Origin of the sequence: Streptomyces glomeratus (genome assembly GCF_021462825.1) — a bacterium.
In the GTDB taxonomy this organism is placed as follows: Bacteria; Actinomycetota; Actinomycetes; order Streptomycetales; family Streptomycetaceae; genus Streptomyces; species Streptomyces glomeratus.
On sequence record NZ_JAKEEB010000039.1, the window covers coordinates 56,226 to 113,312 of the forward strand.

Consider the following 57,087-nt stretch of genomic DNA (forward strand, 5'->3'; position numbering starts at 1 on the left):
GACGGGTCCGCCCCTGGTCTGCGGGCTGTCCGCTCCTGGTCCGGGCCCGTCCCGTACCGGCTCCCGGCCCGCCCGCCCCTGCCCTCGGGCCCGTCCCGTACCGGCTCCCGGCCCGTCCGCCCCTGCCCTCGGGCCCGTCGCATATCGGCGCCTCGCCCGTCCGCCCCGGTCCCCGAGCCGTCCCCCACCGGCCCCCTGCCCGCCCGCCCCGGTCCTCGGCCCGTCCCCCCACCGACCTCTGGACCCGCCCGCCACCGCCTTCAGCCCATCCCCCCACCGCCCTCTGGCCCCCCCGCCACCGCCCTTCGACCCATCCCCCACCGCCCCCCGACCCGCCCGCCACCCGCCCCCGCGCCGGACTCGCTCCTCGCATACGGGAGAATCGAGCCAATTGGACAGAACCACGGGGAGGAACCGTGTCCGGATTCGTCGAAAAGCCCGAGCCCGTCCAGGTGCCGGGTCTGGTACATCTGCACACCGGCAAGGTGCGCGAGCTGTACCAGAACGAGGCGGGCGACCTCGTGATGGTCGCCAGCGACCGTACGTCCGCATTCGACTGGGTGCTGCCGACCGAGATCCCGGACAAGGGCCGGATCCTCACCCAGCTGTCGCTCTGGTGGTTCGACCAGCTCCGCGATCTGGTCCCGAACCACGTCCTGAGCACCGAGCTGCCGCCCGGGGCCCCGGCCGACTGGGCCGGCCGGACGCTGGTCTGCAAGTCCCTGCGGATGGTCCCGGTGGAGTGCGTGGCCCGGGGCTATCTGACCGGCTCGGGCCTCGTCGAGTACCGGGACTCCCGCACGGTGTGCGGCCTCGCCCTCCCCGAGGGGCTGGTGGACGGCTCGGAGCTGCCCGCGCCGATCTTCACGCCCGCCACCAAGGCCGCGGTCGGCGAGCACGACGAGAACGTCTCCTACGAGGAGGTCGCCCGTCAGGTCGGCGCCGAGACCGCCACCCAGCTGCGGCAGGCGACCCTCGCGGTGTACGGCCGTGCCCGTGACATCGCCCGCGAGCGCGGGATCATCCTGGCGGACACCAAGTTCGAGTTCGGACACGACGGCGACACGCTCGTCCTCGCCGACGAGGTGCTCACCCCGGACTCCTCCCGCTTCTGGCCCGCCGACCGGTGGGAGCCGGGCCGCTCCCAGCCGTCGTTCGACAAGCAGTTCGTCCGGGACTGGCTGACGTCCCCCGCCTCCGGCTGGGACCGCACGGGCGAGCAGCCCCCGCCGCCGCTGCCGCAGGAGATCGTCGAGGCGACCCGGGCGAAGTACGTGGAGGCCTACGAGCGTCTGACGGGCGTCAGCTGGGCGTGACGGCCGCACACCCCAACACGAAGAAGCCCCCGGCCTCGGGCCGGGGGCTTCTCTCTGGAGCGGACGACGAGGCTCGAACTCGCGACCTCAACCTTGGCAAGGTTGCGCTCTACCAACTGAGCTACGTCCGCACTGCGCGCTTGCGCGAAAGCAACTATACCCAACCCGGAGCGCATGCGGGACGCGCCACCGGATGCCGATTCCCCGGCCCGGGCGGCGGGCCGGCCGACGGCGGGTGGATGGGCACGGTCTGTGGCGGGAGGGCGGCCGCTCCACGATCTTGGCCACGGGCGTTCCCGGTGGGGGCGTGGCCCGGTCCCTGCGGTGACCGTGTGGGGGAGAGCGGCCAGACGCCCAACTGCGGTGGACCACGTGGCCTTTCTCCCGGGTGCCGTACGCAAGGCCGTCGCGCGCCGTTGCCGTCCGGAGCCCTCGCGGCGCCCTCGCGGAGCCCTCGCACAGGTCCCCGCCGGGCCCGCGCCGCGGAGATCCCGGTCGCCGTGACCGCTCCGGACCGGTATCGGCTTACGGTGAGTTCGTGCCCGATGGATGTGTGGCGACCCTCACATCGTCCGACGGAGAATCCCGTCGACGCGCACGAGAAAGGCCCCGGTCGATCGACCGGGGCCTTTGCTCCGTGGAGCGGACGACGAGGCTCGAACTCGCGACCTCAACCTTGGCAAGGTTGCGCTCTACCAACTGAGCTACGTCCGCACTGCCCCCGACCGGCTTCCACCGATCGGTGCGAGCACCAGCCTACCTGATCCTTTCCCCGGCTCTCGACAAGCTCGAGCAGGGGGACCTCATGGACGGCCGGGCCGATGCCGTGGAGCGGGTGACAGGGATTGCACACTGCGCCTCCCCCTTGGAAAGGGGGTGTTCTGCTACTGAACTACACCCGCGTGACTCCTCGGGTCTCGGCCTTTCGGCCTCGTCCCTCGGCGTGATCCAGACTGTAGCTGATCACCGGGGGTGCAACGCAAGTCGGTTGCGGGCGGGGGCGGCGGGGCCGCCCCGCGACCACGCAACCGTGTCACTGCGCCTCTGCGAACGCCTCGTAGACCTTCTTGGGGATCCGGCCCCGCGGCGGGACGTCCATCTTGTTGGAGCGGGCCCAGGCGCGGACGGCGGCCGGGTCCGGCGTCAACGCCGTGTGCGTGTAGGCCTTGCCGGACTTCGCCTTCTTGCGGCCTGCCTCCACGTAGGGCTCCAGCGCCTTACGCAGTTTCTTGGCATTGGTTTGATTGAGGTCGATCTCGTACGACTTGCCGTCGAGTCCGAAGGCGATCGTTTCCGCCGCTTCTGAGCCGTCGATGTCGTCAAAGAGAGTGACCACGACACGCTGCGCCACGAATATCGGTCCCTTCGTGCGGCACCTCCGCGATCATCCGCCATGACGTGCGCGGACGTCCGGGGATGCCGGGGAGATGTCGACTGTCCGGCAGTAATTGGGCAAAGTATCGGCTAATGCCAATTCCTTTGTACAGTGCCCGGCATTGCATTGTGAAGACCGACTGAATACCTCCGCGTGTCCCATGGCAATGCTCCGCCGCCGCTCTTCTGCGGTTTTTCCGAGGATTTTCCGTACGGAGACGGCCCGACCGATACCGGATCGTGATGGGGCTCACGTAGGAAGCTACGAATCTACGCGAGTAGAAATTTTGTGCCGGTAGTCTGAAGGAACCTGCTCAGCACCACACATCGGGAGTGCCAGTGGCACGCGTCGTAGTCGACGTCATGCTCAAGCCGGAGATCCTCGACCCCCAGGGCCAGGCGGTCCAGCGCGCCCTGCCGCGGCTCGGTTTCGAAGGCATCTCCGACGTACGTCAGGGAAAGCGATTCGAACTCGAGGTGGACGGGCCGGTCGACGAGGCCGCGCTCGCCCGCATCCGTGATCTTGCGGAATCCTTCCTCGCCAACACCGTGATCGAGGACTTCACCGTCAAGGTGGAGGAAGTCGCGGAGGCCGCCAAGTGACCGCTCGTATTGGCGTCGTCACTTTCCCGGGCAGCCTCGACGACCGGGACACGCAGCGCGCGATCCGTCTCGCGGGCGCGGAGCCCGTCGCCCTCTGGCACAAGGACAAGGACCTCAAGCAGGTCGACGCCGTGGTGCTGCCGGGTGGTTTCTCGTACGGCGACTATCTGCGCGCCGGTGCCATCTCCCGCTTCTCGCCGGTGATGGGGTCCGTTATCGAACAGGCGAAGGCCGGTCTGCCGGTCCTCGGCATCTGCAACGGCTTCCAGATCCTCACCGAAGCCCATCTCCTCCCGGGCGCGATGCTCGGCAACGACCACCTCCACTTCATCTGCCGCGACCAGAAGCTGCGGGTGGAGAACGCGGGGACCGCCTGGACCGGCGACTACACCGCCGGTCAGGACATCCACATCCCGCTGAAGAACATGGACGGCCGGTACGTCGCCGACGACTACACGCTCGACAAGCTGGAGGCGGAGGGCCGGGTCGTCTTCCGTTACGTCGACTTCAACCCGAACGGCTCGCTCCGGGACATCGCCGGCATCACCAACGAGGCCGGGAACGTCGTCGGCCTCATGCCGCACCCCGAGCACGCCGTCGAGCCGCTGATCGGTACCGGCCGTACCGACGGGCTTCTGTTCTTCACGTCGATCCTCAAGAAGCTGGTGGGCGCATGAGCCGGACGCCTCTGGACACGGTCGAGCACGCGACCGCGACCCCCGACGTCGAGCTGCCCTGGGCCGAACTCGGCCTGAAGAAGGACGAGTACGAGCGGATCCTCGAGATCCTCGGCCGCCGCCCGACCGGCGCCGAGCTCGCCATGTACTCGGTCATGTGGTCCGAGCACTGCTCGTACAAGTCCTCCAAGGTCCACCTCCGCCAGTTCGGTGAGAAAGCCCCCGAGTCCGACGCCCTGCTCGTCGGCATCGGCGAGAACGCCGGTGTCGTCGACGTCGGCCAGGGCTACGCGGTCACCTTCAAGGTGGAGTCGCACAACCACCCGTCCTATGTGGAGCCCTACCAGGGCGCCGCGACCGGTGTCGGCGGCATCGTGCGCGACATCATCGCGATGGGCGCGCGGCCGGTGGCCGTCGTCGACCCGCTGCGGTTCGGCGCGGCCGACCACCCCGACACCAAGCGCGTCCTGCCCGGCGTCGTCGCCGGCATCGGCGGATACGGCAACTGCCTGGGCCTGCCGAACATCGGCGGCGAGGTCGTCTTCGACTCCTGCTACCAGGGCAACCCGCTGGTCAACGCGGGCGCCATCGGTGTCATGCGGCACGAGGACATCCACCTCGCGAAGGCTTCCGGCGCGGGCAACAAGGTCGTCCTGTACGGCGCCCGGACCGGTGGCGACGGCATCGGCGGCGCCTCGATCCTGGCCTCCGAGACCTTCGACGACGCCAAGCCGAGCAAGCGCCCGGCGGTCCAGGTCGGCGACCCCTTCCAGGAGAAGCTGCTCATCGAGTGCACCCTGGAGGCCTTCCAGGAGAAGCTGGTCGTCGGCATCCAGGACCTGGGCGCGGCGGGCCTGTCCTGCGCCACCTCCGAGCTGGCCTCCAACGGCTCCGGCGGTATGCGCGTCACCCTGGACGACGTACCGCTGCGCGACTCCACGCTCTCGCCGGAGGAGATCCTCATGAGCGAGTCGCAGGAACGCATGTGCGCCGTCGTGGAGCCGGAGAAGGTCGACCGCTTCCTGGAGATCTGCGAGAAGTGGGACGTCATCGCCACCGTCATCGGTGAGGTGACGGACGGGGACCGGCTGGAGATCTACTGGCACGGCGAGAAGATCGTCGACGTGGACCCGCGGACGGTCGCGCACGAGGGCCCGGTCTACGAGCGTCCGTACGCCCGCCCCGAGTGGCAGGACGCGCTCCAGGCCGACGACGCGAACAAGCTTCCGCGGCCCGAGACCTCCGAGGAGCTGAGGGACCAGGTCCTGAGGCTGGTGGCGTCCCCCAACCAGGCGTCCAAGAAGTGGATCACCTCCCAGTACGACCACTTCGTCCAGGGCAACACGGTCCTCGCCCAGCCCGAGGACTCCGGGATGATCCGCATCGACGAGGAGTCCGGGCTCGGTGTCGCCATCGCGACCGACGGCAACGGGCGGTACGCGAAGCTCGACCCGTACGCGGGCGCGCAGCTCGCCCTCGCCGAGGCGTACCGGAACGTGGCGACCACAGGTGCCAAGCCGCTGGCCGTCTCCGACTGCCTGAACTTCGGCTCGCCCGAGGACCCGGCCGTCATGTGGCAGTTCGCGGAGGCCGTCCGCGGTCTCGCCGACGCCTGCCGCCAGCTCGGCACCCCGGTGACCGGCGGCAATGTCTCGCTCTACAACCAGACGGGCGAGGTGGCCATCCACCCGACCCCGGTGGTGGCGGTACTGGGTGTCATCGACGACGTCGCCCGCCGTACGCCGGTCGCCTTCCGGGAGGAGGGCCAGCTGCTCTACCTGCTCGGCGACACCCGTGAGGAGTTCGGCGGTTCGGCCTGGTCGCAGGTCGTCCACGACCACCTCGGCGGTCTGCCGCCGCAGGTCGACCTGGAGCGCGAGCGGCTTCTGGCCGAGATCCTCATCTCGGCCTCGCGCGACGGCATGATCGACTCCGCGCACGACCTGTCCGACGGCGGTCTGATCCAGGCCGTGGTCGAGTCGGCGCTGCTCGGCGGCAAGGGCGCGCGGCTGATCGTGCCGGACGGGCTCGACGCGTTCACCTTCCTCTTCTCCGAGTCGGCGGGCCGCGCGATCGTCGCGGTGCCGCGCTCCGAGGAGGTCCGCTTCAACGACATGTGCGGCGCGCGCGGCCTGCCCGCCACCCGCATCGGTGTCGTGGACGGCGGCGCGGTGGAGCTCCAGGGCGAGTTCGAGCTGTCGCTGGAGGAACTGCGCGAGGCACACGAGGGAACCATTCCCGCGCTCCTCAAGTAAGTTCCGCCGGCCGTAAGCAAGCCCCTACGGCCGTAGGCAAGTCCGTCGGCCGTAGGACCACGGTCCTGTCGGTCGTACGACGGTGAAGGCCCCGCCCGGATCGGGCGGGGCCTTCGTCACGCGTCGTCACGCCGAGACCGGTTGGCTCTGCCGGGCCGGGGCCGAAGCACCGTTCTGGCCAGCGGACTTGGGCAGCCGCAGGGCCAGCAGTGCGGCGAGGCCCATCAGTCCGGCCCCGCTCCAGAAGACGACCTGTGTCGCCTCGACGAAGGCGTGCACACCGGCCGCGTGGTGCGCTCCCCCCGGCCGGGCCGCCAGCGCGCCGACGTCGCCTCCGGGACCGTGGGCGGCGTAGACGCGGGCCAGCACGGTGCCGAAGGCGGCCGTGCCCAAGGCGTTGCCGAGCGTCTGGAAGAAACGGACGGAGGTGGTGGCGACGCCCAGCTGGTGGCGCGGTGCGGAGTTCTGGACGAGCAGGATCAGCTGGCCGACGAGCTGCCCGAAACCGGCACCGGTCAGGAGGAGTTCGCCGCGTATCCACCACAGCGAGGTGTGCGGGCCGGTGGTGGCGGCGAGGAGGGCGAGGGCGGTGGTGGCCGTGCCGCTGACCGTGAACGTCCGCGCCGACCAGCCGCGCGCGGTCAGCCGGCCGGAGAGCAGGCCGACGCCCGTCAGGCCGACCGCCATCGGGACGAGGTAGAGGCCGGCCGAGGAGCTGGCGATGCCGCGCGCGACCTGAAGGTAGATCAGCACGTAGTAGATGGTGCACATCATCGCGCTGCCCAGGATGGCCTGGACGGCGAAGCCCAGGCGCAGCTCGCGGACTGCGAACAGAGAGAGCGGAAGCACCGGTTCGGGCGCCCGTAGCTGCCGCCACAGGAACAGGGCGAGCGTCAGGGCGGCCGCCAGGACCAGTCCCAGGACGACCGGGGACGACCAGGGGTACCGCTTTCCGCCCCAGTCCGTCACCAGCAGCAGCGTGCTGGAGAACGCGGCCGCGAGCGCGGCACCGGTGTAGTCGATCGGGCGGCGCACCGGGCTCCCCGGAAGTTTCAGGGCCAGGGCGGACGCGGCCAGCACCGCGATTCCGATGGGCAGGTTGACGTAGAAGATCCAGCGCCAGTTCGCGTGGTCGGCCAGCAGGCCGCCGATCCAGGGGCCGATCGCCATCGCTCCGCCGGCGACGAGTCCGCCGATGTTGCCGCGCTTGTCGGAGCCCTTCTCCTGCGGACTCTTCAGATGGGCGATCACCACCATGGTCACGCTCATCAGTCCGCCGCCGCCCAGGCCCTGCAGGGCCCGGGCGGCGATGAGCTGTCCCATGGACTGGGCGGCGCCGCACAGTGCCGAACCGAGCAGGAACGTGGCGATCGCGCCGGTGAAGACGCGCTTGGGGCCGAGGACGTCGCAGAGCTTGCCGTACAGCGGCAGCATCGCCGCGGAGGCCAGCGCGTAGGCGCTGACCAGCCAGGGGATTGCCTCGATGCCGTGATCGGGATCCAGGTCGCGGACGATCGGGACGGTGGCGGCCGACACGATCTGCAGGTCCAGCAGGGCCAGGACGATCGTGACGAGGCAGACGAGGAAGCCGATTCTGCGTTGGGTCTCGGTCATGGCCATCACCATGCCGGGGAAGTGTGTACTGAGTCAATCTTTCATCCGAGAATAAGTTTGGCCTTGGTACAGTGCCTTCATGGGCGGACCGATGGGACTGCGAGAGCGCAAGAAGCTGGAGACGCGCAGGCGGATCTACCGGACCGCGGTCGCCCTGTTCGTCGAGCGCGGCTTCGACAACGTCTCCGTACAGGAGATCGCGGACGCGGCCGAGGTCTCCAAGATGACCGTCTTCAACTACTTCGGCAGCAAGGAGGACCTGATCCTCGGGCCCATGCTGGAGCACGTGGGCGATGCGTGCCGGGCCGTGCGCGAGCGCGAGCCGGGGGAGTCCGCGGTCGACGCCGTACGCCGGCAGTTCCTGGGGATGGTCGAGACGCGCGAAGCGTCGGTCGGCCTGCACGGCGAACCCTTCGCCCGCCAGGTGCGCAAACTCATCCTCGGCACCCCGGTCCTGATGGAACGCGCGTTCGTCGCCGTTCAGAAAAGCACCCGGGACATGGCCGCGGCCCTCGCCGAGGAGACCGGCGACGCGACGCTCGCCCTGATCGCCGCCTCCATGCTGAGCGCGGCCCGCAACGCCCTGATCGAGGAGCACCACAGCCGTATCGACGCGGGGGAGAGCCCGGACGCGGTCGCCGCCGACGCCGCCGAGCGGGCCGGGCGCGCCTTCGGGCTGGTGGAAAAGGGCCTGAGCGGCTACGCCGTGAAGACATAGGCTCACCCCCATGCCCCCGGCCAAGAAGCGCACCCGGACCTACGACCCGGCCAGGATCCGCGCCGCCGTGCCGGCCCAGTTCGGGAACATACGGGACGCAGTACGCACCCTCACCCCCGAGCACATGGCCTTGTCCACGCGGCTCGGCGACTGGACCGTACGCGACCTCGTCGCGCACATCGGGATGGCCGTCGGGGCCGTCACCCGGTTTCTCGACCTGCCGGAACCCGACCGGCAGGAGGTCACCCTCCTTGACTGGCCGTTCGCCACCGCGGCCACCGCGGCCGGCGTCCACGACCTGAGCCGTCACCTCGCAGAGCAGAACCCCGACCTCGACGCCTACCTCGCGGGTGTCGCGCAGCGCCTCACCGAGAGCCTGGACCGGCACCCCGGCACCCGGCTGCTCGCCGCCCGCACCGGCTCTCTGCCGCTGGCCGACTACCTCGTCACCCGCACCGTCGAACTCGTCGTCCACACCGACGACCTGAACGCCGCCGTCCCGGGACTGGACATCCCGTACGACCGTCAGGCCCTCGCCGCCTGCACCCGGCTGCTCGCAGACGCCCTCGCCGTCCGGGCACCCGGCGCCTCGACCGAGGTGCGGGTGCCGCCGTACGCCGTCGTGCAGTGCATCGAGGGCCCCCGCCACACCCGCGGCACCCCGCCGAACGTCGTCGAGACCGACCCGCTGACCTGGATCCGGCTGGCGACGGGCCGGATCACGTGGTCCTCCGCCCTCGCCGACGCCAAGGTCAGCGCGAGCGGCGAACGGGCCGACCTGGGAGACCTGCTGCCCTTGATGACCTGACCTGACCTGACCTGATCTGACCCGATCCGATCTGACCTGACCTGACCGGGCCGGGGCACGGCCGGGGAACCGTGCCCGAGCCCCGCCCGTCCCACCGCCATGGACAAGCACCGACTGGCCCTGACCGTGCTGACCCTGCTGCCGCTCGCGGTGGCCTGCGGCACCGAAGCCGGTTCGGGCGGCGGCAGCGGTTCCGTCGCCCCGGCTACGGGGTCGCCCGTCACCGGCGTCCACTGGCGCGTCGAGGGCCTCACCACCGACGGCACCACCCGTAAGGCCCCACGCGGCGCGTACCTCCGGATCGACGACCACGGCCGGGCCCACGGCAACTACGGCTGCAACAGCTTCGGCGCGCCCGCCGCCCTCCGGGGCGACCGCATCGACTTCGGTCCCGCCGAGTCCACCGAGATGGCCTGCGACAAGGCCCCCATGGCGTTCGAGAGGGCCTTTTCACGGACGCTCGCCGGCCGATCGCTCACCGCCGCCGTCGACCACGACGAACTGACGCTCACCACCGAGGACGGCGACCGCGTGCGCCTGACCAGGGAGAGCGACGCCCCTCTGTACGGCACCAGGTGGCGGATCGCCGCGCTGGTCGACGGCGGCGTCGCCTCCTCGCTGCCCGCCGAGGCGGCCGGGAAGGCGTGGTTCACGCTCGACAGGAAGGCGGGTACGGCATCCGGAGGCCTCGGCTGCAACCGGTTCACCGCGAAGGCGACCGTACGGGACGGTCACCTCACGCTGGGCAGCCTGAGGACCACGCGGAAGATGTGCGACGGCTCACTCATGGACACCGAGAAGAGCCTCAGCACCCGTCTCGGTCCCCCGCTCGCCTATCGGCTCGGGCACCGCGGGATTACGCTGACCAGCGCAAACGGCAAGGGAATCGACGCGGTCGCCGAGCGATGAGCACGGGCGGCCGAGGAGGCCGGGCACCGTACGGGGCAGATGGCCGGATTCGGACCAGTGCACGATCTCGCCTACACTCGGAGCCGTGCCACGTGGTGACGGTCGACTCAATCACGATCTGCTTCCCGGCGAGAAGGGCCCCCAGGACGCGTGTGGCGTCTTCGGTGTCTGGGCTCCGGGTGAAGAGGTCGCAAAGCTCACGTACTTCGGGCTCTACGCCCTCCAGCACCGGGGTCAGGAATCCGCGGGAATCGCGGTCAGCAACGGCTCCCAGATCCTCGTCTTCAAGGACATGGGCCTGGTCTCCCAGGTCTTCGACGAGACCTCGCTCAGCTCCCTCCAGGGTCACATCGCGGTCGGACACGCCCGCTACTCGACCACCGGCGCCTCCGTCTGGGAGAACGCCCAGCCGACGTTCCGGGCCACGGCGCACGGCTCGATAGCGCTCGGCCACAACGGCAACCTGGTCAACACGGCGCAGCTCGCCGAGATGGTCGCCGACCTCCCCAAGGAGAACGGCCGCGCCACCCAGGTGGCCGCCACGAACGACACCGACCTCGTCACCGCCCTCCTCGCAGGCCAGGTCGACGACGACGGAAAGCCGCTGACCGTCGAGGAGGCGGCCGCCAAGGTCCTGCCCCAGGTCAGGGGCGCCTTCTCGCTCGTCTTCATGGACGAGGACACCCTGTACGCGGCGCGCGACCCGCAGGGCATCCGCCCGCTGGTCCTCGGCAGGCTCGAGCGCGGCTGGGTCGTCGCCTCCGAGACCGCCGCGCTCGACATCACGGGCGCCAGCTTCATCCGCGAGATCGAACCCGGCGAGTTCGTCGCCATAGACGAGAACGGCCTGCGCACCTCACGATTCGCGGAAGCGAAGCCCAAGGGCTGTGTCTTCGAGTACGTGTACCTGGCCCGCCCGGACACCGAGATCGCCGGCCGCAACGTCTACCTCTCGCGCGTCGAGATGGGCCGCCGCCTGGCCAAGGAGGCGCCCGTCGACGCCGATCTGGTGATAGCGACACCCGAGTCCGGAACCCCCGCCGCCATCGGCTACGCGGAGGCGTCCGGGATCCCGTTCGGCGCCGGCCTGGTGAAGAACGCGTACGTCGGCCGCACCTTCATCCAGCCCTCGCAGACCATCCGCCAGCTCGGCATCCGGCTGAAGCTGAACCCCTTGAAGGAAGTCATCAGGGGCAAGCGCCTGGTCGTCGTGGACGACTCGATCGTGCGCGGCAACACCCAGCGGGCGCTGGTGCGGATGCTGCGCGAGGCGGGCGCCGCCGAGGTCCACATCCGGATCTCCTCCCCGCCGGTGAAGTGGCCCTGTTTCTTCGGCATCGACTTCGCCACGCGCGCCGAGCTGATCGCCAACGGCATGACGATCGAGGAGATCGGCACCTCGCTGGGCGCCGACTCCCTGGCGTACATCTCCCTCGACGGCATGATCGAGGCGACCACCATCGCCAAGCCGAACCTGTGCCGCGCCTGCTTCGACGGGGAGTACCCGATGGAGCTGCCCGACCCGGAGCTGCTGGGCAAGCAGCTGCTGGAGACCGAGCTGGCGGCCGGTCCGGCCGCCACGGCCGCGACCGACGCGATCCGTCGCCCGTGACATCTGCCGTACGACACGAAAGTTCTCATCGTCATGTCTGAGACCGTCAGTGCCGAGGGCGGCGCCAGCTACGCAGCAGCGGGCGTCGACATCGAAGCGGGCGACCGCGCCGTGGAGCTCATGAAGGAGTGGGTGAAGAAGACGCAGCGGCCCGAGGTCCTCGGTGGCCTCGGCGGCTTCGCCGGCCTCTTCGACGCCTCCGCCCTCAAGCGCTACGAGCGTCCGCTGCTCGCCTCCGCCACCGACGGCGTCGGTACGAAGGTCGACATCGCGCGCCGGATGGGCGTCTACGACACCATCGGCCACGACCTGGTCGCCATGGTCATGGACGACATCGTGGTCTGCGGTGCCGAGCCGCTGTTCATGACCGACTACATCTGTGTCGGCAAGGTCCACCCCGAGCGCGTCGCCGCGATCGTGAAGGGCATCGCCGAGGGCTGTGTGCTCGCGGGATGCGCCCTGGTGGGCGGTGAGACGGCCGAACACCCCGGACTCCTCGGTGAGGACGACTTCGATGTCGCGGGGGCCGGTACGGGCGTTGTGGAGGCCGACCGGCTGCTCGGCGCGGATCGCATCCGCGAGGGTGACGTGGTGATCGCCATGGCCGCGTCGGGACTTCACTCGAACGGGTACTCGCTGGTGCGGCATGTCCTCCTCGACCGGGCGAAGCTCGGCCTCGACCAGCACATCGAGGAACTGGGCCGTAGTCTCGGCGAGGAGCTGCTCGAGCCCACGAAGATCTACTCGCTGGACTGCCTGGCGCTGACCCGCACCGCCGAGGTGCACGCGTTCAGCCACATCACCGGTGGCGGGCTCGCGGCCAACCTGGCCCGGGTGATCCCGGACGGCCTGCACGCGGTCGTCGACCGGTCCACCTGGGCCCCTGCGCCGGTGTTCGACCTCGTCGGGAAGACCGGCGGCGTCGAGCTCCTGGAGCTGGAGAAGACCCTGAACATGGGCGTCGGCATGATCGCGGTCGTCCCCGGGCAGTCGGTGGACGTCGCGCTCGCCGCCCTGGCGGACCGTGGCGTCGAGGCATGGGTCGCCGGCGAGATCACCGGCCGGCGTGACCACGCCACGGGCGCCGCCCTCGTGGGCACATACGCACGGTAAGAGCCTCGCGGGCCGACTCCCGGCGGACAGCACACAACCCGGTCCGTGGCCAGGCCACGGACCGGGTGGGAGTTCAGTGCAGGGTCAAGCGCCGCGGCGACGCTGCTGCGGGGACTGGTCGTCCTCGTCCTCGTCGTCGTCCTCGTAAAGGTCGGCGTACCGTGCGTACAGGTCGTCGTCGTGCTCATCGTCCTCGAACCGGTCGCCGTTCGGCGACGCGTTCGACGTCGATGCGCCCAGCTCCTCGGCCAGGCGTGAGAGATCCGTCCCACCGCTGTTGTACTTCAGCTGGCGGGCGACCTTCGTCTGCTTGGCCTTGGCCCGGCCGCGCCCCATGGCTCGACCCCCTCAACGACGGGGCTCGACGGCCCCAGAGTCTTGACACGCGTTCATGATCCGGAACGGGCTCTCCTTGGAGAGACCGGTCCGTAGGGCTTCCACGGTACCTGAGCCCACGCCCATACGGTACGTCGCCCGCAAGGCGGGCGTGTGCACAGGACCGTCGAGGCGCCCCGTCCTCGCTGGTCACGGCCGATTTTAACCACTTATTGGCCGACGACCCGCCGATAAGAGTGAGAGTTCTCTCCAACCTCTCATCGGCGGGTACCGGTCAGAGCTGTGCTGCACCCCCGGGAAGGGCCCCCGTGACGGAGCCCGTCCGTGCCTCCGCCATCCGCTGCTCGGCGATCCGGTCGGCCGCCGCGGCCGGCGGAATACCGTCAGCCTTCGCACGTGCGAATATGGCCAGTGTGGTGTCGAAGATCTTCGCCGCCTTCGCCTTGCAGCGGTCGAAGTCGAAGCCCTGCAGCTCGTCGGCCACCTGGATGACGCCGCCGGCGTTGACGACGTAGTCGGGGGCGTACAGGATCCCGCGGTCGTCGAGGTCCTTCTCCACTCCCGGGTGCGCGAGCTGGTTGTTGGCCGCGCCGCACACCACCTTCGCCGTCAGCACCGGCACGGAGTCGTCGTCGAGCGCGCCGCCCAGCGCACAGGGCGCGTAGATGTCGAGCGCCCCGAGGGGATGGGCACCGCGGATGAGGGCGTCGGTGTCGTCGGCCACGGCCACCTCGGGGTGCGCGTCGGTGATCCGGCGCACGGCGTCCGGGCGCACATCCGTGATCACTACCTGGGCGCCGTCCTCCAGCAGGTGTTCCACCAGGTAGTGCCCGACCTTGCCGACGCCCGCGACGCCCACCGTGCGCCCGCGCAGAGTGGGGTCGCCCCACAGGTGCTGGGCCGAGGCCCGCATGCCCTGGAAGACGCCGTAGGCGGTCAGCACGGAGGAGTCGCCGGCACCGCCGTTCTCCGGGGAGCGGCCGGTGGTCCAGGGGTTCGCCCGTGCCACGACGTCCATGTCGGCGACGTAGGTGCCGACGTCGCACGCGGTGACGTACCGGCCACCGAGCGAGGCCACGAAACGGCCGTACGCGAGCAGCAGCTCCTCGGTCTTGATCCGCTCGGGGTCGCCGATGATCACGGCCTTGCCGCCGCCGTGGCCGAGCCCGGCCATGGCGTTCTTGTACGACATTCCGCGCGCGAGGTTCAGCGCGTCGGCGACGGCCTCCTCCTCGTTGGCGTACGGGTAGAAGCGCGTGCCGCCGAGCGCGGGGCCCAGGGCGGTGGAGTGGATCGCGATGACGGCCTTGAGGCCACTGGCCCGGTCCTGGCAGAGCACGACTTGCTCATGGCCTCCCTGCTCCGAGCGGAACAGGGTGTGCAGGACGCCGTCGGATACGTCGGTCACGGTGGTGACTCCCGGTTGAGTAGCGGCGGTTGGGTGCGGGTCCCGTGCGGGTGGCGGGCCCCGTGGGCATGAGCGTAGAGCGTGCGGGTGCCCGCCAGCCGCGCAGTGCCCAGGATCACCCTCCCTCGGAGTACACCGGGATCGGTTCGTGGGACGATTTGCAATGGTTTTCCACCTCGTTCGGCCGCGCCCGGACGGGTTTCGCGTCAGGTCCGATGGGGAGGGAGCAGGCGTGCCCAAGGTGTCCTCGGTGATCGTCCCGTACGCGTCCTACTTGCGGGTGTACGAACCGCTGGCCGCCTTCCCCGAGCCGGAGCGCAGCCACTGGGCGCGCTACGCCCGGCGCCCCGACCGCCCCTCGTACCAGGACGAATTGCGCCGCTCCCTTGCCGATTTGCTGCCCACGCCGCCGGTCGCGGTGCCGGTGCACGAGAGCAGCGACGCCTTCGTGACCGAGGTCGAGGGAGCGCTGTGCGTGTGCCCCTGGCGCACCCGGCTCCGCGGCTGGCAGGCCCTCGGGGAGCTGGCGCAGGAGCTGCCGGCGCCGGTCCTGGACACGGTGCTGCCGCCGGTCGTGCGCCGCCAGGCCGCCCAGGACTACGAGCGCTGGCTGGAGCGCAATCCGGACGCCCGGCCGTGGATCCGGACCGCGACCTGGCAGGTGCCGCTGAACTGGTTCGTGCTGGTCTCCGACGAGGAGCGCCGGTACGAGAAGGGGTCCGCCGAGGTGCCCCCGATGCTGCGGTACCGCACGCCCATGGTTCAGGCCCGGCGGCGCACCGCACGGGCGCTGCGGACCCTGAGGGACGCCATCGACGAGGGGCCGCTGATCGACGGCCTGGTCGACGTGGGGCGGTGGCTGGAGGAGTTCCACCCGCGGTCGCTGGTCGAGCTGGACTACGGCGGCCTCGTCCATGTGCTGCCGCCCGCGGAACTGGACGGCGACCATTCGGCCGCGGATGTCGCCGAGGGCATCGAGGCCCTGCGCTACGGGGACGGCGCCACGGCGGGGGAGGCGTACGGGCGGCTGGTGGAGCGCTGGCGGGCCGTACGGGACCGTCGCTCGGCGAACTGAGGGCGGCATCCGCCGTCGGGCCTTCTGAACCAGTGCACGAATTGTGACCTACGAGACATGGTGAAGTGACAACCGTTGGCCCATGGTTGACGTACCGCAGGCCCGCCCGGTGGGACGTAGGTATCGATCCGGGCTTATGCCGTCAAGCGTGACGGACGGCACTTACAAGGACCTTGCGCCTTACGGCCCTCCTCATGCCAAAATAGGACAAGGAGCCCGGGGGAGGTTCCTTCTGCCCACTTGGCACCACTTATGGGCGGAATCTCAGCATTGCACTCTCCTTGGGGGGTCTAGTGCCTCCTGATCGTCCTGTGACTGATCGTCACAGTGGCGTGACTGTCCGCTATGGCATGGTCCATCGGCTTCCGTCGCTGATGAACACCTGGGAGGGCAATTCCATCGGTTTGGCCGACGCGGCTGGACAGATGGTGTAGTTGTAGTGCCGAGGACAAGCCGTTCGTCCTATAACCGACTCGACTCGCGTCCGCCATTTCGGGCAACGCGGGTCAAGGTGCAGAATTTAGAGGAAAGAACCGAGAAGGTTCGGTTCTCCCGAGGAGGCCGCTCATGACCGCTCGCACCCCTGATGCCGAGCCGCTGCTGACCCCGGCTGAGGTCGCCACGATGTTCCGCGTCGACCCCAAGACGGTCACGCGGTGGGCGAAGGCCGGCAAGCTCACGTCGATCCGCACGCTCGGCGGGCACCGCCGCTACCGCGAGGCTGAGGTGCGCGCTCTGCTCGCGGGCATCCCGCAGCAGCGCAGCGAGGCCTGAACAACTGCATAGCCGGACATACCGGCAGGTCCCCCAACCTGCCGCGACGTCCGAACCACAGCTCCAAGCGACGCGGGTTCTGCCCCAACAGGGCCCTCGCCCAAGGTCAGTAGAGGCACGACAAGGGTGCGTCGTCGATCGCGCTGGACTCCGCCGGGTCCAGCGCGATCTTTTTTGTTCCCTGGTCCGTGGTCCTGGGGCCGGTCTGTGAGCGGCCTTGTCGGAGTCTGGGGAGGGGTGTCGGATCTGCTGTGCGGGACCTCAGGGCATGGTGCAATTGCACATATTAAATTGACTTGTTGTAGGAGGGGTGTAAGTGGAGGGGTCCCCAAAACTCATGCGGTGACACCCGTCACACGTTCGCGCCCTTGCGGTGTTCATCGTGCCGTTGCTAAGGGAACACGGCTGAGTGAAGGGGGCGTTGGGCGGGCCGTACGTCCGCGAGTGCCCCGGCGGACGTTCTCCAATCCCTCTCGTCGAGCCGGCCTGCGAGGCCGGCTCACGCCGTGGCCGGGCGGTCTTCCTCGGGGGTCGTCCCGGGACCTTCCTCCTCGGCGCGCTGGCCGGGCTCCATGGCCAGCCGCAGAAGGTGATGGCAGACCGCACAGCGCCGCGTCAGATGGCGGTACCCGGAAGCGGCGGCCAGATGGGCACGGAGCAGAGCACGGGTCTCGTGCCGAGCGGACGTCGCCATACGCCACCTCCCCAGGGCCCGGACAGGCAGGGCCTTGAGTTCTGGGGTACCGACGAAAGCCGACGCCGTCAAGACACCCGAAACACCCCGGAACCGGTAACGCCGACGGCTTCGCCATCGGGGGCACGCGCGGAAGGGTCGCTTGGGCGGTGGCGTCGGGGACGGCGGGGACGCCGGCGGCGGCGAAGCCGCCTGGTCCGGCGGGGACGCCGAGACGGCCGGAGGCGTTGGGGTGTTCAAGGTGCCGAGACCGCGGGGGCGCTGAGTGCCGAAGACGCCGAGGCGGCTCGGACGTCGGGGTGCCGGAGTCCCTGAGGGCGGCGAAAACGGTGAAGGCGGCGGGGATGTCAGGGGCGCCGAGGACCCCCGGGGTGCCGGGGGCGGCGGACACGTGGAAGGGCTGAGGGCGGTGAAGGCGGCGAAGCTGCCGTGGATCGCGACGGCGCCACGGGCGACGGGAATGCCCAAGACGCCGAGGTAGGCGAAGAGCCGGGGACGCCGAGACGGCCGGAGGCGTTGGGGTGTTCAAGGTGCCGAGACGCGGGGGCGCTGAGTGCCGAAGGTGCTGAGGACGTCAGGAGCGTCGAGGTGGGGTGAGGGCGGGCGTTGAGGCGGGTGAAGGCGGCGAACGCGGTGAACGCGGCGAAGACGTCGAAGGTGCGGAAGATGGCGAGGCCGGCGGGGACGCCGGGGGAACCGAAGACGCCGGGGGAGTCGAAGGCGCCGGGGGTGCCGTGGGCGAGAGCTCCGCGGATGCCGGGGACGCGCGAAGCTGCCGGGGAGCGCGGAGGTGTCGAAGCCGCCGAAGACTGCCGAGAGGTCACGGGCACTGGAGACGCCGAGGAAGGCGAAGTGCCAGGGGCGCCGAAACGCGGGGCGCCGGGGCGCCCGAGTCGCCGAGACGGCGGAGCGCCGAGTGCCGTAGGCGCCGGCAAGGCGGGGCGCGTCGGAGGCACGAGAAAGCCCCGCATCCGTAGATGCGGGGCTTCGCTGCGGTCCTGACGGGATTTGAACCCGCGGCCTCCACCTTGACAGGGTGGCGAGCACTCCAAACTGCTCCACAGGACCAGGTTTCGCGGCGCTCATCGTGCGGTGCGCTGCGAGAAGAGACTGTACAGGAGGGTGAGGCCCTGGTCGAACTCACCCACCGTGAACGAGCCGTTACGGCGCCGCCGCGTCGATCGCCTTCACGATGCGCTTGTCCGAGACCGGGTACGCCGTCCCCAGCGCGTGCGCGAAGTAGCTGACCCGCAGCTCCTCGATCATCCAGCGGATGTCCAGCACCGACGAGGGGACGGGACGGCCCTGTGGCAGCTGTTCCAGCAGCCACGCGTACTCGTCCCGCATCTCGTGCACCTTCGCCATACGCGTGGTGTCCCGCTGGACGTTCGTCGGCATCTGCTGCAGCCGGCGGTCCGCGGCGACCAGATAGCGCATCAGGTCGGGCAGGCGCCGGATGCCCACCTCCGTGACGAAGCCGGGCTTCACAAGGGCGTCCAGCTGAGCCCGTACATCCGCCAGGTTCGGCAGCAGGGCCGGGCTCCGTACGGCCTTCAGACGGCGCTCGCAGGCCTGCCACGCGGCCAGCACCTGCTGCACCTGCCCGACCGTACGGACCGTCGCGTCGACGATCTCCGCCCGCACCTTGTCGTACAGCTTCCGGTACGACTCCTCGTCCCACGCGGGCCCGCCGAAGTCCCCGATCAGCTTGTCCGCGGCCGCCATCGCGCAGTCGTCGAACAGTGCCTGGATCGAGCCGTGCGGGTTCGCGGACAGGCCGAGCTTCTGCTGGTTCGTCAGCTTCTCGGACGCAAACTTCGCAGGGTTGACCGGGATGTTCCGCAGGATCAGCCGCCGCGTGCCCTTCCACATCGCCCGCGCCTGCTCCGCCTCCGTGTCGAACAGGCGCACGGAGACCGTGTCGCCGTCGTCGACCAGCGCCGGGTACGCCTTCACCGGCTGGCCGGCGCGCCGGGTCTCGAAGACACGGGTGAGAGAGCCGATCGTCCAGTCCGTCAGACCCGCACGCTCCAGGGACTCCCCGCCCCGCCGCTCGGCCGTGGCCGCCGCGGCCTGCGAGAGTGCCTGGCGCGCCTTCGGCTTCAGCCGGAGCTTCAGGGCCTCCAGATCCTTGTCCTCGGCCAGCTTGCGGCGTCGCTCGTCGACGACCCGGAAGGTGATCTTCAAGTGGTCGGGCACCTTGGACCAGTCGAAGTCGTCGGCCTCGAAGGGCACGCCCACCATGCGCTTCAGCTCGCGCGCCATCGCCGTGGTCAGCGCCTCCTGGAGGGAGGGTGTGTGCGTGCCCCCCTCGGGGGGCGCCGCCTTCTCCAGGAACGCCTTCGCATAGTTCGGCGCCGGCACGTAGTTGCGGCGGATGGGCTTCGGGAGGGAGCGGATCAGCTCGGTGACCAGTTCCTCCCGCAGGCCCGGGATCTGCCAGTCGAAGCCCTCGTCCGTGACCTGGTTGAGGACCTGCAACGGGATGTGGACGGTCACGCCGTCCGCGTCCGCGCCCGGCTCGAACTGGTAGGTGACCTTGAACTTCAGACGGCCCTGGCGCCAGGAGTCGGGATAGTCGTCCTTGGTGACCGCGCCCGCCTTCTCGTTGATGAGCATCTCGCGCTCGAAGTCGAGGAAGTCGGGCTGCTCGTGCCGCTTGCGCTTCCACCAGGAGTCGAAGTGCGCGCCGGACACCACGTGCTCGGGCACCCGCTGGTCGTAGAAGTCGAACAGCGTCTCGTCGTCCACCAGGATGTCCCGGCGCCGGGCACGGTGCTCCAGCTCCTCGACCTCGGTGAGCAGCCGGCGGTTGTCGGCGAAGAACTTGTGGTGCGTACGCCAGTCGCCCTCGACGAGAGCGTTGCGGATGAACAGCCCGCGGCTCGCCTCCGGGTCGATGCGCCCGTAGTTCACCTTCCGCTGGGCGACGATCGGGACGCCGTACAGCGTGACCTTCTCGTAGGCCATGACGGCCGCCTGGTCCTTCTCCCAGTGCGGCTCGCTGTACGTCCGCTTGAGCAGGTGGCCGGCGAGCGGCTCGACCCACTCGGGTTCGATCTTGGCGTTGACCCGCGCCCACAGGCGGGACGTCTCGACGAGCTCGGCCGACATCACGAAGCGCGGCGGCTTTTTGAACAGCGACGAGCCGGGGAAGATCGCGAACTTGGCGTTGCGGGCGCCGAGGTACTCGTTGCGTCCGCCGTCCCTGCGTGTGCCGGGGCCGGAGTCCTTGGACTCCTTCACGTCCTTCAGCCCGATGTGCGAGAGCAGACCGGCCAGGAGCGAGATGTGGATGCGGTCCGCCGGGGCGTCCTGCTCGTTCAGGTGGATGCCCATCTGCTTGGCGACCGTGCGCAGCTGGGTGTAGATGTCCTGCCATTCGCGGATGCGCAGGAAGTTCAGGTACTCCTGCTTGCACATCCGGCGGAACGACGAGGAGCCCCGCTCCTTCTGCTGCTCGCGGATGTAGCGCCAGAGGTTGAGGTAGGCGAGGAAGTCGCTCGTCTCGTCCTTGAAGCGGGCGTGCTGCTGGTCGGCCTGGGCCTGCTTCTCGGCGGGGCGCTCGCGCGGGTCCTGGATGGACAGCGCGGCGGCGATGACCATGACCTCGCGGACACAGCCGTTCTTGTCCGCCTCCAGGACCATGCGGGCCAGGCGCGGGTCGACCGGCAGCTGAGCGAGCTTGCGGCCGGTGTCGGTGAGGCGCTTGCGCGGGTCCTTCTGGTCCGGGTCAAGTGCGCCCAGTTCCTGGAGGAGCTGAACGCCGTCGCGGATGTTGCGGTGGTCCGGCGGGTCGATGAAGGGGAACTTCTCGATGTCGCCGAGACCGGCCGCGGTCATCTGCAGGATGACGGAGGCCAGGTTCGTGCGGAGGATCTCGGCGTCGGTGAACTCGGGCCGGGTGCCGAAGTCCTCCTCGCCGTACAGCCGGATGCAGATACCGTCCGACGTGCGGCCGCAGCGGCCCTTGCGCTGGTTGGCGCTGGCCTGGGAGATCGGCTCGATGGGCAGGCGCTGGACCTTGGTGCGGTGGCTGTAGCGGGAGATGCGCGCGAAGCCGGGGTCGATGACGTACTTGATGCCCGGGACGGTGAGGGATGTCTCGGCGACGTTCGTGGCCAGAACGATCCTGCGGCCCGTGTGCGGCTGGAAGACGCGGTGCTGCTCCGCGTGGGAGAGCCGGGCGTACAGCGGCAGGATCTCGGTGTTCTGCCAATCAACGCCTCCGGCGCGGGTGTACTGCTTCCTGGTCAGCGCGTCCGCGGTGTCGCGGATCTCGCGCTCTCCGGAGAGGAAGACCAGGATGTCGCCCTGGCCCTCGCCCATCAGCTCCTCCACGGCGTCCGTGATCGCGGTGATCTGGTCGCGGTCGGCGTCGTCGGAGTCCTCCTCGAGGAGGGGGCGGTAGCGCACCTCCACCGGATAGGTACGGCCGCTGACCTCGATGATCGGAGCGTTGCCGAAGTGGCGGGAGAAGCGCTCGGGATCGATCGTGGCCGAGGTGATGACGACCTTGAGGTCCGGTCGCCGGGGGAGGAGCTGGGCGAGGTAGCCGAGCAGGAAGTCGATGTTGAGGGACCGCTCGTGGGCCTCGTCGATGATGATCGTGTCGTAGGCGCGCAGCTCGCGGTCCGTCTGGATCTCGGCGAGCAGGATGCCGTCCGTCATGAGCTTGACGAAGGTGGCGTCCGGGTTCACCTGGTCGGTGAAGCGGACCTTCCAGCCGACCGCCTCGCCGAGTGGCGTGTCCAGCTCCTCGGCCACCCGCTCGGCGACCGTCCGGGCGGCGATACGGCGGGGCTGGGTGTGGCCGATCATGCCGCGGACGCCACGGCCGAGCTCGAGGCAGATCTTGGGGATCTGGGTGGTCTTGCCTGAGCCGGTCTCACCGGCCACGATCACGACCTGGTGGTCGCGTATGGCCTCGGCGATCTCGTTCTTCTTCTGGCTGACCGGCAGCTGCTCGGGGTAGGTGACGGCGGGGACACGGGCGGCGCGCCCGGCCATCCGGTCCTCGGCCTTGGCGACCTCGGCCTCGATCTCGGTGAGCACGGCGGCCCGGGCCTCGGGCTGGCGGATCTTGCGCGCGCCTTCGAGCCGGCGCCCGAGACGGTGCGCGTCGCGCAGGGACAGCTCGGCCAGTCGGGGCGCGAGGGCGCCGAGGGCGGGGGCGGGATGCGTAGACATACGCGGTCCAGGATCTCACCTCGGCGAAATTCATGGCTAACGATTTGCGTCCGGCGATTCGCCGGGAGGTGAGACGGCCGTTGAGCAGGGGCGGAACGCGTTTCGTCCGTCTCCCGTGTTCCCTTGCGCTCAGTCGTCGCCCGGCTTGGGGGAGGCCGGAGCCGAAGGTGCCGCGGGGGCCGGAGCCGGAGCCGGTACATGGGGCGCGGAAACCGGGGCCGGAGAGGGCGGCGGGGTCTGAGTGGCCTGGGCGCGGGCCGTTCGCTCCTGGGCCATGGACTTGGCGGTGTTGGAGACGGCCTTGATCCCCAGATAGGCGGTGGTCATGCTGCTGACGGCCGTGAATGCCGCGGTGAGGACGCCGACGATCACGGATTTGTCACCGTCCAGACGCCATACCCCGAAGATCGCGACTCCGGCGATCGCGAGGTTGCTCATGATCACCGCGAGCATGCCGTAGCGCGCCCGGTCCTGCTCCAGCTCGAGGTCCCCCATGGCCTTGGCCCGGTCCCCGCCCATGATCTCCCCCACCCGCACGGTTGCGTCGACGGCCAGAAGGTAGCGCTCCGGCGGGAACATGCCAACATCCGGCACGCCCTTCGCCGCTGTCGCACGGCAGCCCTCCCGGAACCACACTGGTCAGTGGGGCGCCCCGCCGGAGGCGCGTGCCCACGACGGAAGGACGGACCCATGCCCACGGACACGCCTCCCGGCCCGCTGCGGGTCCTGGTGTTCGGCGCGGCGCTGCGGGCCGACTCGGCCAACGCGCGCCTCGCCGCGCTCGTGGCCCGGCTGATCTCGGACACCGGCGCGGCGGTCCACCTCGCCGCCATGCGCGACTTCGACATGCCCTTGTACGACGGCGACATGGAGGCCACCGAAGGGCTGCCGCACGGCGCCCTCGCCCTGCGCGATCAACTCGAACAGAGCGACGCCTTCGTCATCTCCTCGCCGGAGTACAACGCCTCCGTGCCGGGAGTGCTGAAAAACGCGATCGACTGGGTCTCCCGTGTTCGGCCGCAGCCGTTCAAGACCAAGAACGCGATGCTTCTCTCCGCTTCGCCGTCCCTGGTCGGTGGCAACCGCGGACTGTGGGCCTTGAGGATGCCCCTGGAACACCTGGGCACCCGCGTCTACCCGGACATGTTCAGCCTGGCCCATAGCTACCAGGCCTTCGCCGAGGACGGAACGCTTGTCGATCCGGGGCTGCAGCAGCGTCTCACCGAGACCGTGTCGGGTTTCCTCAGCCTCGTCGAAGCGGACGTGCGCTACGTCTGCCTGCAACGCCGGTGGTACGAGTTCCTGGGGGACCGCACCGAGGCGGCCATCACCCAGCGTGCCGAGGAGTGAGGCCGGGACGCCATGAGTCTCTGCTCCTCAGGCCCCCGTTGGCCGCACGAAAACACCCCCGCCGATGATCATCGGCGGGGGTGTTTGCCCTGATGGGGCGATTGTGGCTGGGGCCGGGGTCGAACCGGCGACCTTCCGCTTTTCAGGCGGACGCTCGTACCAACTGAGCTACCCAGCCACGAGGTTTCACGTGAAACCTCAGCGGTCCTGACGGGATTTGAACCCGCGGCCTCCACCTTGACAGGGTGGCGAGCACTCCAAACTGCTCCACAGGACCAAGCTATGCGTACGACAGTGTCGCACATGGTGTTGCGTGCCCCCAACGGGATTCGAACCCGTGCTACCGCCTTGAAAGGGCGGCGTCCTAGGCCGCTAGACGATGAGGGCTATCGGCCCGCCTGGGCGCTTCTCAGCGCGTCGGGGACGTGAGAAGCATATGGGATCGGGCGAGGGTTCGCCAAAACGGTTTACGGGACGCTCGGCGCGAGAGCCGCAGCGGAGCTGTTCGAGCCCGCACCGGAGCGGTCCACACCGGTGCCCGCAGGGTGCGGAGCAGGGCCGGAAGGTCATGGAGTGACGCCGGGGAGGCCCGTGGGCGCGGTGCCCGGGGAGGAGGAGCCGGCGCCGGGGGACGGGGCCGTGCCCGGCTGGTTCTCCTTGGCCAGGTGGCGGCTCACCTCCGCCGTGGTCTGGCCCAGGCCGCCGAGCTTGATCGCGTCCCACGCCTGGAGGCGGCGGGTGTTCCGGTCCAGGTAGAGGATCGAGGCCTCCACGGGCGCCGGGTACTGGTGCTCGACCGCGCGCAGCCCGCTGCCGCCCGTCGAGCCCTCGATGCGCAGCCGGGTGCCGTACTTCATGATCTCCATCCCCTCGTGGTGCACATGGCCGGCCAGGACCATGGGCACCTCGCCGTCCGTCTGGCGGGCGGCCGTCGGCTCATGGGTGATCGCGACGTCCACGGGCGTCCCGGCGGCCTTCTGGTCGCGCAGGGCGGAGGCCAGGCGCGCACCCGCCAGCTCCTCGGCGCGGTCACCGCCGGGTGCCACGGAGCGGTCCGGAGTGAACTGGGGGTCGCCGATCCCGGCGAAGCGCAGGCCCGCGACCGTGATCGCCCGGCCGTCGTCCAGGACGTGCACGTTCTTCATGTGCTCCAGGTAGCGCTGGGTGGTGCGGGAGTCGTGATTGCCCCGGACCCAGATGTACGGGGCGCCCAGATCCGCGATCGGGTCCAGGAAACCGTTCTCCGCCGCCGTGCCGTGATCCATGGTGTCGCCCGAGTCGACGATCACGTTGACGTCGTACTGCCGCACCAGGGACGCGATGATCTTCCAGCTGGCCGGGTTGAGGTGGATGTCGGAGACGTGCAGGACCCGGATGGTGGTCGGGTCGGGTTCGTACGCCGGGAGGGTCGAGGTGACGTCGTACAGCTTGGTCACGTTGGTCACCAGGCGAGCCAACTCCTTCTGGTAGACGTCGAATTCGGTGACGATGCTGCGCGCGTTGCCGACCAGGGAAGGGGCCGAGGAGAGCAGGCCGGAGAACTTCGGCTCGAGGACCGACTTGGGGTTCCAGGTGGCGTACGCCGTCGCGCCCGAGGCGGCGAGCAGCGCGAGCGCCAGGCCGCCGGCCGCCAGGGCCCGGCGGGGGCGGCGGTAGACGGCCAGGCCCAGCGCGGTGGCGCCGGCGACCACCGCGACACACGAGCGGACGGCCAGATCGAGCGTGCCGTGTTCGACGTCGTGGGTGATCTCCTGCTGGAGCCCGGAGATCCGCTCCGGGTGGTCGACGAGGGCCTGGGCGCGGACCGGGTCGAGCTGGTCCACATTGACGTCGAGGCGCACGGGGGCGTCGTGGCTGTCCAGCCGCAGGGCGCCGAGCGGGGAAACGTTGATCTTCGTGCCGCCGATGAGTGACGGGCGCAGGGTCATGGTGGTGTTCATGGGCCCGACCGGCACGCGCACATTGCCCACGATCAGCAGTCCGAGCCAGGCGCCGAGGAGGACTACGGCGACCATGCCGAGTGCCCGGAGCCAGGGGTGCGGCTGGGGGGCGAGTTCGGCGGCGGGCAGGGGGCGGAGCGAGCGGTAGTGCCGGGCGAGGGAGCCGGGCGCCCTTCGTATGCGATTCCAGACTGCGGCGGGGATGAGCGGGACGAGGGGAACGCGGGCCATTGGTGCCGTATGCCCAGATCGCCCGGCCGATATGCGGGACACCCGATGCCCCACCTGTCAGGGTCCCGACGCCTCACCTAGGAGGGTGTCGTACCGGACAATGGCCCTGTGCTGGAGATGACGCGTGAGGAGTTCGAGGAGCTGGTCGCCGAGGCGCTCGACCGGATCCCGCCGGAGCTGACGCGGCTGATGGACAACGTGGCGGTGTTCGTCGAGGACGAGCCGCCCCGCGACGATCCCGAGCTGCTCGGACTGTACGAGGGCACTCCGCTGACCGACCGCGGGGAGTGGTACGCGGGCGTGTTGCCGGACCGGATCACCATCTACCGCGGGCCGACCCTGCGGATCTGCGAGACACGGGAGGACGTGGTCGCGGAGGCCGAGGTGACGGTGGTGCACGAGATCGCGCACCACTTCGGAATCGATGACGCGCGACTGCACGCGCTGGGGTACGGCTGAGGCGCGGCCATACGCGCCGGGGTGCGGGGATACGGCCGATGCGGGGTCGCGTGTGCCAGGGGTACGGCTGAGGCGGGGTCGCGTGTGCCAGGGGTACGGCTGAGGCGGGGTCGCGTGTGCAAGGAGCGCGGCGGTGCGGGGGTGGTGTCCGTGGGACACCGGAGTGAGACCGGCGTACGCCTCTTTCCGCGCGTGTAGCTGTGACGTGTGACGCTCTCCGTGCGGAGCGCGTGTCCTCTTGCGGGCGATGGGAGTTGGGCAGGGGGACTTTTCTCACCGCCTCCGGAGGTGGCTGCCCGTGCGCGCCAGTTACGTATCAGTCCGTCTGGCCGCCGCGGCGATGGTCATCGCCGCGGCGGCCGGCTGTGTGAGCGTGGGCGACGACGCGGGCAGCCCTTCGCCGTCGCACTCGGCGGGGCGGCACGGCGCGGCCGCGCCGGACGGGGGCTCCGCGTGGGGCCGGGGCGGCGGGGACCCGGGCGGTGCGGCGGCCAAGGGCGGTGCGGCGAAGTCGGGGAAGTCCGGGAAGGACGCCTCCGGCTCGCCCTCCGCATCGGCGTCCGGGCACGGCCCCGGGACCAAGGGCGCCGGGCCGAGCGGCGGGGAGACGGCGGGCAATGGCGACGGGGGCGGCGGTGCGGCGCCACCCGGCCCGACGGGGGGAGAGGCCACCCCCACCCCCACCCAGCAGCCGTCACCCACCAGCGAGCCCGACCCGCCGTCACCGACTCCGACGACCGCGGAGCCCTCCTCCTCGGCGCACGAGCAGTCCGCGCAGCTGGTGGTGCGGGAGCCGGTACCCGAGGCCGGGGCACCGGTGGCGTAGCGGGGCCCACATGGTCCGGACCCGCCCGGATGCATCCGAAGGGCCCTGTGGTGAGGGTCACCCGGGGCGCGAGGGATTCGGTTTGCACTCGGTGGGGGCGGGTGCGTATGGTGGTAGATCGTTTGATCCCATTTGCCCGGCGCCTAAAAGACGCGCCGCGTGTGGCGCGTACTCTCCCTTGCCGTGGCCGGACCGCATTGAGGCGGTCGATTGCGACTTCACGGATGTTTGGGCGCGTGCCGTGAACTCCGGAAGGTTCGCATTTCGCATGTCCATTGCCAATACTGAGCACGTCGTCCTGTCCGAGGAAACCGAGGACAAGGACACCGCTCCCCAGATCACCTTCGCGGATCTCGGTCTGCCCGAGGGTGTCGTCCGCAAGCTCGCCCAGAACGGCGTCACCGTCCCCTTCCCGATCCAGGCCGCGACCATCCCGGACGCCCTGGCCGGCAAGGACATCCTCGGCCGCGGGCGGACGGGCTCGGGCAAGACGCTGTCCTTCGGTCTGCCGACCCTCGCCACCCTGGCCGGCGGTCACACGGACAAGAAGAAGCCCAGGGCGGTCATCCTCACGCCGACGCGTGAGCTGGCCATGCAGGTGGCCGACGCACTCCAGCCCTACGGCGACGTCCTCGGCCTGAAGATGAAGGTCGTCTGCGGCGGTACTTCCATGGGCAACCAGATCTACGCCCTGGAGCGCGGCGTGGACATCCTGGTCGCCACCCCGGGCCGCCTGCGCGACATCATCAACCGCGGCGCCTGCTCCCTCGAGGACGTGCGGATCGCCGTGCTCGACGAGGCCGACCAGATGTCCGACCTGGGCTTCCTGCCCGAGGTCACCGAGCTGCTCGACCAGGTGCCGGCCGACGGCCAGCGCATGCTCTTCTCCGCGACCATGGAGAACGAGATCCAGACGCTCGTCGACCGCTACCTCACCGACCCGGTGAGCCACGAGGTCGACGCCGCCCAGGGTGCCGTGACGACCATGTCGCACCACATCCTCATCGTGAAGCCGAAGGACAAGGCTCCGGTCACCGCCGCCATCGCCTCCCGCAAGGGCCGGACCATCATCTTCGTGCGCACCCAGCTCGGCGCCGACCGCGTGGCCGAGCAGCTGCGCGAGGCCGGGGCGAAGGCGGACGCGCTGCACGGCGGCATGACCCAGGGCGCGCGCACCCGGACGCTGGCCGACTTCAAGGAGGGGTACGTCAACGTGCTCGTCGCCACGGACGTCGCGGCCCGCGGCATCCACGTCGACGGCATCGACCTCGTCCTCAACGTGGACCCCGCCGGGGACCACAAGGACTACCTGCACCGCGCCGGACGTACGGCTCGTGCCGGGCGTACGGGCACGGTGGTCTCCCTCGCCCTGCCGCACCAGCGGCGCCAGATCTTCCGGCTGATGGAGGACGCGGGCGTCGACGCCTCGCGCCACCTCATCCAGGGCGGCGCCGCGTTCGACCCCGAGGTCGCCGAGATCACCGGTGCCCGCTCCATGACGGAGGTCCAGGCCGAGTCGGCCGGGAACGCCGCGGAGCAGGCGGAGCGTGAAGTCGCGCACCTCACCAAGCAGTTGGAGCGGGCCACGCGGCGCGCGGCCGAACTGCGCGACGAGGCCGACCGGCTGATCGCCCGGGCCGCCCGGGAGCGGGGCGAGGACCCGGAGGCCGCGGTGGCGGCGGAGGCGACGTCCGGCGTCTCGTCCGAGACCGTGGAGGCGCCGGCCGCCGAGATCTCGGTGCCGGAACAGCCGACCGCGCAGGACGTCGAGCGCGAGCGGCAGGGCGAGCGCGAGGAGCGTACGGCCGGTTCGTCCTCGTACGAGCGGCGTGAGCGCCGGGACGACCGGGGCGGCTTCCGCCGGGACGGCGACCGGTTCGACCGCGACCGCGAGCGTGGGTTCGACCGCGACCGTGGGTTCGATCGGGACCGTGAGCGTGGTTTCGACCGGCGTGACGGTGAGCGGGGCGGCCGTTCGTTCGAGCGGCGTGACGACCGTGGTGGCTTCCGCCGGGACGGCGACCGCGACCGTCGCCCGTTCGACCGCGACCGCCGTGACGACCGGGGCGGCTTCTCCCGTGATCGGGACCGTGAGCGTGGTTTCGACCGGCGTGACGGTGAGCGGGGTGGCCGTTCGTTCGAGCGGCGTGACGACCGCGGTGGCTTCCGCCGGGACGGCGACCGCGACCGTCGCCCCTTCGACCGCGACCGGCGTGACGGCGAGCGGGGTGGCCGTTCGTTCGAGCGGCGTGACGACCGTGGTGGCTTCCGCAGGGACACCGACCGCCGTCCGATCGACCGGCGCGACGAGCGTGGCGGACACCGCGGCAGCGACCGTCCGTTCAACCGCGACCGCCAGGGCGACCGCCCCCGTTCCGGCTCGCACGACCGCCCGTACGGCCGTCGCGACGACCACCGCGGCACGAGCTCCTTCGGCCGCCGCGAGGACAAGCCGCGCTGGAAGCGCAACGGCTGACGCCGGCCACGGCAACCCTCCGCGCCGCGCCCCCGCCCGACCCCGGGGGGGGGCGCGGCGCTTTTGCTGAACTGCCTGTAAGATCAGCCGACTTCTGAGGGTGATGTGACAGCCGGGGCCGGGGGGCCAATCTGGGCGGCGCGCGTCCCCTTTCGTGTCTTCGGGGAGGAACACCGTGGTCCGGCACGTCTTCGCGCATCGTTCCCGCACCAGACGCACGGCCGTCGCTGTGACCGCAGCCGCCGCGCTCACGGTCGGTCTCGGCCCTCTGCTCCCGTCCGCCTCGGCGGCTCCGGGCGCGCCACCGGAGACGGTGGTGCCGGCCACGTACCGCAGTACGTACACGTCGGCGACGCTCTACAACGCCGACGTCCAGAACAGCGGTGCCGGCGCGGGCACCCAGGGCGTCTTCCACCACCTGGAGGGTCACTCGGGACTGGTGTGGACGCGCTACTCGGACGGCCGGTCCTTCGACGCGCCGTCGGCCCCGGTCGGCGTGATCACCAGAGGGACGAGCAGCGACGTGCTCTCCTACCGCCACGACGACGGTCGGGTCGCGCTGTGGAACGCCCCCGACGGCACGACCACCACCCTCCGCGTCCCCGAGGGCCAGGCACTGTACGGCGTCTACGGCAGCACGGCCGTCACCCACCAGGACGTCACCGCCGCGGACGGCACCGTCACCACGGTCAGGCACCTGCTGACCGCGGGGCCCGACGGAGCCACGCGTGACGTGGCCGTCGAGGGCGTCCCGGCGGGTATGACCCTCATGGGTCCCGTGGCCGGCGACGCCACGGGGCTGGTCTTCGCCGCCAAGGTGGACGGCGCCCTGAGCATGGTGGCGGTCGCTCCGGAGACCGGCCGGGTGGTGAGCCGGACGCCCGCGCTGCCGAACGGCTATTCCCTGACCAGGCTCTCGCCCGAGCACCTCGTCGTGTACCGCGGCTCCGACAGCACCACGGCGCTCGTCTTCTCCCGTGCCGACCTGGCGGCCGCCCCGGTCGAGGTCCCCCTGGACCGCGACCACGGCGTCGGCGGCCGGTCCGTCAGTCTCGCCGTGGTCGGTGACTGGATCGTCCACCGCCCCGGCAACGAAGGCCGGGTGACGGCCGTGCCCCTCGCGGGTGGCGCCCCGCTCACCCTGATGGCCTCCTCCCTCAGCGGCATCTCGGCCGCGCCGGACGGTACCGCCGTCGTCATCGGCCGCACGGGCGATGACGACTGGGGTATCCAGCACATCCAGGCGGGCCCGGACGGCAAGCCCGCCGTGACGCCGGTCAAGCCGCTGCCGAAGCCGCCGTCCAGGATCCAGGGACTCTCGCTCGACCAGGGGCGGCTCGTCGTGGCCGATCCCAGCTGGGCCGGGCACCGCAACTCGTACGGCCGCACCGTCGCCGTGACCGGAACACCCGAGTTCGGTGAGCGCTCCAACTACGACGGAACCGACCTGCTGGTGGGCGACTGCCCCACGGCGGACGCCGGTTGCTCCCAGCTGCACGGCTTGCCCGACGGCCGGATCGCCTGGGTGAGCAGGGACTCGAGCGGCGACCGCATCCGTGCCGCCGGACCCGCGCCGTACTCCTTCTGGGACCGGGCCGTCCCGGCCGGCGGGCAGATCACGGACGCCTCCGGCCAGTACCTCATCTACACGACCGCCACCGAGCAGTCCGTCCTCAAGATCGGCGACTACGGTTCCGCCGCGGTGACTCGCACCCCCGGTGCCGCCGCCCTCTCGGGCGACACCCTGTGGACGGCGGCCGCGGCCCCCGGCGACGTCACCGCCTACGACCTGACGGCCCGTAAGACCACCGAGACCGTCACCACCGGCGCCGGCTGCGCGCCCGCCGAACTCCAGGCGCTCGGCCGCTGGTTGTACTGGACCTGCGAGGGGCGGGCCGGGGTCTACGACCGTGTGGCAAAGAAGTCCGTGCCCGTGCCGGCCGGCGAGGCGAAGCTCGGCGACGGGTACGTCGTGACGCACGACAAGCAGGCCGGGACGCTGACGCTCACGACCGTCGCCGACGGCAGCCCCGTCAGCCGCGTCATCGGCGACCTGCCCGACACCGGTGTCTCGCAGCGGGACGTGCGCTGGACGGTGGACGAGTCCGGCGGCAACGCGGCCTACGTCGACGACAAGGAGCAGGTCCACCTCGTACCGTCCGGCGTGCCCCAGCAGCCGCTGCGGCTCCTCGGGCCGGCGCAGAACGTGTCGTGGGTGATGCCGGGCGCGGCCGACGCGGCCACGAACACCCTGACCACCGTGCTGCTGTCCAAGCCGGCGTCCGGCTGGCGGCTGACCGTACGCAGCAAGCGCACCGGACAGGTCGTCGACACCCGGAACGCCGGGACCGTCACACGCGGCGAACTCAGAGTCGGCTGGTCCGGCATGGACCACCGGTTCGCCTCGGACGTGCCCCTTCCGACCGGCTCGTACGACTGGACGCTGTCCGTCACCCCCGCGGACGGGGGCGGGCAGCCGCTGGAGGTGCGCGGCACGGTCCGGCTGCCGAGCGGCAGCCCGCTGCGCCACGACCACGTCGGCCCCTCCGGGCTCCCGGACGGAATCGGCGACCTGCTCACCCTCGACTCGTCGGGGGCCTTCGCCTTCCAGCGGGGGACGGGCAAGGGCACCTTCTCCGGGAAGGTCTCGGGGAAGGGCTGGTCCACCAAGGCCGTGGCCGTGCCCTTCGGCGACCTGAACAAGGACGGCTGCAACGACGTCCTGGTGCGCATGTCCGACGGCTCGCTGCGCGGCTACAAGGTCCGGTGCGGCGAGGCACTCACCACCTCCACGCCGTACACCAGGCTCGGCACCGGCTGGAACGCGTACGACGTGCTCACCTCGCCCGGCGACCTGACGGGCGACGGGCGGCCGGACCTGCTGGCCCGGCAGGCCTCCACCGGGGACGTCCAGCTCTTCGCGGCGAAGGGTGACGGCACACTGGCGGCCGGGAAGAAGATCGCGTCCGCCTGGAAGGGCTACACCAAGGTCGTCGGTGCCGGCGACCTCAACGGCGACGGATTCGGCGACGTGCTGGCCCGGGACAAGTCCGGGACGCTGTGGCGGTACAACGGCACCGGGACCGGCGCGCTGAAGAGCCGGGTCAAGGTCTTCACGAACTGGGGCGGCTCCTACAACGCCGTCATCGGGGTCGGGGACATCACCGGCGACGGCAGGGACGACCTGGTCGAGCGGGACACGGCGGGCAACCTCTACCGGACCGCCGGGGACGGCAAGGGATCCTTCGGGTCCCGGACGAAGATCGCGACTGGCTGGCAGGGCTACCGGGGGCTCTTCTGAGCCGCTCTCGGCCGGGCCCGGCTCTCCCGAGCCGTTCCCGGCCGGCCCGGACCTCCGCACACCGACTCTTGGTCGCAGCACCTACCGTGTGATGCATGTCACGACTCTGGCGAGGGAAACGCTGGGGGCATGACAAACGACGCACGACCGAACGGGCCGTCCGACGAAGAGCGGCTGGCCCAGCTCGGCTACACCCAGGTTCTCGCCCGCCGGATGTCGGCGTTCTCCAACTACGCGGTCTCCTTCACGATCATCTCCGTCCTCTCCGGCTGTCTGACGCTCTACCTCTTCGGGATGAACACCGGCGGCCCCGCCGTGATCACCTGGGGATGGGTGGCCGTGGGACTGATGACGCTGTTCGTCGGGTTGTCGATGGCCGAGATCTGCTCGGCGTACCCGACCTCCGCGGGCCTGTACTTCTGGGCCCACCGGCTGGCGCCGCCGCGCTCGGCCGCGGCCTGGGCCTGGTTCACGGGCTGGTTCAACGTACTGGGCCAGGTGGCGGTGACGGCGGGCATCGACTTCGGTGCCGCGTCCTTCCTCGGCGCGTACCTCAATCTCCAGTTCGGCTTCGAGGTCACACCCGGCCGCACGGTCCTGCTCTTCGCGGCGATCCTGCTCCTGCACGGCCTGCTGAACACCTTCGGCGTCCGCATCGTCGCCCTGCTCAACAGCGTCAGCGTGTGGTGGCACGTGCTGGGGGTCGCTGTGATCGTCGGCGCACTGGCGTTCGTACCGGACCGCCACCAGTCGGCGTCCTTCGTGTTCACGAGATTCGTCGACAACACGGGCTGGGGCAGCGGGGTCTACGTCGTGCTGCTGGGCCTGCTGATGGCCCAGTACACCTTCACCGGGTACGACGCCTCCGCGCATATGACCGAGGAGACGCACAACGCGTCCACGGCCGGTCCCCAGGGCATCGTCCGCTCCATCTGGACGTCCTGGATAGCGGGTTTCGTCCTCCTGCTGGGCTTCACCTTCGCCATCCAGTCCTACGACAAGGAGCTGACGTCCCCGACCGGCGCACCGCCCGCCCAGATCCTGCTGGACGCCCTCGGCGCGACCACGGGCAAGCTGCTGCTGCTCGTGGTGATCGGGGCGCAGCTGTTCTGCGGGATGGCGTCCGTGACGGCCAACAGCCGCATGATCTACGCCTTCTCCCGCGACGGCGCGCTGCCCTTCTCCCGGCTGTGGCACACGGTCAGCCCACGCACGCGGACCCCGGTGGCGGCGGTGTGGCTGGCGGCGCTCGGCGCCCTCGCCCTGGGCCTGCCGTACCTGATCAATGTCACGGCGTACGCGGCGGTCACCTCGATCGCGGTGATCGGCCTCTACATCGCCTACGTCATCCCGACCCTGCTGCGGGTGCGCAGGGGTGAGGCCTTCGAGCGCGGGCCCTGGCACCTGGGCCGCTGGTCGCAGGCTATCGGGGTGGTGTCCGTGGCGTGGGTCGGGGTGATCACGGTTCTCTTCATGCTCCCGCAGGTCTCCCCGGTCACCTGGGAGACCTTCAACTACGCCCCGGTCGCCGTCCTCGTCGTCCTCGGCTTCGCCGCGACCTGGTGGCTGGCCTCGGCCCGCCACTGGTTCCTCGACCCCCGCCACGAACGCACTCTCGCCCGCGAGGCCGCCCGAGCCGGCTCCCCCGAACCGGCCGATCCGTAACCCTTCGGGCACATGCACGGCGCACTTCCGGCCCTGCTCCCCGATACTCGATCTACGACACGGCCTCGTCCGGCTATGCTCAGGGAGGCAACCTTGCCTGGGCCCTTAGCTCAATTGGCAGAGCAGTGGACTTTTAATCCATTGGTTGTGGGTTCGAGTCCCACAGGGCCTACCGGACGAGCCGGCCCCTGACCTGCGGCGAAAGCCTCGGGGAAGGGGCCGGATCCCGTTTCCCGGCCGTTCACGGCCGACCTCCCCGGCGCGCCTGGTCACGCGTCTTCGCCGCGCCCGGTGCGCGCCTTCCGCCGCGCCCGGCCGCCCCAACAGGCCATGGACAGCACCGAGATGGCCGGACGCCCGGGGACTCGTGGGATCGCCGAGTCCCCGAGACCTGCCGGAGGCCGCGCGGCTCAGCCCGCCGTCAGTTCCGTCAGGGGCAGGGTGTGCTGGGTGTGGACCACCTTCGCGCGCAGGTAGCGGACGTTGTGTGCCGTGGTGAAGACGCCCGTGGGGACGTGCCGGGTCACCGTGAGGCCGAGACCGCGCAGCTGGGCGGCCTTGTCGGGATTGTTGGAGAGCAGGTCCAGGGTGTCGATGCCGAGGGCGTGCAGCATCTGCGCGGCGGCCGTGTAGTCGCGGGCGTCCTCCGGCAGGCCGAGCGCGGCGTTCGCCTCGTACGTGTCCATGCCCTGGTCCTGGAGGGCGTAGGCGTCGAGCTTGTTGTAGAGGCCGATGCCGCGGCCCTCCTGGCGGAGGTACAACAGGACGCCGCCCCGGTCGGCGATGCGCTCGACCGCCTCGCGCAGCTGGGCGCCGCAGTCGCAGCGGGCCGAGCCGAAGACGTCACCGGTCAGGCACTCGGAGTGCAGCCGCACCAGCGGGGGCCGGCCGGCGGCGGGCTCGCCGAGCAGCACGGCCATGTGCTCCTGGCCGTCGGCGAGGCCGTGGAAGGTGACCAGGTCGGCGGTGACCGTGTAGCCGTCGCCGAAGCGGAGCGGGACCGTCACGCGGGTGCGGACTGTGGCGCCGGGAAGGCCCGTGGCGGCGAGGAGGTCGATGGCGGTGGGCAGACCGGTCGGGTCGCTGCCGTCACTGGCTGCGGTGGCGTCGCGTTGGTCGCGCATATGTGTCGTCTTTTCTCCGGGCCGGTGGGTTGCGGGTGCGGAGGGTGCGCCCCATGCTTCAGATTTGAAGCACAACCTCGGTCGGAGACTCTAACTCGTGCTTTAAGTTTCAAGCAACCTGTTTGAAGGAGGGGCCACGGTCACTCCGCGGAGGACCGCCGGCGCCAGGGCAGGCCGTCGCACCCGGGGCTTTCCTCGTCGCCCTGGAGCACATCGGTGATCCGGGTGCAGATCGCCTCGAGCTGGTTCACCTGCTCGGGAGTGAGGTGATCGAAGACGGCGGCGCGGACCGTCTCGACGTGACCCGGCGCCGTGCGTTCCAGCAGCTCCATGCCCGCGTCCGTGAGGACCGCCATACTGCCGCGCCGGTCGGTGGGGCAGCCCTCCCGGCGCAGTGTGCCGTCCTTCTCCAGGCGGGTGACGACGTACGTCAGCCGGCTGCGTGTGATCTTCAGCGTCTCCGCGAGGTCGGTCATCCGCATCCGGCGGTCGGGCGCGTCGGAGAGGTTGGCGAGAACGGAGTAGTACAGGTGTGGCATGCCGGCCTCCTGCTGGAGCTGCCGGTCGACGGTGTCCTCCAGGAGCCATGACGCGGCGAGGTACGAGCGCCAGGCGCGCTGTTCCTCGGGGGTGAGCCAGCGGGTCGTCATACCGCACAGTGTAGTTATTGTTTAAAAGTTGAACCAGGCTGACCGAGGTTCGCCGATCTCGACCTCCGGCCCCGCCTGTCGCATCCTGACCACGCGAACCGTGAACCCGATCCCTGGAGCGCAGCCCGATGGCCCATCCCTATGTGCTGTTGTCCGCCGCCGTCTCTCTCGACGGCTTTCTGGACGACACCGGGCCCGAGCGGCTCCTGCTGTCCGGGCCGGAGGACTTCGACCGAGTCGACGATGTGCGGGCGGGCAGCGACGCGATACTCGTCGGCGCGGGCACGCTGCGCACCGACAATCCGCGGCTGCTGGTCTACTCGGAGGAGCGGCGCGCGGCCCGGGTCTCCGCGGGACTGCCGGAATACCCGCTGAAGGTGGTGGTCAGCGCGTCCGCGGATCTCGATCCGGCCGCCCTCTTCTGGCACACGGGCGGCGCGAAGGCGCTCTACACCACGGACAAGGGCGCGGAACGGCTGCACGGGCTGCTGCCGGCGGACGTGGACGTGGTCGCGCTCGGCCCGGACGTGGAGTGGCGGGCCGTGCTCACGCATCTGGGCGACGTCAAGGGCGTACGGCGGCTCATGGTCGAGGGCGGCGGGAGGGTGCACACGCAGCTGTTGCAGCAGGGGCTCGCGGACGAGCTGCAGCTCGTGCTCGCTCCGCTGGTCGTGGGGCAGCCCGACGCGCCGCGGTTGTTCGGGCCGGGGGCGTACCCGCCGGGACGGATGCGGCTGGTGGAGACGCGACCGGTCGGGGATGTCGTGCTGATGCGCTACGTACCCACCGCGCCCGGCACCGGCCGCTCGGCCACCGCCGCGGACCGGCGATGGCTGGAGACGGCGTGTGAGCTGGCGGCGCAGTGCCCGCCGTCCCGGACGGCCTTCAGCGTGGGGGCGGTGATCGTCGCGGCCGACGGCACGGAGCTGGCGCGGGCCCACTCCCGGGAGGGCGGGGACCCGGTGGTGCACGCGGAGGAGGCGGCGCTGGCCAAGCTGGACCCGGCGGATCCGCGACTGGCCACCGCCACGGTGTACAGCAGTCTGGAGCCCTGCGCCCGCCGTGCGTCCCGGCCCGCGCCGTGCGCCCGGCTGATCCTCGACGCCGGGGTACGGCGGGTGGTCACGGCCTGGCGTGAACCGGACACGTTCGTGGCGGCGGCGGACGGGAACGCGCTGCTGACGGCGGAGGGCGCGGATGTGGTGCTGCTGCCCGAGTACGAGGAGCGGGCCAAGGCGCCGAACACCCATCTGCTGTCCCCGCCCGAGAGCCCCTGACGCCTGGGAGCCGCAGACGGCCGGGCAACGCGACGGCCGAAAACGCTGGTCAAGCCCCGTGAACGTAAACCTGTGCGCTGCCTATCGCGCACATGGCGTACACTGGAATCACCGACGCGGGGTGGAGCAGCTCGGTAGCTCGCTGGGCTCATAACCCAGAGGTCGCAGGTTCAAATCCTGTCCCCGCTACTGATGGCCGAGGGCCGGAGTCCGAAAGGAATCCGGCCCTCGGCTTTTTCTCGCGTCCGCCTCCCGTCCGTGCACCCGGGCGTGTACGCCGGTCGGCCCACAGCGGTCGCCCCCCGCCCGTCCTTTGGGAAGCCTGGACGGGTGGTGCAGCAAGGAGGCGCGTGGCGGATCGAGGAGCCGTGCGACAAGGAGGACGGCGGGCCGAGGCCCGGAAGACCGTACGGCGGGGCAGGAGTCCCGTACGACCAGACCATCGGCGGCGGCCCCGCCGTCACCCCTCACCAAGAGTCCGATGGCCGCGGCGGTCCTGACGGCAAGCCCGTCGTGACGAGCCGAGGGCCCGGGGACGCCCGGCCGCCGGGGGCCGGCCCGGTGGAGAGCCGCCGGAGTTCGTATGTGCGGGCGCTGCTGCGGGCCCTGCCCGCGCTGCTCATCCTCCTCGGTGTCTGCTGCGGCCGGCTGACCCCGTCGGTCTTCCCGGCCGTCCCCCTGTTCACCGCCGCCCCGCTCGTCGCCGCGCCCCTGCACTCGCTGCGCGGCACCGTCGTCGCGGGCGCCGCCGCCCTCGCCGCCGTCCTGGCGGTCCATCTGGGACTCGGCGTACAGGGGCCGTCCGGCGCGGTCACCGAGTCGGTCACCACCGCCGCCGCGGCCGTCCCCGCCCTCCTCATCAACGTGCTCGTACGCCGCAACGACGCCCGCCTCGCCTCCGCCCGCCGGATCGCCGAGGCCGCGCAGCGCGCCGTACTGCCCGAGCCCGCCGCCCGGATCGGGGGCCTGCTGATCGCCGCCCGGTACGAGGCGGCGCAGGCCGACGCCTCCATCGGCGGCGACCTGTACGCCGTCCAGGACTCTCCGCACGGCGTACGTCTCGTGGTCGGGGATGTGCGGGGCAAGGGGACGGGCGCCGTGGCCGCCGTCGCCGTCGTCATCGGCGCCTTCCGGGAGGCGGCCGAGCAGGAGGCGTCCCTGGAGGCCGTCGCCCAGCGCCTGGAGCGGGCGCTGTCACGCGAGGGCATCCGCCGGGAGGGCCCCGACGCCCACGAGGGGTTCACCACCGCGGTCCTCGCGGAGATCCCGCACGAGGAAGGCGTCGTTCGCCTCGTCAACCGCGGCCACCCCGCCCCGCTGCTCCTGCTCCCCGACGGCACCGTGCGCGAACTGGAGGCGCGTGAGCCGGCGCTGCCGCTGGGGATGGGCGACCTCGCCCTCTGGCCCGACCGTGCGGAGGAGTGGGACTTCCCGCCCGGTTCGACGCTGCTCTTCTACACGGACGGCGTCTCGGAGGCCCGCAACGCGTGCGGCGAGTTCTACGATCCCGCCGACCGCCTCGCCGGCCGGGTCCTCCCCACTCCGGGCGCCGTGCTGGCCGCCGTCACGGAGGACGTAGCCCGCCACACCGGCGGCCAGGCCACGGACGACATGGCGCTGCTGGCCGTGCGCCGCCGGTCCGAGCCTTCATGAAGACCTTCGGGCCCCAAACACCCTGGGGCGCCAGGCGCTTGTCACGGTGGGTGAGCGGGTGACCCCCCTCCGCATAACAACTGACACACCGTCAGCACAAGCGGGGTGGATGAGGCGCGGTCAACTCGCCCGTTTTTCACCGTTCCTGTCGTGAACGTCCTGGCCAAGAGCGTTAAGGATCTGCCCGAACGGCTTGGAATCCGGTGCCCGGGTCTATTAACGTTCGATAACGCAGCGCGGTCGTCCCAGCCGTCACCCGAGGCGGCTCCGTGCGCGTGTGCCGAATCCCGCAAGGGAACCGGGGAACCACCATCTTGGGGTGAATCGGGCTTATGCCGCCGCGTCAAAACGGTCGGTATACGCGCGTAGGAGACCTTCCCCTCCGAACCCGTCAGCTAACCCGGTAGGCGAAACGGAAGGAAAGGAGTGCGCCCACGTGGCGTCCAACCGGCCTGCCGAGAGCACCTCGTTCGCCCCTGGCGGTACGCAGACGATCGGCTTCGCGTCCCGCACCGACGAGGGCCCCTGGGGGGAGTGGAACCCCACCGAGGATTCCGTCCGTCCCGTCCGCGGTCGGCACCGTGTCACCAGGCAGCGCGGCGGCGGGCTCGCCCGCAGCTCCACCGTTCTGGGCGTCGGTGTGATGGCCGCGGTCGGCGCGGGCGGCATGGCCACCGCGCAGACCGGCAAGCCGCCGGTGTCCATATCCCTGCCCGACCTCTCCTCGGTCACCGACTCGGCCAAGTCGCTCATCGGCGAGGACACCAGCGCTCCCAAGGGCTCCGCCACCGTCCTGAGCACCGCGGGCGTGAGCACCGCCGACGCCGCCGCGGGCACCAAGGACGCGGGCGAGGTGCTGCGCGCCCGGATCATGCAGCAGGCCGAGTCCCAGCAGGACCGGATCGCCGCGGCGGCCGCACAGGCCGCCGAGGACGCCGCCGCGAAGAAGGCCGCAGCCGCGGCGGCCAAGGCTCAGGACGCCGCCCGCGCCAAGGCCGCCGCCGAGAAGAAGGCGGCGGAGGCGGAGGCCAGGCAGAAGGCCGAGGCCGCGCGCCTGGCGGAGCTCGCCAAGCAGTACACGCTGCCCACCTCCTCGTACACCCTGACCTCCCGCTTCGGTGACGCGGGCGCCATGTGGTCCTCCGGCTACCACACCGGCCTCGACTTCGCCGCCCCCACGGGCACGCTCATCAAGGCCATCCACAGCGGCACCATCACCCAGGCCGGCTGGGCGGGCTCGTACGGCTACCGCACGGTCCTGACCCTCGACGACGGCACCGAGCTGTGGTTCTGCCACCAGTCGTCGATCAGCGTCACCGTCGGCCAGAAGGTGGCCACGGGCGATGTCATCGGCCGCGTGGGCGCGACCGGCAACGTCACCGGGCCGCACCTGCACCTGGAGGTCCACCCGAACGGCGGCAGCGCGATCGACCCGATGGCGTGGCTCCAGGGCAAGGGCCTCAACCCCTGACATCGGGGTCCACACCCCCGGCGCCCGCCCCCTCCTCCTGCCCCTTCCCCCTCTGAACCCGCCCCCTCTTCTGAACCCCGGTGGTCCTGACGACATCCCCCCGACGTCAGGGCTGCCGGTCAGGGGTGCGGAAGAGGCACACGGAAGGGCCCACGAGCGGAATAGGTGTTTCCGGCGCGTGTGTTGACGCAAGGCATGACGTCTCCCATCAAGCTCGGCGCCTCGGATCTCGAGGTCTTCCCCCTCTCCCTCGGCGGCAACGTCTTCGGCTGGACCGCCGACGAGACCCGGTCCTTCGCCGTACTCGACGCCTATGCGGCGGCCGGCGGCAACTTCGTCGACACGGCCGACGTCTACTCGGCGTGGGCCCCCGGCAATCAGGGCGGCGAGTCCGAGACCGTCATCGGCAAGTGGCTGGCGGCCCGCTCCAACCGCTCCGATGTGATCATCGCGACCAAGGTCGGCCAGCACCCCGAGTACCGGGGGCTGAGCGCCGCCAACATCAAGGCGGCGGCCGACGCGTCCCTGCGCCGCCTGGGCACCGATTACATCGACCTCTACTACACGCACTTCGACCGGCCGGAGGTGCCGGTCGAGGAGATAATCGGCGCGCTCGACGAACTGGTGAAGGCGGGCAAGGTGCGCGCCATCGGTGCCTCCAACATCTCCGCCGAGCGCCTCCAGGCGTCGCTCGACTTCTCCGACCGCGAGAACCTGGCCCGGTACGTGGCGCTCCAGCCGCACTACAACCTGGTCTCCCGCGACGCCTACGAGGGCCCGTTGCAGGACGTGGCCGCACGGGCGGGCCTGGCGGCCGTTCCCTACTACGCGCTCGCGGCCGGCTTCCTCACCGGCAAATACCGGCCGGGCACCACGGTGGACTCGGCGCGGGCGCAGGGCGCGGGCAAGCATCTGGACACGGAGCGCGGCCGACGCGTGCTCGGGGCCCTCGACGAGGTCGCGCGGGCGCGGGGCGCGGAGATCGCGACGGTGGCGCTGGCGTGGCTCGCGGCCCGGCCGACGGTCGTGGCCCCCATCGCCTCCGCCCGCACGGTGGAACAGCTGCCCGCGCTGCTGGCGGTGGCGGACCTGACCCTGACGGAGGAGGACCTGGCCAAGCTGACGGAGGCGTCGGCGTAGCGCGGTACCGACCGTCCGCGACGGCGGAGCCGGCGGCGCCGCACCGCCCGCGACCCTACGAGCGGTAGGGGTTGTACGCGGGATACGGCGACGTCGGCCCGTACGGCGCCGGGGACCACGGACCGTGTCCGTACCCGTGCCCATGGTATCCGTGGCCGGGCCAGACCGGCGGGTGCACCGGCGCCGTCGTCCGCGCGGCGTGCGCCAGCGCCGGTCGTGCCACCGCCCGCCGCGCCCACAACGCGGAGAGCAGCTCTCTCTCCCGTACGACGAAGCCGGCCCCCGCCCGGCCGCGGTGCCCCCGGTGCCGCAGGAACGCCAGGGACGTCGCGTACGCCTCGTACTCCGCCACCGAGCGCGCCGCCGCCTTCCCGAAGTGCTGCCGCGCATACTGCCGGGCCACCCGCCGCGCCCGCATGGAGCCGAGGACGAACGGCTCCGCCGGCCCCAGCCACCCGGTGGCCGCGTACGCCGGCAGCTCCTCCCGTACCGTCCTCAGCTCCCGCTGCCGCGTCCAGATCACCAGCCAGGTCAGCAACGCGAACGCGGGCGCCATGAAGGACGCGTACACCGCGAAGAACCCGTACTCGCCGAACGACGACGACCCGTTCCACATGGAGTGCATGCCCATGGCGAGCAGCAGACCGCCGAGGGGCATCAGAACGCGCGGTGCGGGCCGGCGCTCCGCGTACAGCGCCGCGATACCGAAGCCGATGCCGGTGAGCACGGTGAACAGCGGATGCGCGAAGGGCGACATCACCACCCGGACGAAGAAGGTCGCGGCCGTCACGGAGGCGAGCCCCCGCCCACCGCTGACCTGGTCCGTGCCGAAGGCCGTGCCCAGATAGAGGACGTTCTCGGTGAAGGCGAAGCCGGTGGCGGTGACCCCCGCTATCACCACCCCGTCCACGATCCCGGTGAAGTCCCGTCTGCGGAAGAGGAATACCAGCAGCAGGGCGGCCGCCTTCGCGGACTCCTCGACGACCGGTGCTATGAGCGTCGCGCCGAGTGTGTCGGCGCTGTTCGGGTCGGCGGTCGCGGTCGCTATCCAGCGGGTCGCGAAGCTGTTCGCGACGATCGCGATGAGCGCGGCCGCGCACGCCCCCCATGCGAAGGCGAAGACCATGTTCCGCCAGGGGCCGGGTTCCACCCGGTCCAGCCAGCGGAACGCGGCGACCAGCAGCGGCACGGGCAGCACCGCGAGTCCCAGTCCGACCAGGAATCCCTCGGTGCCGGTCTGCTGCCGCACGAGGGCGAGGATGACGAGGCCGGAGAGCGCGAGGAGCGTGATCGGCGCGCCGTAGCGCACCCACCGACGCTGCCACCAGTGCGGGTGCCGCCGGCCCGCGTTGCCGTCGGAATGCGTCGGATACGAGGGACAGGTGGCCACGGCATCGACCCTAACGAGACAGGGGCGTCGCCCGCGACGGTACCCGGCGGGTCCGCGGGGCGCTCAGTCGCCGGCGGAGGACCGGTCCCGGTGCGGTACGCGCCGGAACAGCAGGTCGTTCACCACATGACCCTTGTCCAGCCCCTGGCCCTCGAAACGGGTCAGGGGGCGGAATTCGGGCCGTGGCGCGTAGCCGCCGTCGGGCCGGGTGTTCTCGAAGTCGGGGTGCGCGGTGAGCACTTCGAGCATCTGCTCGGCGTACGGCTCCCAGTCCGTCGCGCAGTGCACCAGTGCGCCCGGCTTGAGGCGTGCGGCGGCGAGTGTGAGGAACTCGGGCTGGATCAGGCGCCGCTTGTGGTGGCGCTTCTTCGGCCACGGGTCGGGGAAGTAGACGCGCAGCCCGTCGAGCGCGTCCGGCGGGAGCATCTCGCGGAGCAGAATGATCGCGTCGCCGTTCGCGACCCGGATGTTGGCCAGTCCGTTCCGCTCGGCGAGACCCAGCAGATTGCCCTGCCCGGGGGTGTGCACGTCGACGGCGAGGATGTTGGTGTCCGGGTCGTCGGCGGCCATCCGCGCGGTGGCCTCGCCCATGCCGAAGCCGATCTCGAGCACCACGGGGTGCGTGTTCCCGAACAGCTCGGCGAGATCGACGGTCCGCTGCCCGTCGATGTCCACTCCCCACAGGGGCCACAGCCGCTGCAGGGCGTCCGCCTGCCCGGCGGTCACACGGCTGCGCCGCGGCTGGAAACTACGGATCCGCCGCTCGAAGTGGGACCCGGCGGGATCGGCCTTCGGCCCGCCGGGGAAGCGGGGCTCTCCCTTGGCCCGGCTGTGGCGCGGGGAGGCACCGGGGATACGCGGAGGCCGGCCGGCGGGTGCGGCCGCGGCGTCTTCGGGGGCGAAATCGAGAGAGTCAGACACAGTGGCATCAATTTTACGGGGAGCGCGACGGCAACCGGCCCGACCGGCCCGTCCTGCGGCAGCGCGACGGCAGCGCGACGGCAGCGGGACGGCAGGGCGGCGGCGGGCCGGGAGCCGGGTCCGCGGGCGGCGGCTCACGCCCGGTCCAGTACCGCCAGCGCCCTGCGTGCGACCTCCCGCCCGATCGGCAGTGAGGCGGTGGCCGCGGGCGACGGCGCGTTCAGTACGTGCACCGCCCGTGCCCCCTCCCGGATCAGGAAGTCGTCCACCAGCGTCCCGTCCCGCAGCACGGCCTGGGCCCGCACTCCGGCCGGGGCCCGCACGAGGTCGTCCGCGCGGACCTCCGGCAGCAGCCTGCGCACCGCCTGGGTGAACGCCTCCTTCGACACCGACCGCCGCAGCTCGCCCGCTCCGTACCGCCAGTGCCGCCGGGCTATCCGCCAGGATCCCGGCCATGCCACCGTCGCGCCGAGCTCCCGGGGCCGTACGACCCCCCAGCCGTACCCCTCGCGGGCCAGCGCGGGGACCGCGTTCGGCCCGATGTGGACCTCTCCGTCGATGCCTCGCGTCAGATGCACCCCGAGGAACGGAAACGCCGGATCCGGCACCGGATACACCAGCCCCCGCACCAGCTCGGGCCGCGCCAGCGCGTAGTACTCACCCCGGAACGGCACGATCCGCATCCCGGGCTCGTCCCCGGTCAGCCGGGCCACCTCGTCACAGTGCAGTCCGGCGCAGTTGACCAGCACACGCGCGCGGAGGACCGTCCCGTCGGCCGTGCGCACGGCGACGCCCAGTGCCGGGCGCCGGTCGATCCGCACGACCTCCGCCCCGTACCGGATCTCCGCCCCGGAGGCGTCGCCCAGCTGCTCGGCGACCGCCACGAAGTCGCAGATCCCGGTCGTGCCCACGTGGATGGCGGCGAGTCCGCGCACCTCCGGCTCGTACTCCGTGATCTGGGCCGGGCCCAGTTCCCTGACCGGTATGCCGTTCTCCCGGCCGCGTTGGACGAGTGCGTGCAGGCGGGGCAGCTCCTCGCGCTCCGTGGCGACGATCAGCTTGCCCGTGACGGAGTGCGCGATGCCGTACTCGGCGCAGAACTTGACCATCTCGGCGGCGCCCTTCACCGCGTAGCGCGCCTTCAGGGAGCCGGGGCGGTAGTAGATCCCGCTGTGGATGACCCCGCTGTTGCGCCCCGTCTGATGACGGGCCGGTCCGGCCTCCTTCTCCAGGACCGTCACCCGGGTGCCCGGGGCGGCACGCGTGATCGCATACGCCGTCGACAGGCCGACGATGCCGCCGCCGATCACCAGCACATCGCAGTCGTACGCGATCTTCCGCACCTGCTCCACCTCCCGGTTTCGATAGTGCACTGCGCCACTGACAATGCCCTCAAACCCCGGAGGAACCCAAGATCGCGCAGGTCACACGGCCGCGTCAGGTCCCTGGAAAGGCGCCTCGGCCCCGGAGGGCGCGCCGGGCCCCCGGGCCCCCGGAAAGGGACCCGGACCTCCCGGCGCGCGCCTACGCCGGTGCCATCAGCAGCGGCCGTGCCCGCTCCCGCAGCTCCGCCACGCGCGGCTCGTCCCCGTACGGCTCCAGCCGGTGCAGCAGGTCCCGCACGTACTCGGTGGTGCGCGCCGACGATATGCGGCCGGCCACCTCCACCGCCCGCACGCCCTGCTCGCAGGCCGCGTCCAGGTTGCCCGACTCCAGTTCGGCGACCGCCGACACGACCAGCCGCAGCCCGTGCGAGCGCACGAACTCCTCCGTGGGCCGGGACAGCGCCTGCTCGGTGAAGCGGCGGACCTGGCGCGGGGCCTTGAGGTCGCGGTAGCACTCGGCGGCGTCGGCCGCGAAGCGGTCGTAGGAGTAGAAGCCGAGCCAGGAGGGGTCGTTGTCGCCGTCGCGGGCCCGTTCCAGCCAGCCCTCGGCGGCCTTCAGGGCCGCGCCCGCCGCCTGGGCGTCACCCGCGCGCGCATGCGCCCGTGCCTCGACCAGACGGAAGAAGCTCATGGTGCGGGCCGTGGCCAGGCCGCGGTTGCGTTCCAGGGCGGCCTGGGCGAGGTCGACGCCCTCGTCGCCGAAGCCGCGGTAGGTCGCCTGGAGCGACATGGAGGCCAGGACGTATCCCCCGAGGGGCACGTCGGCGGCCGCGCGGGCGAGGCGCAGTGCCTGGATGTAGTAGCGCTGGGCGGCCTCCTGCTGTCCCGTGTCGAAGGCCATCCAGCCGGCCAGCCGCGTCAGTTCGGCGCTCGCCCCGAACAGGGCGCGGCCCACTTCGTCGGAGTAGGAGCCGAGCAGCAGCGGCGCCGCCTCCACTCGTAAGCACTCGGGCACCATCGACGAACGCCAGTCGCCGCCCCCGTACTTGGAGTCCCAGCGCCTGGCGTCCTCTGCGGCCTCGCGGAGTTTCCGTACGTCGCTGTGGCCGACCTTCAGCGGTGCTCCCGATCCGTCGCCGGAGCCCGGGTCGCGCGCCACCGAGCTGTCGGCCGGGGTTATCAGCCAGCGGGAGGCAGGGGTCGCGTAAGCGCTGACTGCGAACGATCCGGCCAGCGACTGCCAGATGCCGCCGCCGGTCCGGCGCCCGGCGAGATCGAGGCGGTACAGCTCCGTCGCCGACTTCACCGCCTGTCCTACGTCCCGGGGGAAGGCGAGGCCCACTTCCGGTGCGGGATCCGCGTCCGCCAGACCGATCTCGTGGAGCGGTACCGGGCGGCCGAGCTTCTGGCCGATGGCCGCGGCGATGAGGTGGGGCGCGGCGCCCTGCGGCACCATGCCCTTCGACACCCAGCGCGCCACCGAGGTCTTGTCGTAGCGAAGCGTCAACCCGCGCTGGGCGCCAAGGTCGTTGACGCGCCGGGCGAGTCCTGCATTGCTGATTCCCGCGAGGGCGAGAACGGCGCCGAGCTTTTCGTTCGGCCCGCGTTGCTCCCTGGACATGCGCCACCCCTCGAACAGACGGCTGCCGCAGCGATGGCATAACCGCGCGGCATTCGTAAACCCAGCGTAGTTCGCCGCATCCCATGCGTTAAGGGGCTTAAATCCGGATGGCGGGATTGTGGTCCGTACCTCAGTACGGAGTGTTGCGGCGTGCTCCTGGCGTGTGGCCGTGCGCCCGCCCGTGCGCTCTTCTCCGGCCACCGGGGGAACGGTTCCATGGGCCGTGCGTGGGTCGGCCCGCTGTACTGGATCCAGTGGGCTGGGGGACACCGCCGCCTCCATCCCCGCGGGCGGCGGACCGGTCCGGGAGGCGAACTCCGCCTCCCGGACTGTGCGTTGCGCAGGGCCTGTACGGAGCGTGCGCACGCCTGCCCGCCCTCCACCGCTTTGGCTGAAAACCGACGGTGGTTTTCGGGGGTGATCAAGCCTCCGACCATGACTCTTGAGGGCGCGAACAGCGTTTTCGGGGAGCGTATCGGGGGCGCATTCGCGTCGATGTCTTTCTCCGTCCCCCCTGCGAGGAAAGGGAGTTCACCGGCTTGTGGCCGGCGGTCCAAGGGCGTGTTGTGGGGCGTGCAAGGCGTGGCGCACGCCCTCCGGCGCGCGTTCTTCGTGGCAGCATGGGAGCCGTTCGTACGGTGCACTGGTTGTCCACAGCCTGTGGAGGCGTCGATGCGGTGGTTGGTGGGATGGAGCAGCACCGCCGCTGGAGCCGCCGGGCCGGGATCGGCCGGAGCCACCGGATACGACGGCGAGACCGTGCACCCGGTCGGCGCCCAGCTTCTGTGGGGCGACCCCGATCCCCTGTGGGCCGTCGGCGACTGGCGCCCCGACGAAGTGCGCGTCGTGAAGGCGGACGCGCAGACCCGGATCGCGGTCCTCGGCACCTGCGGGGCCTCCGACGAGGAACTGCGCGTCGGCCTGTTCGCCGCCCGGGGAGGGGCACTTCGCCATCTGACCGCCTGGTCCGGCAGCTACACCGCCGTCGTCCAGGTCGGGCGCAGGATCACGGTGTGCGGTGATCTCGCCGGCGCGCGCCCCGTCTTCCACACCCCCTGGGCCGGCGGCACCGCCTACGCGACCGCCGCGCTCCCGCTCGCCGACCTCATCGAGGCCAACCTGGACTTCGGGCACCTGGCGGCCCTCCTCGCCGCCCCCGACGTACCGGCCGCGCTCCACGACTCGACCCCGTACGACGGCGTACGGCGCATTCCGCCGGGTCATGCGCTCATCCTGCGCGCGGGGGCCCGGGAGATCGCCGGCTATGAACCGGTCGCCTCCCTGGCGGTCGCCGCGCCCCCGGCGGACCCGGCCGACGCCGTGGACGCGGTGCGCGACGCCCTCGTCGACGCCGTACGCGCTCGGCTGGCGGCACCCCGGCATGTGCCGGGCGTCGAGATCGACCCCGGACCCGTCCCCGGAATGGGACCGGCGGAACGCCGCGCGGCGCGCGGCATGCCCGTTCCCGGCATCGGCGCCGACCTCTCCGGCGGACCGGCATCCGGCACGCTTGCCCTTCTCGCGGCCGGACTTCCGGGGATGCCCGGCACGATCCTCGGACACGGCACCGGGGCCGGTGAACGCCTGCTGGCCGTCACCTTCAACGACCTCGCCGTGCGGGGCCGCGAGGCCGAGCTGGAACGGGCCGGCACCCTCGCCGCCAATCCCCGTCTGCACCATGTGGTGGTGACCGGAGGGGAGGAAGCGCTCCCCTACGCAGAGCTGGAGGGCCCGCTGACCGACGAGCCGGGCCCCTCCCTGGTGACGGCGGCCAGGCACCGCGCGCGACTGGCCTCGGGCAGCGCGGACCACTTCACGGGCTACGGCGCGCGCCAGGTCCTCGACGCGCATCCGGCCCGTCTCGCGGACCTGCTGATGGACCGCAGGCGACGCCATCTCGTGCGTCCGGTCGCCGCGCTGGCGAAGGCGGACGGCTCGGTGATGGTCCCCGCGCGCGTGTACGCCGCGGCGCGGAAGCTGGCCCGCACGTCCTACCGGGCCGGTGTCGCCTCGCTCGCCGACCGTCTGATGCAGCGGCGCTTCGAGGAGCCCGGCGGTGCGGTGGGTGCCTCGCTCGCCGGCCTCACCTGGGCCAGACCGGGGCCGGCGGCACGCTGGCTCACGGGTGAGGCCCTCGCGGAGGTATCGGCTCGCCTGCAAGGAGCCGTGGCCCAGGCGGGCGTCGGTCCCGGGCAGCGCCCCGGCGACCACCGCGCGCGTGCCGCGCTGAGAAGACACGCGGCGGACATACGGGTGCTGGAACAGGCCGCCGAGATCCGCTCCCAGCGGCTGCACTCGCCGTTCCTGGACAATCAGGTCGTCCGCGCCTGCCGTGCGCTGCCGGAGGCGCTGCGGGTGCAGCCGGGGGCGCGGGCGGCGATCCTGCGCACGGTCCTGGAGGGCGCGGGTGTCGGTGGACTGCCGCCCGGCTGGGGCGCCCCCTCGCATGCGTCGTCGGCGGCAGCGGCCCGTGCCGGTCTCCGGGTGGCCGTGCACTCCCTGATGGCCCTGTTCGACACGCCCCTGCTGGCGGAGGCGGGTCTGGTGGAGGCCCGGGTCGTCCGCAAGGCGGTGCGCGCCGCGGTGGACGGCGAGCCCCTCCCGCTGGACGGTCTCGCGGACCTGGTCTCCCTGGAACTGTGGCTGCGCCGCCTGCTCGCCCGCCGGGGCACGTGCTGGTCGGGCACCCCCGCCCGGGCGCGGGCGGTACCGGCGGGCATATCGGCACGTGGGCGGGCGCTCGGGGCTGGGGCGTAATCGCCGTACCCCGACGGCAGACCCCACCCGTACGCACGCGTCCCCGACCCCCGTACGCGGGCGACGCAGTGCCCGCGTACGGGAGGTCCGCCGGGTGGTGGGCCCCCGCGCCGGGGGCCCGGACGACTCACGCCGGGCGGGAGCGCAGGCCCTCCAGGAGGATGTCGAGCAGCCGGGCCGAGGCCGCCGCCTGCTGTGCCGCGTCGGGCAGCGAGGGCGCCGCCGTGGCGATCACCAGCAGCACGTCCGAGACGGTGACGTCCGGCCGCAGCTCACCCGCCGCACGCGCCCGCTCCACGAGCTGTCCCACGACCTCCAGCAGCGTCGTCGTGCCCACGTCGTCCGGTTCCGGCGCGGGCCGCTGGGCCACGAGCCGCAGCTCGGTGGCCGAAGGGGTCCACTGCTGCGGCAGCCGCGCCCCGTCCACGGGCGCCGCGCCGGGCCCCTCGGTCTCTTCCTCGACGACCCCGACCCGAAGCACCTGCGGCGGCAGCAGCCGCCCCGCGCCCGACGCCACCGACGTCCGCAGGAAGCGCGACAGCGCTGACCACGGTTCGTCCTCCTGGCCGAGTGCCGCCCTGGCCTGGTCGGTCAGCCGGGAGGTCTCCTCCTCGGCTATCCGCCGCACCAGGACGTCCTTGCTCGGGAAGCGCCGGTAGACCGTACCGACGCCGACCCGCGCGCGCCGTGCCACGTCCTCCATCGGCGCGCCGTAGCCCAGTTCGCCGAAGACCTCGCGTGCTGCGCGCAGTACATGTTCCAGGTTGCGCTGTGCGTCCACCCGCAGCGGCGCCGTACGCGCAGCGTCCTCGCGTCCGTTGCCCGCCGCAGTGCCCACCGTGCCCGCCGCTGCGACAGCGGACGCGGATGACCAATGAGAGTCCTGAATGTGCATAAGTGTTCCCCCGGTAATGACGTCTCCCCCCGGAGACTCTCCCCGCCATCGGAAGCCGGAGCGTACGGAATGAGCGTCGTACGTGACCGGGCCCGCCCGTCGCGAGCCCGTCGAGCTCATCCCCCTTACACCCCGTCGACACACGAACATAGTTGAGAGGGGGTCAATTCAGAAGGGGCAGGTTCCGCACGGAGCGCCCCCCGATCGGAGTACGGGTCGGCTATGTCCAGATTGCGCCCCCGAGTTTCACCGGGCCCACACCCACTGACCTGCGATTTTTCCGCGCACTCCGGTAATCCGGCCAACCCTGCCGGGTACCGCCGTCCGGTCACACAATGTGCCAGACCTGTGGACAAACTCGCGCGCCCGGTGCGTCATGGGATGGTGACGGCTGCATTCCATCGGGCGACGCCCGCCGAACCCCCGAAGCGTGTGCGCATCCTCATCGTCGGCGGCGGCTACGTCGGCCTGTACACGGCCCTGCGGCTGCAACGGAAGCTGAAGGCGGAACTCGCCCGGGGCGAGGCGGAGATCGTGGTGGTCTCACCCGATCCCTACATGACCTATCAGCCGTTCCTGCCCGAGGCGGCCGCCGGAGCCATCTCGCCGCGCCATGTGGTCGTACCGCTGCGCCGGGTCCTGGACGGCTGCCGCGTGGTCATCGGCGAGGTCACCTCCGTCGACCACGCCAAGCACACCGCCACGGTCGCCACCCTCGCCACCGAGGAGAGCGGGCGGACCGAACAGTTCCCGTACGACGAACTCGTCCTCGCCCCGGGCTCGATCTCGCGCACCCTCCCCATCCCCGGCCTCGCCGATCACGGCATCGGCTTCAAGACCCTGGAAGAGGCCATCGGCCTGCGCAACCACGTCATCGAACAGATGGACATCGCCTCCTCCACCCGTGACCCGGCGATCCGTGACGCGGCCCTCACGTTCGTCTTCGTCGGAGGCGGATTCGCCGGAGTGGAGGCGCTCGGCGAGCTGGAGGACATGGCGCGCTACGCCGCGCGCTACTACCACAACGTGAGGCCCGAGGACATGAAGTGGATCCTCGTGGAGGCAACCGGCCGCATCCTCCCGGAGGTCGGGGAGGAGATGGGCCGGTACACGGTCACCGAGCTGCGCCGCCGCAACATCGACGTACGCCTCGAAACCCGCCTGGAGTCGTGCGTCGACCGGGTGGCCGTCCTGTCCGACGGCGCACGCTTCCCGACCCGTACGGTCGTGTGGACCGCCGGCGTGAAGCCCCACCCGGTGCTCGCGGCCACGGACCTGCCGCTGAACGGCCGCGGGCGTCTGAAGTGCACCCCCGAGCTGAGCGTGGAGGGCGTCACGCACGCGTGGGCCGCGGGGGACGCGGCCGCCGTCCCGGACGTCACCGCGGAGGAGCCGGGCGCGACGACCGCCCCCAACGCCCAGCACGCGGTGCGCCAGGCCAGGGTCCTCGGCGACAACATCGTGCGCTCACTGCGCGACCAGCCCCTGGAGACGTACGCCCACAAGTACGTCGGCTCGGTCGCCTCCCTGGGGCTGCACAAGGGCGTCGCGCACGTCTACGGGCGCAAGCTGAAGGGCTACCCCGCCTGGTTCATGCACCGCACGTACCACCTGAGCAGGGTGCCCACCTTCAACCGCAAGGCGCGGGTGCTGGCCGAGTGGACCCTGGCGGGACTCTTCAAGAGGGAGATCGTCTCGCTCGGCTCACTCGAACATCCCCGTGCGGAGTTCGAACTCGCGGCCGGTGGAAAGCCTTCAAGGGACCCGAAGGGGTCGTCCTGACCGGATACAGGAACTCCCCCGGAATGGCCGACGTCTGACGGATGTCGGCCCGGTCCGACAGACTGGTCCCCGACCATGGGCGGGCCGATCCCCGCCCTGACGAACACATCAGGCTTTCCCCACTGTGCCGCTACCCCGGGGGCAGGCCCCCGGACTCCCGACCGGATCCGGAGCCGGCCGGCCACGACAACGACGAGGCAAGGAATCGGTGAACTTCACGCGCTGGAGCGCCCGGCTCCCCGGAACGCAGCGCCGCGCCGCAGCGCGGACCGAGCACGCGGTCACCCCGGACCGGCGGGGGGAAGGCTCCGTGCCCGCGGCCCGCGCCGAGCGGCTCACCGAAGACCCGCCGGGCGTGCCCGCCGTCGACGAACTGCCGGTCCGCGAGGTCCTCGATCGCATCCCGGCCCTCGTCGCCCTGGTGCACGGCCCGGACCATCGCGTCGCGTACGTCAACGACGCCTACGCCGCGGCCTTCGGTCCCCGGCCACTGGGCGAACCCGCGTGCGAGGCGCTCCCCGAGCTGGCGGAACTCGGGCTCCTTCCGCTTCTTGACCAGGTGCTGCGCAGCTCCAGGCCGCGCACGGTCAAGTCCCGCAGAGCGCCCGGCGGCCGCTCCTACACGTTCACATGTACACCGGTCGACGTACCCGGCGGCACCTCCCGGGGCGTGCTGGTGTTCGCCGCGGACGTCACCGACCACGCCGAGGCAGCCGAGCGGCTGCGCGCCAGTGAACGCGAGCAGCGCCGCACGGCGGTGACCCTTCAGCGCTCCCTGCTGCCCCAGGAGCTGGAGCAGCCCGACGATCTGCGCATCGCCGCCACCTACCAGCCCGGTGGCACGGAGGCCGCGGTCGGCGGCGACTGGTACGACGTCATCACCCTGGGCGGCGGCCGCACGGCCCTCGTCATCGGCGATGTGATGGGCAGAGGCGTCAGGGCCGCCGCGGTGATGGGTCAGCTCCGCACGGCCGTCCGCGCCTACGCCCGACTCGACCTGCCTCCGCATGAAGTCCTCCAGCTCCTCGACGGCCTCGCCACGGAGATCGACGCCAACCAGATCGCGACCTGTGTCTACGCCGTCCACGACCCCAACGAGGGCCGCCTGGTGTATGCCTCGGCCGGCCACCTTCCGATCCTGGTCCGCGACGAGAACGGCAGTGTTCTGCGCGCCGACGAACCCACCGGCCCGCCGCTCGGCACCGGTGGCTGGATGCATGCGTCGGGCTCGGTTCCGCTGGGACCCGGTTCCACCGCCGTCCTGTACACGGACGGTCTCGTCGAGCGCCGGGACGCCGACCTGGACGAGGGCATCGCGGCCCTGGAGAGCGCCCTCGCGGGCGCGACGGGCACGCCGCAGGTGGTCTGCGACCGCCTGGTGCGCTCGGCAGGCGTCACCGCGGGTCACGACGACGACGTCGCCGTTCTCGTCCTCCAGCACCCCGCGCGTACGGGCCCGGACGGCGACCTCTTCCGCAACGCCGCCCTGGAGCTGCTCGGCGGAGTGGAGGCGGCGCCACGCGCGCGTGCCTTCGCCTCCGGGGTCCTGACGAGCTGGCGGTTCCCGGCGGATCTGCACGACCTGGGGGTGCTGGCGGCGAGCGAACTGGTGGCGAACTCGCTGCAGCACGGCATGCCGCCGATGAGGCTGCGCCTCAGACGCACGGACCGTCGGCTGATCATCGAGGTGACCGACGGAGACGACCATCTGCCCCGTCGCCGCCGGGCGGAACCGGCGGACGAGGCGGGGCGGGGCATCGCGATCGTGGCGACGATCGCGTCGAACTGGGGCTCGCGCCGTACGCCCGGGGGCGGCAAGGCGGTGTGGTGCGAGTTCGCCCTGCCACGGGGAGCGGGCTGAGCGGCGGGGTCCGGCTCAGGCGCGCGCCGACGCGGGTTCCGCCGCCGGGCCTCCCTGCGCCACCACCAGGGTCCGCCCGGACCACGGCTGGTTCTGCGCGGGGGTGAGCCGGCGCCCGAGCCGGACGGCCAGAACCGTGATGCCCAGGGAGAACAGCAGGAAGGTGACGACGTACGGCGCGGGCAGCGACGCGGCCAGCGGACCGCCCACCACCGGGCCGACCGCGAGGGCCAGCTGCTTCACCAGAGCGAAGGCCGAGTTGTACTGACCGGCCATCCCCGTGGGCGCGAGGTCCGCCACGAGCGGGGCGAGCGTCGGCGACAGCATCGCCTCACCGAGACCGAACAGCGCATACGTCGAGACGAACGCGGCGGTCGCCATGGCCTGGCTGCCGTGCCCGAGCCCGGCCCACCCGGCCAGGGCCCACGCGACGGCCCAGATGAACCCCACCGCCGCGATGACCCGGGACCGCTTGCGCCGCTCCACGAACTTCAGCACCGCGAACTGCGCGACCACGATCACGGCCGTGTTGGCGGCCAGCGCCGTACCCAGAGCGGACGTGGAGATGCCGGCAGCCTCGACGCCGTACGCGCTCAGACCCGACTCGAACTGGCCGTAGCAGGCGAAGAACAGCACGAAGCCCAGCACGCAGAGCTGCACCATGGCCCGGTTGCCCAGCAGCCGCTTCCAGCTCGCCCGGCCGCTGTGCGGGGCTCCGTCCTCGATCCTCGGCGCGTGCGGGATCCGGACCGTCGACATGAGGACGGCAAGCAGCAGGAAGATCGCGGCCTCTACAGCGAACAGCAGGGTGAAGGAGGCGGCGCGGGAGGTGTCGACGAGGTCGCCTCCGATCAGACCGCCGACGCCCAGGCCCAGGTTCTGGAGGAAGAACTGGAGGGCGAAGGCGCGCGACCGGGTCTCCGACGTCGAGCAGTCCACGATCATGGTGGCCAGCGCCGGCTGCATCACGGCCTGCCCGGCACCGAGCACCGCGGCCGACAGCAGCACGCTCACCGCGGACCCGGAGAGTCCGAGGGCAAGCGATCCGAGGGCGGCGGTGACGAGGGCGGAGAGCAGGACCGGAAGGGGGCCGCGCCGGACGATGGCCCGTCCGGCGAACGGCAGCACCACGAGCGCGGCCACGGCGAAGACGGCGAGTACGACACCCGCCGTCGCGGCACCGAGATCCCGCACCTGCGCCACATAGACGTACAGATACGGCACGGTGAAGCCGAGGCCGAATGTGCTGAGTGCGTTGCCCACGTGGATCCGGCGCATCGCTGCGCCCATCGCCCTGGTCACGGTCACCTTCTTCCTTGAGAGGAGGACACCTCGAGGAGCGACCCGGAGGTCTTACCCTTGAAGCGGTTAGCCCTGAACACTTAGAGGCTAAAGTTCGAAGCTAAACAGTACACGCCGAAGGACTTCAACGCCAAGCGGGGGCGTGCGATACTGCGGCCATGGGCGACAACCCCGGCGTCAGTGAGCCGACCCTCGACGAACAGATCGCCGCATACCAGCGCGAGTTCCAGGACCTGGACCCCCAGGTCGAGAAGATCGTCTCGGCGCTGTCCCGCCTCAACCGCCGGATGAACGTGGCCTACGGCCGCCAGACCGCCGGGCTGGGCATCAGCAACGCCGAGTGGGAGGTCCTCAAGGCACTCGTCCTCTCCGGCGCCCCCTATCGGATGGGCCCGAGCGATCTGGCCAAGCGGCTCGGCCTGACGCCGGCCGCGATGACCCACCGCATCGACCGCATGGTGAGCGAGGGTCTGGTCACCCGGGAGCGCGACGAGGCCAACCGGGTCCGTGTGATCGTCGAGCTGACCGCTGAGGGCCGCGAGAAGTGGCTGGAGGCGATGCGCCTGGCCTCCGGGTTCGAGGAGGACCTCCTCCAGGACCTCTCCTCCGAGGAGCGCAACGCCCTCGGCGACGCGCTGACCCGTCTGCTGCGCCGTGTCGAACACGCCCAGCCCGATGCTGGGGGACGTCTGAGCGACCTGGACTGACGCTCAGGGAGGTTTGCCGGCGTCTCCTCCTGGGGAGGCTTGACAGTCCACACCTCGATCCGTAAAGTTCTTCGGGTTGCCACGGAGCCGTAACGGTTCTGCGGCAGCACCTCCGCCGCAGCAGCGGCAGCAACCCACTCAGCAAGATCACCCAACGGGGTCGAATTCGGCGCGCCCGAATTCAATTCGATTTGGGTACGGCGACTCCGATCCACCGCGATTGGGAATCGCCGGAGAGATCCGCTAGGGTTGGAGGCGTCGGAACGGCCCAAGGGCCGGGAGGACGACCCCGGTTGACTGGGGATCAGGAGCCGAACGGGCCGGAAAGGCCCCAGGGAATCTGATAAAGTCGACACCGCCGGAAGGCCGAAAGGCCGGAAAGCGCCGAGGAAATCGGGCCGAGAAAAGGTCTGATAGAGTCGGAAACACCGAAGGGAAGCGCCCGGAGGAAAGCCTGAGAGAGTCTCTCGGGTGAGTACGAAGGAAG

Annotated in this window: 41 protein-coding genes, 9 tRNA genes and 1 riboswitch; of the genes, 27 read left to right on the top strand and 23 right to left on the bottom strand. The window is 71.2% G+C overall.

Annotated elements, in window-relative coordinates; genetic code table 11:
* The first annotated feature begins 416 nt into the window (after positions 1-416).
* Positions 417-1,316 carry a phosphoribosylaminoimidazolesuccinocarboxamide synthase gene (locus LZ604_RS30510; protein ID WP_234519082.1) on the top strand — a complete coding sequence of 300 codons (900 nt, stop codon included), beginning with the start codon at positions 417-419 and terminating at the stop codon, positions 1,314-1,316.
* 55 nt (positions 1,317-1,371) lie between these two features.
* Here the strand turns inward: LZ604_RS30510 and LZ604_RS30515 are convergent.
* The 4 genes from LZ604_RS30515 to LZ604_RS30530 all read right to left on the bottom strand — a co-directional run bounded on the left by LZ604_RS30515 (position 1,372) and on the right by LZ604_RS30530 (position 2,667).
* Positions 1,372-1,447: transfer RNA gene (locus tag LZ604_RS30515), tRNA-Gly, on the bottom strand.
* A gap of 507 nt (positions 1,448-1,954) precedes the next feature.
* Positions 1,955-2,030: transfer RNA gene (locus LZ604_RS30520), tRNA-Gly, on the bottom strand.
* A 113-nt stretch (positions 2,031-2,143) separates the two neighbouring features.
* Positions 2,144-2,218: transfer RNA gene (locus LZ604_RS30525), tRNA-Gly, on the bottom strand.
* Positions 2,219-2,349: 131 nt separating this feature from the next.
* A complete protein-coding gene (locus tag LZ604_RS30530) occupies positions 2,350-2,667 on the bottom strand; it encodes a histone-like nucleoid-structuring protein Lsr2 (RefSeq protein ID WP_234519083.1) in 318 nt (105 codons plus the stop codon).
* A gap of 362 nt (positions 2,668-3,029) precedes the next feature.
* Here LZ604_RS30530 and purS point away from each other — a divergent pair, with 362 nt between their 5' ends.
* From purS to purL, 3 genes are read left to right on the top strand one after another with little or no spacing between them, the layout of a single operon-like run.
* Positions 3,030-3,293, top strand: a complete 264-nt coding sequence (purS, locus tag LZ604_RS30535) for a phosphoribosylformylglycinamidine synthase subunit PurS (protein WP_234519085.1) — start codon at positions 3,030-3,032, stop codon at positions 3,291-3,293.
* Complete coding sequence (purQ, locus tag LZ604_RS30540) at positions 3,290-3,970, top strand: phosphoribosylformylglycinamidine synthase subunit PurQ (RefSeq protein WP_234519086.1); 681 nt, start codon at positions 3,290-3,292, stop codon at positions 3,968-3,970. The genes purS and purQ overlap by 4 nt, the downstream gene beginning before the upstream one ends.
* A complete protein-coding gene (purL, locus tag LZ604_RS30545) occupies positions 3,967-6,225 on the top strand; it encodes a phosphoribosylformylglycinamidine synthase subunit PurL (RefSeq protein ID WP_234519087.1) in 2,259 nt (752 codons plus the stop codon). The genes purQ and purL overlap by 4 nt, the downstream gene beginning before the upstream one ends.
* Before the next feature lie 126 nt (positions 6,226-6,351).
* On the opposite strand, the gene LZ604_RS30550 is transcribed toward purL, so the two are convergent.
* Positions 6,352-7,839, bottom strand: coding sequence for an MFS transporter (locus tag LZ604_RS30550; RefSeq protein ID WP_234519088.1), 1,488 nt, complete (start codon positions 7,837-7,839; stop codon positions 6,352-6,354).
* Positions 7,840-7,918: 79 nt separating this feature from the next.
* On the opposite strand from LZ604_RS30550, the gene LZ604_RS30555 reads away from it, so the two are divergent.
* The 5 genes from LZ604_RS30555 to purM all read left to right on the top strand — a co-directional run bounded on the left by LZ604_RS30555 (position 7,919) and on the right by purM (position 12,999).
* Positions 7,919-8,557, top strand: a complete 639-nt coding sequence (locus LZ604_RS30555) for a TetR/AcrR family transcriptional regulator (protein ID WP_234519089.1) — start codon at positions 7,919-7,921, stop codon at positions 8,555-8,557.
* A 10-nt stretch (positions 8,558-8,567) separates the two neighbouring features.
* Positions 8,568-9,365: a maleylpyruvate isomerase family mycothiol-dependent enzyme gene (locus tag LZ604_RS30560; RefSeq protein ID WP_234519090.1), complete on the top strand. Its 798-nt coding sequence runs from the start codon at positions 8,568-8,570 to the stop codon at positions 9,363-9,365.
* A 99-nt stretch (positions 9,366-9,464) separates the two neighbouring features.
* Positions 9,465-10,274, top strand: a complete 810-nt coding sequence (locus LZ604_RS30565) for an META domain-containing protein (protein WP_234519091.1) — start codon at positions 9,465-9,467, stop codon at positions 10,272-10,274.
* 85 nt (positions 10,275-10,359) lie between these two features.
* On the top strand, positions 10,360-11,886 hold the full coding sequence (purF, locus tag LZ604_RS30570; protein ID WP_234519092.1) for an amidophosphoribosyltransferase: 1,527 nt from the start codon (positions 10,360-10,362) through the stop codon (positions 11,884-11,886).
* A 33-nt stretch (positions 11,887-11,919) separates the two neighbouring features.
* Positions 11,920-12,999, top strand: a complete 1,080-nt coding sequence (gene purM / locus LZ604_RS30575) for a phosphoribosylformylglycinamidine cyclo-ligase (RefSeq protein ID WP_234519093.1) — start codon at positions 11,920-11,922, stop codon at positions 12,997-12,999.
* A gap of 84 nt (positions 13,000-13,083) precedes the next feature.
* On the opposite strand, the gene LZ604_RS30580 is transcribed toward purM, so the two are convergent.
* Together LZ604_RS30580 and LZ604_RS30585 are read right to left on the bottom strand one after the other, a co-directional pair.
* Positions 13,084-13,335, bottom strand: coding sequence for a DUF3073 domain-containing protein (locus LZ604_RS30580; RefSeq protein WP_234519094.1), 252 nt, complete (start codon positions 13,333-13,335; stop codon positions 13,084-13,086).
* Between the two features lie 274 nt (positions 13,336-13,609).
* Positions 13,610-14,743 carry a Leu/Phe/Val dehydrogenase gene (locus LZ604_RS30585; protein ID WP_234519096.1) on the bottom strand — a complete coding sequence of 378 codons (1,134 nt, stop codon included), beginning with the start codon at positions 14,741-14,743 and terminating at the stop codon, positions 13,610-13,612.
* A gap of 232 nt (positions 14,744-14,975) precedes the next feature.
* Here LZ604_RS30585 and LZ604_RS30590 point away from each other — a divergent pair, with 232 nt between their 5' ends.
* Both LZ604_RS30590 and bldC read left to right on the top strand, forming a co-directional pair.
* The gene (locus tag LZ604_RS30590) at positions 14,976-15,818 is read left to right on the top strand and encodes a DUF8083 family protein (RefSeq protein ID WP_234519098.1); all 843 of its coding nucleotides are present in this window, start codon (positions 14,976-14,978) and stop codon (positions 15,816-15,818) included.
* 567 nt (positions 15,819-16,385) lie between these two features.
* Positions 16,386-16,592, top strand: a complete 207-nt coding sequence (gene bldC / locus LZ604_RS30595; RefSeq protein ID WP_003949541.1) for a developmental transcriptional regulator BldC — start codon at positions 16,386-16,388, stop codon at positions 16,590-16,592.
* A 499-nt stretch (positions 16,593-17,091) separates the two neighbouring features.
* Here bldC and LZ604_RS30600 read toward each other — a convergent pair whose 3' ends face one another.
* The 4 genes from LZ604_RS30600 to LZ604_RS30615 all read right to left on the bottom strand — a co-directional run bounded on the left by LZ604_RS30600 (position 17,092) and on the right by LZ604_RS30615 (position 23,055).
* Positions 17,092-17,286, bottom strand: coding sequence for a DUF6274 family protein (locus LZ604_RS30600; protein ID WP_234519100.1), 195 nt, complete (start codon positions 17,284-17,286; stop codon positions 17,092-17,094).
* A gap of 993 nt (positions 17,287-18,279) precedes the next feature.
* Positions 18,280-18,354: transfer RNA gene (locus tag LZ604_RS30605), tRNA-Asp, on the bottom strand.
* A 93-nt stretch (positions 18,355-18,447) separates the two neighbouring features.
* Positions 18,448-22,476: an ATP-dependent RNA helicase HrpA gene (hrpA, locus tag LZ604_RS30610; protein ID WP_234519101.1), complete on the bottom strand. Its 4,029-nt coding sequence runs from the start codon at positions 22,474-22,476 to the stop codon at positions 18,448-18,450.
* A gap of 129 nt (positions 22,477-22,605) precedes the next feature.
* Complete coding sequence (locus LZ604_RS30615) at positions 22,606-23,055, bottom strand: hypothetical protein (RefSeq protein ID WP_372482236.1); 450 nt, start codon at positions 23,053-23,055, stop codon at positions 22,606-22,608.
* Between the two features lie 111 nt (positions 23,056-23,166).
* Here LZ604_RS30615 and LZ604_RS30620 point away from each other — a divergent pair, with 111 nt between their 5' ends.
* Positions 23,167-23,826, top strand: a complete 660-nt coding sequence (locus tag LZ604_RS30620) for an NADPH-dependent FMN reductase (protein ID WP_234519103.1) — start codon at positions 23,167-23,169, stop codon at positions 23,824-23,826.
* 104 nt (positions 23,827-23,930) lie between these two features.
* Here the strand turns inward: LZ604_RS30620 and LZ604_RS30625 are convergent.
* The 4 genes from LZ604_RS30625 to LZ604_RS30640 all read right to left on the bottom strand — a co-directional run bounded on the left by LZ604_RS30625 (position 23,931) and on the right by LZ604_RS30640 (position 25,997).
* Positions 23,931-24,004 (bottom strand) — tRNA-Phe (locus tag LZ604_RS30625).
* A 24-nt stretch (positions 24,005-24,028) separates the two neighbouring features.
* Positions 24,029-24,103 (bottom strand) — tRNA-Asp (locus LZ604_RS30630).
* Between the two features lie 37 nt (positions 24,104-24,140).
* Positions 24,141-24,213, bottom strand: a tRNA-Glu gene (locus LZ604_RS30635).
* Positions 24,214-24,392: 179 nt separating this feature from the next.
* Positions 24,393-25,997, bottom strand: a complete 1,605-nt coding sequence (locus LZ604_RS30640; RefSeq protein ID WP_234519105.1) for a metallophosphoesterase family protein — start codon at positions 25,995-25,997, stop codon at positions 24,393-24,395.
* 108 nt (positions 25,998-26,105) lie between these two features.
* On the opposite strand from LZ604_RS30640, the gene LZ604_RS30645 reads away from it, so the two are divergent.
* The 6 genes from LZ604_RS30645 to LZ604_RS30670 all read left to right on the top strand — a co-directional run bounded on the left by LZ604_RS30645 (position 26,106) and on the right by LZ604_RS30670 (position 34,896).
* Positions 26,106-26,456, top strand: a complete 351-nt coding sequence (locus LZ604_RS30645) for a metallopeptidase family protein (RefSeq protein ID WP_234519107.1) — start codon at positions 26,106-26,108, stop codon at positions 26,454-26,456.
* 298 nt (positions 26,457-26,754) lie between these two features.
* Complete coding sequence (locus tag LZ604_RS30650; RefSeq protein ID WP_234519108.1) at positions 26,755-27,282, top strand: hypothetical protein; 528 nt, start codon at positions 26,755-26,757, stop codon at positions 27,280-27,282.
* Between the two features lie 268 nt (positions 27,283-27,550).
* Positions 27,551-29,758 carry a DEAD/DEAH box helicase gene (locus LZ604_RS30655; protein ID WP_234519110.1) on the top strand — a complete coding sequence of 736 codons (2,208 nt, stop codon included), beginning with the start codon at positions 27,551-27,553 and terminating at the stop codon, positions 29,756-29,758.
* A gap of 229 nt (positions 29,759-29,987) precedes the next feature.
* Positions 29,988-33,059: an FG-GAP repeat domain-containing protein gene (locus tag LZ604_RS30660; RefSeq protein ID WP_234519112.1), complete on the top strand. Its 3,072-nt coding sequence runs from the start codon at positions 29,988-29,990 to the stop codon at positions 33,057-33,059.
* Between the two features lie 129 nt (positions 33,060-33,188).
* A complete protein-coding gene (locus LZ604_RS30665; protein ID WP_234519114.1) occupies positions 33,189-34,724 on the top strand; it encodes an amino acid permease in 1,536 nt (511 codons plus the stop codon).
* A 99-nt stretch (positions 34,725-34,823) separates the two neighbouring features.
* Positions 34,824-34,896: transfer RNA gene (locus LZ604_RS30670), tRNA-Lys, on the top strand.
* Between the two features lie 238 nt (positions 34,897-35,134).
* Here the strand turns inward: LZ604_RS30670 and LZ604_RS30675 are convergent.
* Both LZ604_RS30675 and LZ604_RS30680 read right to left on the bottom strand, forming a co-directional pair.
* Entirely contained in the window at positions 35,135-35,848 is a 714-nt protein-coding gene (locus tag LZ604_RS30675; protein WP_234519115.1) for a GTP cyclohydrolase II, read from the bottom strand.
* Positions 35,849-35,988: 140 nt separating this feature from the next.
* Positions 35,989-36,498 (bottom strand): MarR family winged helix-turn-helix transcriptional regulator, encoded by a 510-nt coding sequence (locus tag LZ604_RS30680; RefSeq protein WP_234519116.1) that lies wholly within the window; start codon positions 36,496-36,498, stop codon positions 35,989-35,991.
* Between the two features lie 128 nt (positions 36,499-36,626).
* Between LZ604_RS30680 and LZ604_RS30685 the strand changes: the two genes are divergently transcribed.
* From LZ604_RS30685 to LZ604_RS30705, 5 genes are all read left to right on the top strand, one after another.
* The gene (locus LZ604_RS30685; protein WP_234519117.1) at positions 36,627-37,775 is read left to right on the top strand and encodes a dihydrofolate reductase family protein; all 1,149 of its coding nucleotides are present in this window, start codon (positions 36,627-36,629) and stop codon (positions 37,773-37,775) included.
* A 115-nt stretch (positions 37,776-37,890) separates the two neighbouring features.
* Positions 37,891-37,964: transfer RNA gene (locus LZ604_RS30690), tRNA-Met, on the top strand.
* Positions 37,965-38,288: 324 nt separating this feature from the next.
* The gene (locus tag LZ604_RS30695; RefSeq protein WP_372482240.1) at positions 38,289-39,428 is read left to right on the top strand and encodes a PP2C family protein-serine/threonine phosphatase; all 1,140 of its coding nucleotides are present in this window, start codon (positions 38,289-38,291) and stop codon (positions 39,426-39,428) included.
* A 268-nt stretch (positions 39,429-39,696) separates the two neighbouring features.
* A riboswitch (cyclic di-AMP (ydaO/yuaA leader) is annotated at positions 39,697-39,853 on the top strand.
* Positions 39,854-39,864: 11 nt separating this feature from the next.
* A complete protein-coding gene (locus LZ604_RS30700) occupies positions 39,865-40,899 on the top strand; it encodes a M23 family metallopeptidase (protein WP_234519118.1) in 1,035 nt (344 codons plus the stop codon).
* A 195-nt stretch (positions 40,900-41,094) separates the two neighbouring features.
* Positions 41,095-42,039, top strand: a complete 945-nt coding sequence (locus LZ604_RS30705) for an aldo/keto reductase (protein ID WP_234519119.1) — start codon at positions 41,095-41,097, stop codon at positions 42,037-42,039.
* Between the two features lie 55 nt (positions 42,040-42,094).
* On the opposite strand, the gene LZ604_RS30710 is transcribed toward LZ604_RS30705, so the two are convergent.
* From LZ604_RS30710 to LZ604_RS30725, 4 genes are all read right to left on the bottom strand, one after another.
* On the bottom strand, positions 42,095-43,429 hold the full coding sequence (locus LZ604_RS30710; RefSeq protein WP_234519120.1) for a PrsW family intramembrane metalloprotease: 1,335 nt from the start codon (positions 43,427-43,429) through the stop codon (positions 42,095-42,097).
* Between the two features lie 63 nt (positions 43,430-43,492).
* The gene (gene trmB / locus LZ604_RS30715; RefSeq protein ID WP_372482238.1) at positions 43,493-44,350 is read right to left on the bottom strand and encodes a tRNA (guanosine(46)-N7)-methyltransferase TrmB; all 858 of its coding nucleotides are present in this window, start codon (positions 44,348-44,350) and stop codon (positions 43,493-43,495) included.
* Between the two features lie 134 nt (positions 44,351-44,484).
* A complete protein-coding gene (lhgD, locus tag LZ604_RS30720; protein ID WP_372482239.1) occupies positions 44,485-45,723 on the bottom strand; it encodes an L-2-hydroxyglutarate dehydrogenase in 1,239 nt (412 codons plus the stop codon).
* A gap of 151 nt (positions 45,724-45,874) precedes the next feature.
* Entirely contained in the window at positions 45,875-47,296 is a 1,422-nt protein-coding gene (locus LZ604_RS30725; protein WP_234519121.1) for an NsdA family TPR-like regulatory protein, read from the bottom strand.
* A gap of 672 nt (positions 47,297-47,968) precedes the next feature.
* Here LZ604_RS30725 and LZ604_RS30730 point away from each other — a divergent pair.
* The gene (locus LZ604_RS30730; RefSeq protein WP_234519122.1) at positions 47,969-50,053 is read left to right on the top strand and encodes an asparagine synthase-related protein; all 2,085 of its coding nucleotides are present in this window, start codon (positions 47,969-47,971) and stop codon (positions 50,051-50,053) included.
* A 127-nt stretch (positions 50,054-50,180) separates the two neighbouring features.
* Here LZ604_RS30730 and LZ604_RS30735 read toward each other — a convergent pair whose 3' ends face one another.
* A complete protein-coding gene (locus tag LZ604_RS30735; protein ID WP_234519124.1) occupies positions 50,181-50,948 on the bottom strand; it encodes a TetR/AcrR family transcriptional regulator in 768 nt (255 codons plus the stop codon).
* Positions 50,949-51,329: 381 nt separating this feature from the next.
* Here LZ604_RS30735 and LZ604_RS30740 point away from each other — a divergent pair, with 381 nt between their 5' ends.
* Together LZ604_RS30740 and LZ604_RS30745 are read left to right on the top strand one after the other, a co-directional pair.
* Positions 51,330-52,730, top strand: a complete 1,401-nt coding sequence (locus tag LZ604_RS30740; RefSeq protein WP_234519126.1) for an NAD(P)/FAD-dependent oxidoreductase — start codon at positions 51,330-51,332, stop codon at positions 52,728-52,730.
* A gap of 208 nt (positions 52,731-52,938) precedes the next feature.
* On the top strand, positions 52,939-54,591 hold the full coding sequence (locus tag LZ604_RS30745; RefSeq protein WP_234519128.1) for an ATP-binding SpoIIE family protein phosphatase: 1,653 nt from the start codon (positions 52,939-52,941) through the stop codon (positions 54,589-54,591).
* 15 nt (positions 54,592-54,606) lie between these two features.
* On the opposite strand, the gene LZ604_RS30750 is transcribed toward LZ604_RS30745, so the two are convergent.
* Positions 54,607-55,869 carry an MFS transporter gene (locus LZ604_RS30750; RefSeq protein ID WP_234519145.1) on the bottom strand — a complete coding sequence of 421 codons (1,263 nt, stop codon included), beginning with the start codon at positions 55,867-55,869 and terminating at the stop codon, positions 54,607-54,609.
* Positions 55,870-56,051: 182 nt separating this feature from the next.
* On the opposite strand from LZ604_RS30750, the gene LZ604_RS30755 reads away from it, so the two are divergent.
* The gene (locus LZ604_RS30755) at positions 56,052-56,600 is read left to right on the top strand and encodes a MarR family winged helix-turn-helix transcriptional regulator (protein WP_234519130.1); all 549 of its coding nucleotides are present in this window, start codon (positions 56,052-56,054) and stop codon (positions 56,598-56,600) included.
* Positions 56,601-57,087 lie beyond the last annotated feature (487 nt).

Coding starts and splice junctions, on each gene's coding strand:
- LZ604_RS30740 (WP_234519126.1), top strand. CDS start 51,330: ATGGTGACGGCTGCATTCCATCGGGCGACGCCCGCCGAACCCCCGAAG.
- bldC (WP_003949541.1), top strand. CDS start 16,386: ATGACCGCTCGCACCCCTGATGCCGAGCCGCTGCTGACCCCGGCTGAG.
- LZ604_RS30665 (WP_234519114.1), top strand. CDS start 33,189: ATGACAAACGACGCACGACCGAACGGGCCGTCCGACGAAGAGCGGCTG.
- LZ604_RS30705 (WP_234519119.1), top strand. CDS start 41,095: ATGACGTCTCCCATCAAGCTCGGCGCCTCGGATCTCGAGGTCTTCCCC.
- LZ604_RS30565 (WP_234519091.1), top strand. CDS start 9,465: ATGGACAAGCACCGACTGGCCCTGACCGTGCTGACCCTGCTGCCGCTC.
- LZ604_RS30550 (WP_234519088.1), bottom strand. CDS start 7,839: ATGACCGAGACCCAACGCAGAATCGGCTTCCTCGTCTGCCTCGTCACG.
- purL (WP_234519087.1), top strand. CDS start 3,967: ATGAGCCGGACGCCTCTGGACACGGTCGAGCACGCGACCGCGACCCCC.
- LZ604_RS30755 (WP_234519130.1), top strand. CDS start 56,052: ATGGGCGACAACCCCGGCGTCAGTGAGCCGACCCTCGACGAACAGATC.
- LZ604_RS30730 (WP_234519122.1), top strand. CDS start 47,969: ATGCGGTGGTTGGTGGGATGGAGCAGCACCGCCGCTGGAGCCGCCGGG.
- LZ604_RS30725 (WP_234519121.1), bottom strand. CDS start 47,296: ATGTCCAGGGAGCAACGCGGGCCGAACGAAAAGCTCGGCGCCGTTCTC.
- LZ604_RS30675 (WP_234519115.1), bottom strand. CDS start 35,848: ATGCGCGACCAACGCGACGCCACCGCAGCCAGTGACGGCAGCGACCCG.
- LZ604_RS30600 (WP_234519100.1), bottom strand. CDS start 17,286: ATGGCGACGTCCGCTCGGCACGAGACCCGTGCTCTGCTCCGTGCCCAT.
- LZ604_RS30620 (WP_234519103.1), top strand. CDS start 23,167: ATGCCCACGGACACGCCTCCCGGCCCGCTGCGGGTCCTGGTGTTCGGC.
- LZ604_RS30615 (WP_372482236.1), bottom strand. CDS start 23,055: ATGTTCCCGCCGGAGCGCTACCTTCTGGCCGTCGACGCAACCGTGCGG.
- LZ604_RS30580 (WP_234519094.1), bottom strand. CDS start 13,335: ATGGGGCGCGGCCGGGCCAAGGCCAAGCAGACGAAGGTCGCCCGCCAG.
- LZ604_RS30655 (WP_234519110.1), top strand. CDS start 27,551: ATGTCCATTGCCAATACTGAGCACGTCGTCCTGTCCGAGGAAACCGAG.
- LZ604_RS30640 (WP_234519105.1), bottom strand. CDS start 25,997: ATGGCCCGCGTTCCCCTCGTCCCGCTCATCCCCGCCGCAGTCTGGAAT.
- purM (WP_234519093.1), top strand. CDS start 11,920: ATGTCTGAGACCGTCAGTGCCGAGGGCGGCGCCAGCTACGCAGCAGCG.
- LZ604_RS30685 (WP_234519117.1), top strand. CDS start 36,627: ATGGCCCATCCCTATGTGCTGTTGTCCGCCGCCGTCTCTCTCGACGGC.
- LZ604_RS30555 (WP_234519089.1), top strand. CDS start 7,919: ATGGGCGGACCGATGGGACTGCGAGAGCGCAAGAAGCTGGAGACGCGC.
- hrpA (WP_234519101.1), bottom strand. CDS start 22,476: ATGTCTACGCATCCCGCCCCCGCCCTCGGCGCCCTCGCGCCCCGACTG.
- LZ604_RS30750 (WP_234519145.1), bottom strand. CDS start 55,869: ATGCGCCGGATCCACGTGGGCAACGCACTCAGCACATTCGGCCTCGGC.
- LZ604_RS30560 (WP_234519090.1), top strand. CDS start 8,568: ATGCCCCCGGCCAAGAAGCGCACCCGGACCTACGACCCGGCCAGGATC.
- LZ604_RS30680 (WP_234519116.1), bottom strand. CDS start 36,498: ATGACGACCCGCTGGCTCACCCCCGAGGAACAGCGCGCCTGGCGCTCG.
- LZ604_RS30735 (WP_234519124.1), bottom strand. CDS start 50,948: ATGCACATTCAGGACTCTCATTGGTCATCCGCGTCCGCTGTCGCAGCG.